We start from the raw sequence: 56,610 nt of genomic DNA, 5'->3' as shown, positions 1-56,610 counted from the left end.
CCTTGTCGCCGAATCGGGCCACCTCGTCGCGGAACGGAATCGAGTCGGTGGAGCGCCCGGTGTAGATCATCGACCAGTCGAGCCCGAATCGTTCGGCGGCGGCGAGCATCGGCAGGATCGGGGTGATGCCGATGCCCGCGGCGATGAAGCGCAGCTTCGTCGCCGGCGATCCGTGGCCGGGCAGCGAGATCGGAAAAGCGTTGCGCGGTCCCTTGATCGAGACCATATCGCCGACGCGAAGCGTGTCATGTACCTCGACGGAGCCACCGCCGCCGTTGGGAATGCGCCGGATGGCGATGCGGTAGGTGTGCTGGTCGGCCGGGTCGCCGCAGAGCGAGTATTCACGCATCCGGCCCGACGGCAGCAGCAGATCCAGATGTGCGCCGGCGTGCCAGCGGTGCAGCAGACCGCCGTCGGGGGCGGCGAGAGTGAGTGCGACGACGTTCTCGTCCTCGGCGACCACTTCGCGTCCGACAATCTGCAAGGTCGTGGTGCCGTCATCGGCGGGGGTCGTCCGCAGCGGCGAGAACGGACGCCAGGCAGGCCACCAGATCTTCGAGATCGCGGTGCCCACGGTGAGCAGAGGATCGTGGCGCCACCGGCCGTAGAGTTGCGGCGGCGGGGAGGTGAGGGTGGTCGTATGCGGATGTGCGCGCTGATTCATTCGGGCTCCTGGTTCAGCTCGCGTTGCGGGCGGCGGGTGAGGCCGCGAGATAGGCGACAGCCTGTGCGGTGGAGCCGATCTCGTTCGGATGGAAACCGGGCCGGAAGTAGCTGAACGTCGCCAGGACGACCTTCCAGAGCTTGGGCAGCACACCGGCGCGTACCCCGCGCAAATAGTGGTACCGACGCTGGAAGAAGTTGTAGTCGATGGTTCGATCCGAGGTCATGATGAAGCGGAAGCCGCGAGAGATCAAGATCAGCAACACCGGAAGTGCCACCAGCATGGCACGCCCGCGGCGCAGGTAGCCGTCGCCGAAGTAGATGGCGACCTCGTGTGCCACCGCACGGTGTTCGACTTCTTCGGCGCCGTGCCACGTGAACAGGTCGGCCATCGCCGGGTCGGCCCCGTGCTCGGTCCAGGTGTTGTTGAGCGCGAAGTCGCCAAGAATCGCGGTGTAGTGCTCGAGTGCGGCGATGAGCCATAACCGTTCGACGAGGTGCTTGCGACGGGCTGTCGCAGTCCCTGTGGCCATGGGGCCCAGGAGCTTCCGAAATATCCACTCCATCTGCAGGCAGAACGGCCGCGGATCGATCCCGTGCCTGTCGAGGAACTCCCAGAGCACGTGGTCGTGTGCTTCGGCGTGCATCGCCTCCTGACCGATGAACCCGCGCATGGTGGCGGCGAGTTCGTCATCGTGCACCAGCGGCAGTGCCTCGTTGAAGGTCTGGACGAACCAGCGTTCCCCCTCGGGCAGTAGGAGATTGAGGACGCTGACGAAGTTCGACGCCACCGGATGACCGGGAATCCAGTGCAGCGGGGTGTGCGCCCAGTCGAACACCACATTGCGGGCGTGCAGTTCGACCGGGCCCGGATCGGAGCCGTCGAGGTCGGCGGGTTCACGGGAATCGCCGATGGAATGGGCAGATGCGTGCATGATCGCTCCTTTACTGACGCGCCGCGGCGACGACCTGCCGGCGGGCCGCGATGCGCGAGATCCATGGGGTGAAACGATGGACGCGATAGGCGATCTGGGCCTCCGGTGCAACCGGCACCACGGCCTTGTCGGCGCGGATGGCGTCGACGATCTGAGCGGCCACCTTGTCGGGGGTGAAGCCACGCCGCCGATACAACTCGGCGAGGCGCGTCTGCTCACCGAACTGCGCATCGGCGTCGAGGCCGGCGATCTCCGAGGTGGCCACGATCGGCGTGTCGATGAGCCCGGGACAGATGGCGCTGACGCCGATGTGATGCTCGGCCAGCTCGCCGCGCAGCGATTCGGAATAGCTCAGGACACCGGCCTTGGCCGCCGCGTAGATACCCAGCCCGCGTTGCGGCGTAAAGACCGCCGCCGACGCTAGATTGACGATGTGCCCGCCGGTTCCGCGTCGGACCATCTGACGGCCGAACTCGCGACATCCGGTGATCACGCCACGCAGGTCGATTGCCAGTAGCCGGTCGACTTGATCGTCGGTGGCATCAAGGGACGCACCGGAAAGCCCGATCCCGGCGTTGTTGACCAGGATGTCGGGGACGCCGTGGGTGCGCTGCACCGTCTCGGCGAACTCGGCGTAGGCGGCGGTGTCGGCCACGTCGAGCGGGTAAACCGCCGGCGCAGAGCCGCTTTCCTTGCACAGACGAGCGGTCTCATGTGCGCCGGCGATATCGACGTCGGCGAGCACGACGTCGCAGCCCAGCTCCGCGAGTGCGCGAGCGGTCTCGCGGCCGATGCCGCTGCCTGCGCCGGTGACCACCGCGAGTCGCCCGGAGAACACCTGCCCCGGGCCGAAACGTCGCGTGCGGGAGAAGCTTTCGGGCACCGCACGATTCGCGTCGATGGTCCCGATGAAGTTGCGGACGTTCTCCGCAACGTAGCGTGGGTGGGTCGCCGGCAACCAATGGCCGGTCGCGGAATCGCGCCGCCAGAGCCGGGACGCGTAGCGGTGGGTGGTTGCGAAGGTCGCGGGGCGGATCGCGAAGTCGCGGGTGTTGAGGAGTTCGAGAACCGGCACCGACACGGTTCGGGGCGCCGGAAAGAGCAGGCGCCGAAGGATATTGGCACGGTAGTACCGCACTCCGGAGATCATGTCCCGACGTAACGTGGGGCCGGTGGTGATCGCCTGACGAGGGGTGCCATCCATGAGGTGCAAGAAGCTGCGCCAGACCTGCGGCGTGCCGAGCACTCCCAGGAACAGCCGCGGAATCACCGGTACGTGGAAGAACCAGGTGTAAGTCGAACTGACCAGTTGGGCGAGGCTGGTGCCCAGATTGCGCGGCGTCGGATGAGTGATGTTGTGGCGCAACAGCGCGCCCACCTGATCGAGACTCGGGCCCGAGATCGAGGTGAACGACGCGATCCGGGTGTGCGCCCCGCTGCGCGAGACCGCCTCCCAGCTTTGGATGGAGCCCCAGTCGTGGGCGACGACGTGCACGCGGGTATCGGGGGCGATGGCATCTGCGACGGCGAAGAGGTCGTCGGCGAGATTCTCGATCCGATACGCCGACACCGGCTGCGGACGGTTGCTGTCGCCCATCCCGCGGGTGTCATAGGCGAAGACGCGCGCATCGCGCGACAGGTCGGCGGCGACGTCGTCCCATACGACGTGGGTGTCGGGCCAGCCATGGACGAGCAGGACGGTCGGCAGGTCGGCGCCGGACGAGGTCTCCGGGCCATCTACATGCCGGGTGGCCTCGAAAACGGCGAGTTCCACCGCACCGCTGCGCACGATCCGACGTGTCCACATCACCGCTGGCTCCTTGCTCCCGGGCGTCGTTGCCTCCGGGGGCACGTTACACGTTACCAACGGTTACATGAATAGGGTGGCGATTACGTGAACATGCCGGTGTGGTGTGCGGGATGGACTCCCCGGCTATTGGCGGTACGAGGCGAGGAAGTTGCCGATCCGCTCGATCGCCTCACCGAGCTCACGCGCCCACGGCAGGGTGACGATGCGGAAGTGGTTGTGGTCGTCGAGGTTGAAGCCGGTGCCCTGCACGACGAGGATCTTCTCCTGCAGCAGTAGGTCCTGGACGAACCGCTCGTCGTCGTGGATTTCATGGACCTCGGGGTCCAGACGAGGGAACGCGTAGAGGGCGCCGCTCGGCTTCACGCAGCTGACGCCGGGGATCTCGTTGAGCTTTTCCCAGGTCACGTTGCGTTGTTCGTACAGACGTCCGCCGGGATGGACGAGTGCGTCGATGCTCTGATACCCGCCGAGGGCCACCTGGATGGCGTGCTGGCCGGGGACGTTGGAGCACAAGCGCGTCGAGGCGAGGATGCCGAGGCCCTCGATGAAGCCCTGCGCATGGTCCCTGGGTCCGGTGAGCACGACCCAGCCGGCCCGGTAGCCACATACCCGGTACGCCTTGGACAGCCCGTTGAAGGTGAGGCACAGCAGGTCCGGCGCGAGTGAGGCGATGTTGATGTGCTCGGCGTCGTCGTAGAGGATCTTGTCGTAGATCTCGTCGGCGAGGATCAGCAGCGAATGGCGGCGCGCGATGTCGGCGAGTTTCTCGAGGACGTCGCGGGAGTAGACGGCGCCCGTCGGATTGTTCGGGTTGATGATGACGATCGCCTTGGTGCGGTCGGTGATCTTCGACTCGACGTCCTCGATGTCGGGATTCCAGCCGTTGGATTCGTCGCATCGGTAGTGCACCGGGCGGCCACCGGCCAGCGAGGTCATCGCCGTCCACAGCGGGTAGTCGGGCGTCGGGATGAGGACTTCGTCGCCGTCGTTGAGCAGTGCCTGCGTTGTCATGGTGATGAGTTCGGAGACCCCGTTGCCGAGGAGGACGTCGTCGACGTCGAAGTACGGGAAGTCGGGGATGAGCTCGTAGCGGGTCACCACCGCGCGGCGGGCGGAGAGCACGCCCGCCGACTCCGAGTAGCCCTGCGAGTAGGGCAGCGCATGGATCATGTCGCGCATGATGACGTCGGGGGCCTCGAAGCCGAACAGCGCCGGATTGCCGATGTTGAGCTTCATGATCCGATGGCCGTCGGCCTCCAGCCGTGCTGCGTGTGCATGCACCGGACCCCTGATCTCGTAGCACACGTTCTGCAGTTTCTGGGACTGCTCCAGCGGCTTGAGGTTCTGGTTCTGGTGGGATACGTAAGGCCTACTCACGGGGTCAATTGTCGCAGCCGTGGGCAACCCGATTAATTCGGCCTCGCGGCGGGTCCGTCGTCGATGTCCGGGAAAGCGGTGAGCCCGCCCGGTGCGACCGGGCGGGCTCACGGATATCGGTTGTCGGACGACGCCGTCAGGAACGGTGGCCCGGCCGCTTCTTGCCCGCGGCCAGACCGAATCCCTTCGCCTTCGAGGTGCCGGTCTCGTTGACGGTCCGGTCGTCGGCGGTGCCTGAGGCCTGCGGCTCCGTCGCCGAAGCGTGCGACTCCGTTGCCGGGGCCTCATCCGTTGCCGAGGCCTCGTCCGTGGCCGGCTCGGGCGCGCTCGACGTCTCGGCGGGGGCCGTCGTCTCGGTGGGTGTCGACGACTCTGCGGGCGTGCTCGGCGCGGCTGCTGCGGGCTTGGCGCCGGGGCGCTTCTTGCCTGCGGCCATGCCGAACCCCTTGGCCTTGGCCGTGGTCGCCTCGGTGGCCGCCGGTGCGCTCGGCGTCGCGGCTGCCTCGGCGGATTCCGTGTCGGCGGTCGGTGTGGCCTCGGGTGCGGACTCCGCCTCGTCGACCTTGTTCTCGGCGGGTGCGGTCACCCCGGCGTCGGGTGCGGCCGCATTGGGTGTGACCCCGCCACCGGGCTTCTTCATGCCCGGGCGCTTACCCGATCCCATCGCGAAACCCTTTGCCGCAGGCTTCTTCTCCGGCCCAGCGGTCTCCGGCCCTGGGGCCTCCGGACGAGTGGTCTCGCTGACGGCCTCTTCGACCGCCGGTGACGATTCCTGCTCGGCCGGAGCGGGTGCCGCGGACTTTGCCGTGGCGCCCGGCTTCTTGCCGCCCTTCATGCCGAATCCCTTGGCGGCGGGCTTCTTTTCGGCCTCAGTCGGTGCAGCTGCCTCAGCCGGTGCGGCCGCCTGCGCCGGTGCAGCACTCGCGGTGACGCCGGGCTTCTTGCCGCCCTTCATGCCGAATCCCTTGGCGGCGGGCTTCTTTTCGGCTTCAGCCGGTGCAGCTGCCTCCGCCGGTGCAGCATTCGCGGTGGCGCCGGGCTTCTTGCCGCCCTTCATGCCGAGTCCGACCTTGGGCTTCGGCTTCGCCTCGGTGGCGGCACCGGCGGTCGCGGTCGCGGCAGCAGCGGCTGGGACCTTCTCGGGTTCGGGCTCCGGTTCCGGTGCGGCCTTCGGCGTCGGGCCGAGGAATCGACCACCGCGGGTGACCTCGGGTGCGCCCCGCTTGACCGATTCGAGCACCAACTGGGCGACGTCGACGACCTCGACCTTGCCCTCGTTCTCGGTACCCGAGGTCCGTGCGGTCACACCGTCGGTGAGCATCACGCGACAGAACGGGCAGCCGGTGGCCACCTTCTGCGGTGCCTCACCGCCATCGGTGTTCCCGGCGCCTAATGTGTCGAGCGCCTCGTCGACGCGATCGATGTTGATGCGCTTGCCGATCTGCTCTTCCATCCACATCCGGGCGCCACCGGCACCGCAGCACATGGACCGTTCGCCGTGTCGGGGCATCTCGCGCAGATTCGAGCCGGACGCGGCCATCAGCTCACGCGGGGCGTCATAGACCTTGTTGTGGCGGCCGAGGTAGCAGGGGTCGTGATAGGTCACGCCCTCACCGAGCGGGGACACGGGCACCAGACGTTTGTCGCGCACCAGCCGGTTCAGTAGCTGGGTGTGATGCACCACTTCATATTTCGCACCCAACTGGGGGTACTCGTTGCCGAGTGCGTTGAAGCAGTGCGCACAGGTGACGACGATCTTCTTGCGTTGCTGTGGCGCGGTCGCGAAGACCTCGCCGATCGTCTCGATGTTCTGCTGCGCCAGCATCTGGAACAGGAATTCGTTGCCCGCGCGGCGTGCCGGGTCGCCGGTGCAGGTCTCGCCCTCGCCGAGCACCAGGAAGTTCACCGCGGCGATGTCGAGCAGTTCGGCGACGGCCTTGGTGGTCTTCTTCGCGCGGTCCTCGTAGGCGCCGGCACAGCCGACCCAGAACAGGTACTCGAAGCCCTCGAACGAGTCGACGGTCTGGCCGAACACCGGGATCTCGATGTCGATCTCGTCGATCCAGTTGGTGCGCGCCGAGGAGTTCTGGCCCCACGGGTTGCCCTTGTTCTCGAGGTTCTTGAACATGCCCGCGAGCTCGGTCGGGAAGTCCGACTCGATGAGGACCTGGTAGCGGCGCATGTCGAGGATGTGGTCGACGTGCTCGATGTCGACGGGGCACTGCTCGACGCACGCACCGCACGTGGTGCAGCTCCACAGGGTCTCGGTGTCGATGACCGCACCGAGCTGCTCGGGATCGAAGACGCTGATGCCCGACTCGTCGTCGGCGACGATGCCGTCGCCGCCACCGAGGGCACCCTTCGACTCGCCGACCAGCTTGCGCGCGGCCTCGGCGCGGGCCGACTCGGGGATCTTCGCGAGCTTGGCCTCGTCGGGTCTGCCGTCGGCGTCGACGAGACCGACCTCGTCGCCGCCCATGTCGGTGCGGCCGCCGGCGATCAGGTACGGCGCCTTGGCCTGTGCATGGTCGCGCAGGGACATGATGAGCAGCTTGGGGCTCAACGGCTTACCGGTGTTCCATGCCGGGCACTGGCTCTGGCAGCGACCGCACTCGGTACACGTGCTGAAGTCCAGCCAGGCCTTCCAGGAGAAGTCCTCGGCCTTGCCCGCACCGAAGGCGTCGACGTCGGGGTCGGCGGACTCCATGTCGAGCACCTGGCCATTACTCATCATCGGCTTCAGCGGGCCGAGGGCGACGCCGCCGTCCTGCTCACGCTTGAGATAGATGTTGAAGAACGCGGCAAACCGGTGCCAGGCGACACCCCAATCGATGTTCGAGCCGACCACCGCGAGCCAGATCATGCCGCTCATCAGCTTGATGACCGCCGCAACCGTGACCCAATACACGGACCAACCGTCGAAGGCCATCGCGAAGTAGTGGGTGAAGAACGACGTCCAGATGGGCGGGTTCTCGATACCGGAAGAGATCTTGAAGGTCTTCACGAAGACCATGCCCAGGCCCTCGAGCAGCACCACCCACTCGACGAAGTACGCGGCGCCGAAGCGCGACCCGGCAAAGCGCGAGAGCCGTTCGGGCCGACGGGGGTGGTTGAGCTGGCGGATCGTCATCAGGACGAGGATGCCGATGACGGTGCCCAGTCCCAGCACCTCGTCGGCGAAGATGTAGATGTTCCATGCACCGATCACCGGCCAGTGGAATTCGGGGTCGAAGATCTGTCCGTAGGCCTCGAACCAGAAGATCGCGCCGATCAGGAAGCCGAACATGACCAGCCAGTGCGCCCAGCCGACGGTCCGGAATTTCACCATCCGCGTGTGGCCGACGAACTCCTTGAGCATCGTCCACAGTCGCGGCAGAACAGGCCAGAACCGCGCTCTCTCGACGCGCTGACCCTGCGCGATGGCACGGATCATCGTCCATACGCCCCGCAGGAACAAGGCCCAGCAGAACAGGCTGATGACCGCGGCAATAGTGCCGATGGTGATCGTCGTGGCATTCACGGCGTCACGGCCCCTCTCTGATTGTCACGAGACCCTGCGGCGCGGGCTGACGTGCGCGGGGTCCGACGTCGGTTACGGGTAACCGTAATTGCTGAATACACCCAAGCGCTGCCAAGGCTGACCTAAGAAGCACTCGGATGGGCACATGCTTGGGTCGCATGGACCGTCCGTCAAATGATACTTGCCAGTAACTTACTGTCTAGTCAGTTCCGGACGATGTGACGTTTGCGACCTTTTCGAGTTCTTCGAGTGCCGTATCGAGGTGCGTGAGCAGACGCTGCAGACTCGGTAGCTCCTTGCGGGCGCCGATCAGGCCGAAGTTCACGTGCTCGGCGGTCGTGGTCACGGTGATGTTGAGCGCCAGGCCCTCCATGACCACCGACACCGGATAGACGCCGTCGAGGCGGGCGCCGTTCCAGTACATGTGCTCGCTCGGTCCGGGGACATTGCTGATGATGATGTTGAGCTGAGGCGGCGTGTAACGCACAAAACCCGGAACGGTCGCAAACGCCAGCGACGCGATCGTGGCCGCACCGTAGGCCAATGCCTGCAGCGGCGAGAGCCCACGGATCACCCGCTTCGACTCGCGCATCGAGTTGACCAGGGTCTGCAACCGGCGCTCGGGATCCGGCTCATCGGTGGCCATGTTGGCCAGGATCGCGGTGATGGAGTTGCCGTCCTTGCCCTCGGCACCCGCGATGTGCAGTGACACCGGCACCGCGGCGATCAGCGGCGTATCCGGCAATTCGTCGTGATCGATGAGATAGGACCGCAGCGCACCCGAACACATTGCGATGACCACGTCGTTGAGGGTGATACCCATCTGCTGGGCGACGTCTCGCAACCGGTCGGTGGACCACTGTTGGGCCGCGAACCGCCGCGCACTGCCGATGGGAACGTCGAGCATCGTCCGCGGCGCCGGGCGGAACGGGGCGGCAAAGTCCTTGTTGGTCAAGGCCGTCCATGCGATACGCGCGGTGGCCGGCAGCATGCCCACGATCTGGCCGCCGACATCGAGGGCCGAGCCGGCGAGGTCCAGGGCGCCCGAGAGGTCGGGGATGCGTGAGGACGACGACGACGAGGAGGACGAGGGCTTGGGCGCCCGGCGGTACAGTGCCGGGTCCCAAGGGGCCGACCCGTTGCGGTCCTCGGGGTCGGCAGTCAGGGTGCGCTGCAACATTCGCAGTGCGGAGACGCCGTCGATCAGGGAATGGTGGATCTTGGTGTACAGCGCGACGCGGCCGTCCTCGAGGCCTTCGATGATGTGGACTTCCCACATCGGCCGATTGCGGTCGAGCAGCGCGCTGTGCTGCAAAGACACGTAGCGCAGCAACTCCCGGACGCGTCCGGGCCGGGGCAGGACCGACCGGCGCACGTGGTAGTCGAAATCGATGTCGTCGTCATGGGACCACGCCACATAACCCATCACGGTGGCCGGGGTGGCGGGACGCTTGCGGAACAGCGGATCTAGGTCGGTGCAGGTGTTGAACCGCACCACGAACTCCTCGGCCAGCTCGCTCGCCGACTGGCCGGCCCGGGGGACGAAGAGTTGCAGCCCCCCGACGTGCATGGGCTGCTCGCGGGTCTCCGCGATCAGGAACATCGACTCCGTGATCGGCATGTACGGCATGCGGCCCACCCCCTCATCGTGTGGCTGAACTGTGTGGCTGAAACTGTGCTGGGGATCACACTACAGCCACTTGTGTCACGCGCACACATGGAGGCCGTATACGGCGGCCCGGCGACTGCAGCCGGGCGGCCGGCTTCTGGCTACGGTGTCCGGGAGGGGTGTTCGGGAGGGGGTGATCGGGTGGGTGTCCGGAACACGGCGCGGCTGATGATCCCGATGGCATTGATCGCCGTCGAATTGATCGTGACGATCGCGGCCACCTGGGTGTTCGTCGCCTCGCGCGGTCATTCGCTCACCGCCGCCGAGGTTCCGCCGGATTCGACGGTCGTCGTGCTCGGTTCACTGGTCCGCGACGGTGACCCCGGAGATTACGTGCGGGGTCGCCTCGACACCGCGTTGGCGCTGTACCGGTCTGGTGCGGTACAGCGGATCATCAACTCGGGCAACGGGTCTCCCGACGCGGGCGATGAGCCCGCGGTGATGCGTGCCTATCTGGAGGCGCGTGGCGTGCCGCCGGAGAAGATCGTCGACGACCCCGCGGGCTTCGACACCGCCGACACCTGCCGGCGGCTGCGTGACGTCTACCGAGTCGACCGGCCGGTGCTCCTCACGCAGGACTTCCATGCACCGCGGGCGATAGCGCTGTGCCGCAGTCTCGGGGTCGATGCGAGCGGGGTGGACGCGGGATGCGACTGTTCGGCGATCTCGCTGGCGCGCAACATTGTCCGGGAGACGATGCTGGCGCGTCCCCGGGCACTGCTGACTGCTGTCACCGGTTGGTGAGGCGCGTCGTTCACGCCGATGCGCCGACGACCTTCGCAACCGTGGCGGCGATCGCGGCCTTGCCCGACGGGGTCTCGTGGTAGGGCGCCGGACTCTCGTACCCGTACAGCCACGGGTCGGCGGAGCAGACGCCGTGATCGTGCCCGGCCGTCGACATGCGGACCACCTCGGCGCCGACCGAATTGGCCGCGGTGGCAATGGCTTTGGTCAGTCCGGCGTAGACCGTGAGGGTCTCGGCTCGCTGTTCGGGGCTCAGCGGCAACACGTCACATGTGGCATCGCCGGTGGTCAGGGGCAGGTAGTCGACGAAGACGATGGTCGCCTGCGGCGCACGATCGCGGATGGCCTGCAGGACCCGGTGCAGCGTGGTGCTGAGGTGGGCGAAGTCCGCGGCGGCCGGCGGCGGTGGCGGGCTCGAGTTGCAGTGCTCGGCGCGGGCGCCGACGATCGGCCCGACGGCCCGGCAACTCAACGCCATCAGGCGGCCGACGTAGTGAATGTTGTTGCCGCCGACCGTCAGCGTGACCAGCGACGTGTCCGCGGTGACGGCATCGATCTGTGGCCGGTCCGCGACACCGGGCTGGGCACGGTCGACGATGTCGGCGGTGGTGGCGCCCGAGCAGCTCACGTCGGTGAGTTGCAGACCGAGACTCTGCGCCACCAGGCTCGGATAATTTCCTTCCGAACGGGCGCACCGCATGTCGGTGAGCCGAATCCCGCCCGGGCCGGCCGCGTATGAACTCCCAAGGGCAACATACTTCTTGGTGGGTGCGTTACTCGGGTGGACGATTGTCGACGACACCGTCGACGAGTTCGTGACCGTCGTGGTCGCCGGCACGCCGCAACCGGCACCGAGGCAGGCGGCCGCGATGGCGACGACGATGCGGGCCCCAACGGGCACCGACAATCGACGGGGCCACCACGGCCGGCCCGGTGATGAACCCGATATCACCGTGGTGCGTCACCGGTGATTTGGCAGATCCATTGGCCGTTGGCGTCGATGTAGTGGCCGGGGGCGCCGTTTTGATCGGTGCAGGGCTGGCCGCCCGGGTCGTCGTCGCGCTGGCTGGGTGTCGTGGTATTGACTTGCGGTGCGTCTCCGGTGATTTGGCAGATCCATTGGCCGTTGGCATTGATGTAGTGGCCGGGGGCGCCGTCCTGGTCGGTGCAGGGCTGGCCGCTGCGATTGCCGCCGCCGGCGGGGGTGGTGGTCTGCGGGCCGGGGGCCGGGGCCTGCTGATGGTGAGTCGTCGTCATGGGCGGGGCCGCTGAGGCCGACGAACTCGATACCGAGGCCGACGAGGACGACGGCGCGCTCGAAGAGCTCGAACTGGTGCCCGAGTCGGTTCCGCCGCTGCTACACGCTCCGGCCACGAGCATCAGGGCGAACGCGCCCGTCACGAACACCGATCGATTGATTCTGGTCATCACACCTTCTATGCAGAGCTATCCGGAATGTTACTGGAATGATGGAACGCAAATTGACATTACAATGTCAGCAACCTTGGACGGTGGTGAACAAGAGAAACCTGTGAATCGACAACTGCCGTTTTTGTTTGACTCCGCGGGCGTGTGGACGAGGCTCTGCGAAAGTCATGCACGGTAGGTTGACCGTACCTACTAGCCCAGGACTGTTCACGAGCGAAAGGGTCGAATCGAGGTGCGACTGTTACGACGATGGCGTGCCGCTCTCGTGGTCGCCGCGATTCCGTTGCTGCTGGCGGGTTGTGCGACTGAGGATTCTACGACGCCGACGAGTTCGGCCTCCCCGACATCGGTTGACCGGGACGCGGCCCTGGCCGCGAAGGTTCCGGCCGATATCCGCGCCCGCGGAAAGCTGATCGTGGGCACCGCCATCCCGTATCGGCCGAGCGTGTTCCTCGGTGCCGACGGAAAGCCGACGGGCTTCGAGGTGGAGGTCGTCGATGCCGTCGGCAAGATCCTCGGTCTGACGCCGGGTTACGTCAACACCGACTTTGCATCGATCATCCCAGGGGTGGCCGCCGGAACCTACGACCTCGGAATGCGCTCGATCTTCGATACGAAAGACCGCGAGAAGCAAGTAGACATGGTGACGTACTTCAGCGGGGGAACCCAGTGGGTCCGCCGCGCCGACGACGGCGTGGATCCCAACGACGCATGCGGCAAAAAGGTCGGCGTCGAGAATGGAACCGTCCAGGCCACCACGGAGATCCCCGCGAAATCCCAGTCCTGCACGGTGACCGGCGACCCACCGATCACCGCGACGGGATTCGGCACGCTGGACGACGCGCTGGCGGCACTCAAAGACCGTCGCGTACAGGCGGTCTCGTCCGACTCGCTCGCCGTCTCCTATGCGGTCGCCCAGTCGGCGAACGCCCTGGCGACAGCTGGTGCACCGTTCGACACCGAACCGTATGCGTTGGCGATCCGCAAGGGCTCAGAACTGGCCAAGCCGCTTCAGGCAGCGCTGCAGAAGCTCATCGACACCGGGACGATGCGGGCCATCGCCCACAAGTGGGGACTCGATTCCGGGCTGGTCACCGCTTCGCAGATCAACGGAGCGACGTCATCGTGATCGAATTGCCCACGCGCCGTTGTTCCGCGGTGCTGTTGCCGCTGATCGTGGTCAGCGCATTGCTGGCCGCCGGATGTTCGTCATCGCCGCAGCAGGAGGGTCGGCCGTCGCAGACGGTCACGCCCGTCGGCGCCGGTCCGGCCGCGGGCGATCTGGCCAAGGTGATCGCCTCGTCGAATGTGGATGCGCGCCGGTATCTCTATCCGACGACGACCGGCACCCGTGACGATACCCAGAACTGGGCCGACGTCTTCCTGCCCCGCGGCAACCATCCCGATGGCAGTGTGCCGCTGGTGGTTCTGATCCACGGTGGCTCGTGGCTGTCGACGGTCGGTGCCGATAGCTTCGTCACGTTCTCGCGTCGGTTGGCCGAACGCGGGCTGGCTGTCTATAACGTCGAGTACCGGCGGGTCGGCTCCGGTGGCGGCTGGCCCACGACATTTCAGGACGTGGCCGCGGCCCTGGACTTCGTCCCGGCGATCCAGAAGGCGATTCCGCAGATCGACACCCGCAACGCTGTCGTCGTCGGTCACTCGGCTGGTGGGCAACTGGCCATGTGGGCCGGTACCCGACACAAGCTCGGTACCGGAGAAGTCGGCGCCGACCCGAAGTTCCGTCCCACCAGCGTGGTTTCGCTGGCCGGCCCACTCGATATGCGCAAGGCGGTCGCACTCGGCGACGACCGCGTGGTCCGTGCGCTCGGTGGGCAGCCGTCCCAGGTCCCCGATCGATACGCATCGGTCGACCCGATCCAGAACATCGATCCGGCCACGCCCACCATCGCGATGGCCGGCGCCGAGGACCGGGTGGTTCCGCCGATCCTGTCCGAGACGTATGTGGCCGCCGACCACGCGGCCGGCGGCCGTGCGGTGTTCGTCTTACTGCCCAAGACCGACCACGGGTTGATCGTCGACCCCACCTCGTCGGCCTTTCCGGTGGTGCTCGAAACGATCAGCCGTGCTGCCCACCACGCGGCGGGCTGATCGGCAGCAGCGATGACCTTCGAGTCGGCGACGCGGTGACGCTCAGCCGCGGTCGGTCCGCCGGCCGAAGGTGAGCGGCAGCCGTGGACGTCCGGTGAGATAGGCCGAGCCGGGCAGGCGCCGCAGGATCTCGACGAGGAGCAACGAGCCGGCCAGCGTCAGCAGGTAGACGACGAGGGTGCTCCACGGTTCGCCGACGCGAACCAGTATCGCCGGCCGGTCGTTGAGCTGCGGGTACAGGATGAAGAACAGCACCAGCACGTGACAGAGGAACACACTGAACGACCGGTTCGACGCGAATGACACCGCCCGCGCGAATCGCGGGGTGAAGTCGCGCCAGTGTTCGCCCCAGTGTGCGGCGGCCGCGTAGAGGCAGGTCATGGCGACGATGAGGAAGGGCACCAGCGTCGGATAGAACGCAGAGTTGTTGTCGTGGACCGGTTTTCCGTCATACCAGACGCCATACAGGTAGGTGCCCAGGGCAAGGCCACCGGTCGCGAGCAGCGCCCCGAACAGCCACCATCCTTTGCCGGCGAGCCAACGAGCGACCTCTTCGCGGTGCACGGCCGCGACCGCGCCGTAGAGGATGAAGAACTGATACGGCACGAACGTCGCGTAGTTGTGCCACCAGTAGGGGGCGAATGCCGCGGGCGGCTCCCAGTAGGTGATGGTCACGGTGATCGCGACCTGCACGGCGAGACTGCCCCCAAGAAGCCACCAATGCTTGCCGACAGTCGCTCGCACGAGCCACAGCACCAGTGGGAACAACAGATAGACCTGCAGCATCACGAACAAGAAGTACATCTGGAATCCCGACAGACCCCACATCACGAGTTTGCCGAACTCGCCCATATGTGTCGGCACATCGGCGAGGCGTCCATGGACCCACATGTCCTCGACGAGCCAGTAGATGAACGACCAGATCAGGTACGGGAAGATGACGAGCTTGATGCGCCGGCGCCAGAAGGCGAAGGTCGAGAAGTCCGCCTTGTCGAAGTTCTGATACATCAGAACGAATCCGGTGAGAGCGAAGAAGGTGTTACGGGTGAAGTGCAACGCCAGCGAGGTGGTGTTGACCGGCAGGCTGGTGAACTCGTCGGTGGTCTGGGTCAGGCAGTGGACGAAGATGACCAGTGAGAACGTCGTCGCGCGGATGAGATCAACGTGGTGGAGGTATGCCCGCCGGGGACGCTGACCACGAGCGGGAGCCGGTGTCTGCGTCGTGTGCTGCACGCCGGATGTGGTCGCGCGCGTGAGTGCTGTCGTCATACCTCAACTCTCGAACGGCTGCTCAGGACGGTTCCTCGACGGCCTTCTGATGGTCCGCGGGCGCCCCGGCGATGGTTGGGGCGCGGCTCCGCGCCCGAAATGGCCGTGATCTATCCGTGATCAAGCGTCACACTATCAGCGCAACCTTGTGACTCGCTGAGACGTATCTGGATAGCTGTCCCTTGGTGGGTGGGCACGCCCGAAACGCTCGAATCGGACAATTGACCCACGTCTGGTCGTCGTCACACTGCGCTATCGCACTGCGTCGCATTCCGCCGTGGCGTGATCCGACCACTTATGATCACTGATCGGCATTGTGCCCCCGGAGCCCGCGCACCGCCTTGACGATCTCGTCGACCAGTCGGGGAAAGGTCGTCGAGGTCGGCGAGACGATCGATGAATGTGTCTGTCCGGCAAAGACCATCAGGCGTGCATGACCGCCGGCGGCGTTGTCGGCGGCCACATAGTCCTGTGTGAGGATCGCCGGGACCGTGGTGTCGCGACTGCCGATCACCGCGATCACCGGCACCTGCGGGTCGAGATTCTGGAACGGGTCGACCGCCGCATACCGTCGGGGCACCTGCCCCGGGCTCCCGCCGAGCACCTGCACCACGTTGCGATCACCGAGCGCGGCGGCGCGCCGCATGTCGAGGGGGCCCGAAATCGAGAAGGCGAGTGCCGGCCGGTACCGCACAGGCACGCCGATGGCGTCGGCAGTGCGGTGATCGCGGGTGGCGCTCCACACGGCCAGCTGTGCCCCGGCCGAGTGGCCGACCACCACGGACCGTTGGGCGTCGATGACCGGATAGCGGTTCGCGACGGCGGGGATGTCGTTGATCGCGGCGGCCACGTCGGAGAAGGTCGTAGACCAGCCGCCGCCGCTGCCCACTCGTCGGTATTCGACGTTGAGAACTGCCACCCCGCGGTCGGCAACGGTGGCCGCGAACACCGCGAAGCTGGCCGCGCTGATGCGGTTGCGCCACGCCCCGCCGTGGATGAGCACGACGAGCGGAAGACGACCCGGGCGGTGGGTGGGCAGATACAGATCCATCCAGTTCTGGGTGGGATCGGCCTTACCTGCGGGCACCGGGTAATCGATACGCGCAACCTCGACGCCCTGGGGTGGGGCGGGAACGGCGGCCGGAGCGCTCGCACGCTGCCCGCCCGCGCATGCCGTCAGTCCGATCACCATGCTCGCGACGACGAGCGCGTACGCAGCCCGCGACCACGAACGCGCGACTCGGGATCGCGGGCCGCAGGCTCGCTCGATGTGCACCTGATCATTGTGGCGTGAAACCCGGTCACGGCGCCCATCGGAGGGCGAGAAGTCCGTCATGTGGTACCCACAAGGTCATCACAATTCAGGAGGACATCGATGCGAGGTAGGGGCTGGGGTCTGGCGGACGCGCCCACGCAGCGCGGACGGTTGGCCGTGGTGACCGGCGCCAACACGGGCATCGGGCTCGAAACAGCGCGCCAATTGGCCCGACTCGGCGCACGCGTGGTGTTGGCGTGCCGTAACCCTGACCTGGCGGCCGCGGCCCGCGAGGACATCGCTGCGAGTGTGCCCGGCGCCGACCTCGACATTGCGCGCCTGGACCTGAGCGACCTCTCGTCGGTGCAAGACTGCGCCGACAGGTTGTGTGCCGACCATCCGGTCATCGACCTCGTCGTCAACAACGCCGGCGTGATGCGCCAGCGTCGCGAATTGACCCGCGACGGCTTCGAGATGGACTTCGCCACCAACTTCCTAGGTCACTTCGCGCTCAACGGTCTGCTGCTCGGTGCGGTATCGGCCGCTGCCGGTGGCCGATTCGTCACCGTCGGATCGACGGTGTACCGCGCCGGCATCATCGATTTCGAGGACCTGACCATGGAGCGCGGATTCACCCCCGCGCGCGCCTACGCCCGCGCCAAGCTTGCTCAACTGGTGTACGCGGTGCAATTACAACGTCGGCTGGCACGGCGCGCCGGCCCGGCTCCGATGTCGGTGGCGGCTCATCCCGGTGCGACGCAATCCGGCGTCATGCGGGATCAGCAGGCAGTCTTGCGCTGGCTGTTCACCACACCATCGCTGCGATGGATTCGGCGCACCTTCATCATGGAGGCTGCCGGCGGAGCGCTGATCACCGTACGCGCCGCGACCGATCCGGCCGTGCTGGGAGGCCAGTACTACGGCCCGCGGGGCCCGATGGGCTTGAGTGGTCCGCCCGTCCAGTCGTCGCTGGCCGAGAAGGCCACTGATCCCGTTCTCGGACAACAGCTGTGGGAGACCGCAGAAAAGCTCACGGGCGTGCATTTCGACCTGTGACGCCGGCCTGAAGACTTCAGGTGGAATCGAACCACGGGCGACGCAGGACGCGGACGGCTACATTGACGCAATGCCGACACATGCTCTCGCGAAGGGCGCGAATGTGCGCGTCGCCGAGATCTTCGGTGACCCCGCCCCACAACTGGATATACGTATCAGCGCGACGCCTGGCGAAAGCCTCCGAGCCGTCGATGCGAGCGTGCTCGTCCTGGGTTCCGGTGGAAACGTTCAATCTGCGGATGACCTCGTTTTCTACAACCAGCCGAACGCACTGGATGGTGCAGTGCGTCTGGTGGGTGACGACGGTACTGGGGACAACGAGGATGGGAGCGACGATCTCGGCGGCAGGCTGCAGATCGACGTGGCGCGGCTCCCGGACCCGATCGACCGCCTGATCGTCGCCGCGAGTGCGGATTCCGAGTCGGGTGAGGATTTCGGACTGGTGAAATCGCTGGAAATGACTGTGAGTCTTGGCAGCGGCGAGTCCGATGAATCTGCGTACCTCCGCAGCGAACTGGACGGGTTCACCGATGAACGCGCGCTGATCGTGGCCGAACTGTACCGGCACGAGAGCGGCTGGAAGTTTCGGGCGGTGGGGCAGGGATACGCGGGCGGGTTGGCGGCCCTTGTCACCGACTTTGGCGTAGAAGTCGACGACCCGGGTGATTCGTTGCAGCCGGAAGCAGTCGATTCGCGGGAGGCGTCGGTCGTCGACGAGTCGGGAGGGACCGGTGAGGATACGAGCGTCACCGACGAGAATCGGGTGAGTATTCGTCGGCGGAAGCGAGTGGCGCGCATCGCCGCAGACTGGCGTACCCGGCATTCGCCATACCTCGTCTCGCCGGAGAATGCGGATGGCTGGACGCGTGCTCGACTGTTCCCCGCAGTGCGGTCGTCGACGACCACCGAGCAGGAAATGCGTGCGGCGTCGGTCGCACTCGCGGTCATGGCGATCGTGCCGGAACTGGGCAAGCAGATCGTCGGGCTGGTCGGTGGGCCACGCGGAAAAATCGAGTGTTACACCGAGGTCCGGTTCACCCACGCAGACCAAGACCTCAGACCGGATGGCTTGATACGGGTCACTCGAGGTGACAAGCAATGGACGGCTTTGGTCGAGGTCAAGACGGGCAAGGGTGTTCTGAAGGCCGAGCAGATCGATGCCTACCTGAAGCTCGCCCGGGTCAAGAGCTTCGACGCCGTGGTCACCGTCAGTTGCGACATCATGCCTGCGCCCGACGAACTTCCCGTGGCTGTCGATGCGCGTCACACTCGATCTGTTGCGTTGCAACATATTTCATGGGAGGAAATACTTGCTGCGGCCGCACTGGTCAGCGCACACGGCGGAGTCGATGACCGAACACGAGCAGGCGTTCTGGCCGAGTTCCTGCGATATGGGTGCGACTCGAGATCTGGCATGTGCAGCTTCGACGACATGGGGAAGCACTGGGTCAAGGTCAGAAGCGGCGTCAAGGACAGCACGTTGTCGCCGGGTGAGGTCGCCACGGCAGAGATCTGCCGCCGGTTCGATCAACTCGGCATGCACCTTGCTCTTCAACTCAGTGCCCTGACCGGGCAGCAAGTCACCGCCCGGGGCGCCAGCGCGCACGTCGACGCGGTAAGTCGTGCGAAGCAGCTCGCGGATTCGGGTGAGTTGTTCGGGACATTGCGGATTCCGGGCACTGTCTCGCTCGTCGTCTATCACGCGAACCTGGCCCGCGAGCGAATCAGCTGTTCGATGACGATGCCGGCTCCACGATCGGGTCGGCCGGTCACCAAGGTCAACTGGTTGATCCGGCAGCTCGACGAGGCCCCACCGGCCCTGCGCGTTACGGGGCATCAATTGGGTAGCCGCACGGAGTCGGCTTCGGCGCTACTCGGCGGACTTCGAGACGACGTGGCGGCGATCCTTCCCCCAGCAGGCAAGGACATCCGTGAATTCACCATGACGATGGAAGTGGCGATGGGATCGAAGCGATCCACGGACAAAGGGTTTGTCCATGCGATGACCAACCTCGTCAACGACTTCTATGAGGCGGTCGTGGCCTCGGTGAAACCGGCCCCGCGAACATGAGCGGCCCGCAGTCGTCGCCGATGGCAACCGCCGCCGACCGGGTTACGGCCGGTATCGGCCGGCCCTACCCACCGACGGCTCGGCGACTCCGAGGGCTGACCGCCGGTAGATGGATCGGTCGTCGGACTCTGAAGAAAATCTGGGAGTCAGCATGTATGGTCGGCTTGCATCAGTGAAAAGGGAGGATCACCATGATCGACAATTTCTTGTGGAACGCAATTCAGTCGAACGAAACACTGCTCACCACACTGCAATTCATTTTCAGTGGCGTAAAGTAGTTCGCTCTGCGGAAATGCCCCGACACGCCTGGTGATCGGGGCATTTCGCTGTGGTGCCGACCTCGGCAGATCGACGTCAGGACTGGACCGTGCCGTCGTCTGCCTCGGCGATCTCGGCGCGGACCGCTGCCATGTCGAGACCCTCGACGGCCTCGATCAGCTGCTCCACCTGTGCGGCGGGCAGGGCACCGGCCTGATTGAAGACGAGGACGCCATCACGGAAGGCCATCAGCGTCGGGATCGAGCGGATGCCGAGGCTGCCGGCGAGTTGATCCTGCGCCTCGGTATCGATCTTGCCGAAGGTGATGTCGGGGTGGTTGTCGGCCGCCGCCTCGAAGACAGGTGCGAACTGACGGCACGGTCCGCACCAGCCGGCCCAGAAGTCGAGCAGAACGATGCCCTCCTGCTCCACGGTCGCAGGGAAGTTCTCGAGAGTGATCTCCTGTGTACTCATGTGCGTTCCAATGAACGCCCTGCAGGGCATATTCCCCACACCGGTTCCGCATGGCGGCTTGCGCCCAGCTCGCGTCGAACTGCTGACCATCGGGGCCACCGGCCCCAGCGGCGTACGAAAATATATTCGGCCTGGTGCCGACGGTAAGGTGAGTCGGTGCAATTCGCCCCAGACGACCCGACGTCGGACGAGTCTGAGGCCGATGACCTCTCGTCAGTGCCGCTCAAGCGCACGCCCACCCAGTCGCGGTCGCGGGACAAGGTCAGCCGCGCGCTCGCCGCTGCCGACCGGATCGCCGTCAGTGAAGGCGTCGACGCACTCACTCTGACCCGGGTGGCCGAGGAGGCCGGTCTGTCGGTCGGTGCCCTGCACCAGTATCTGCCCGACCGTGACGCCATCGCGGTGGCGTTGGTGGCCCGCTACCACGAGCGCATCGAGAGCCTGATGGACGATGTGATCGACCAGATCGAGGTCGAGCGGATCGCCGACCCGGTCGCCGCGGTGATCGACCACATCGCGAGCATCTACGCCGACGAGCGCATCGTGCGCATCGTGGGGTCGATCGCACGGCTGCCCGGCGACCCCGGCCGGGCGCACAAGGCGCGGATGGCCGTCAAGGTCTGCGAGCTGATGCATGCCTGCGGCCTGACGGGCTGCGATATCACCGTCGCCCGCACCGTCTTCGCCGCGGCCGACGCGGTGATGCGCGAGGCTTTCGACGGCACTGGTGACGACGGATCACCTGAGCCCGACGGTGCCCTGCTGGCCGAGCTCGAGATCATGATCCGGGCGTATCTGGATCAGTACTGATCTCCGGCGGTTGACGAGCGTCCCAGGTGGTGTCGCCGACGACCTCCAGCGCCGACAAGCCGATGAGCAGTGCCCGTAGGCCGAGCAGTAGGCTTTCCACCTCGGCGCCATCGGGATTGGCGATGCGATGCAAGGAGAATCCGTCGATCATCGCGAGCATCGCGTCGGCCGCCAGTGGATTGGCGACACCACCGGCGCGCAGCGCGCGCCTCGCCACCTTGCGCGTGGCCTCGATGATCGCGACGACGCGGCCGCGCAGATCTGGTTTCCGGGACGCATACAGATAGATCTCGAATTGTGCGACGGTGTGTGGATCGTGTTCCTGACGGATGAAGTCCGCGAAGTTGGCGATCAGTCGTCCGGCCGAGGTCGCCTCGTCGGCGACCGCACCCTCGAGTTCGCCGAGACGAGCGACCTCGCGGTCCATCGCCTCGGTCACCGCCTCGCCCATCAGCTCGTCGATCGATTCGAAGAAGTAGCTCGTCGACGACGGCGGCAACCCGGCCGCCGCGGCCACCGCCCGATGCGTGACCGCCGCCGTCCCCTGTGCGGCCATGATCTCGATGGTCGCGTCGAGTAGCTTTTGGCGTCGTTGCCGGCTGCGTCCGCGGACGCCGCGTTCGCCGGGCTGGCTGGTGCTCATCGAATTGCCAACTCTAAGAGGGGCTCTGCGCCGGTTGCCGGCGTGTGGTGTCGATCCGTCGCGCCAAGGGGATCACCGCGATGAGGCCCGCCGCAGGGATGAGGAAAGCTACGCCGATCCCCGAGCCCGACGCGATGGCGCCGATGATCACCGCACCCAGGATCACGCCGGCGTAGTTGAACAGGTTCACGCGCGCGATGACCTCGTCGCGGCGCGCGGGCAGGATGCGTCCGGCGGCGGCAAAGGTCACCGGGATGAGGATGCCACCGCCGACGCCCGCGATGGCCAGCCCCACGATCGCGCCGGGGAAGGCCGGGACGGCCGCGATCACCACGCACCCGACGACACCGATGCCCACCGCACTCAGCGCGAGCCGTACGACGCCGACCCGCATCTCGAGGCGGTCGGTCACCAGCCGCGACAGCAACGTGGTCACCTGATACATCGCATAGCCGAGCGGGGCGAGGTTCGCCAGGTTGTCGAAGGCGTTGGTGAGGTAGACGGTGCTCCACGTCGAGACCGCCGAATCGAGCATGTAGATCGCCATCAACGTGCTACCGACCAGCCAGATTGCCCTACGCGGCAACGGAGTCCGCGCTCGCGGGGAGTCGTCAGCGGCGTCGGTCGGCCGGGAGGCGGTCTGCTCGTGTGCCAGTTCCCGAGACGGATCGAGTCCGACGATGCCGAAGACCGCCACGCCGACCTGGACCACCGCAGCGGTCAACAGCGCCCCGACGGCGCCGCCCGCGGTGGACAGAAAGGCGCTCATGGCCACCGCGCCCAGCGCGGCGGCGGCGGTATAGGCGGCGTAGAACCTGCCCAGATGTGGTGTTGCGGTACGCGCCTCGAGCATCGTGCCCTGCATGTTCGCCGCGGCATCCATGGTGCCCAGCCCGATTCCGTACACCACCACCGCTGCGATGAACACACCGAAGGCCGGGGCGAACGCCATCGTCGCGACGGCCACCGCCTGCACGGCCAGGGCGGTGCACACCGCGACCCGGCTGCCCCGGCGAACCGCGACCAGGTCGGCGGCGACAGATCCGATGCCGGCCATGACGCAGGTACCGAGCAGGATCACCGAGATCCCCATATCGTCGATACCCCAGGTGTCCTGGAACGACGGCAAGGCGGTCATGACCGCGGCATAGCCGAGTCCCTGTGCCGCGTACCCGCAGGCCACCGCGGCCTTGCGGATCGGTAGCGCGGGCAGCCCGTCGACCATGCCCGGCCCCATCGGAGTGATCTGCATGCGTGTCCCCTGTCGATGTGCGATTCATTATCACCGGTGCCGTCACATCGCGATCATCGAGGCAGTGTTCCGGGGGTACCGCCCGGTCAGGGCAGCTCGAACTGTCCGGCGGGCGGGGTGAGCGCTGCCGAGGTGTCCTTGAGGGTCACGCCCGAGGCGCCCAGCCGGCGCGCGCCGGTGGCGAGGGCGGCGACGATCCGCGCCGCATCACCATAGCCGAGACCGTCGGGCGGATGGATGTTGGAGATGCAATTGCGTTGCGAGTCAACACGTCCCGGCTTCGGTGCGTAGGTCAGATAGATGCCGAGGCTGTCGGCGACCGACAATCCCGGTCGCTCGCCGATGATGACGATCACCATCTCGACACCGAGCGCCGCGCCGATGTGATCGCCGAGTGCCACCCGGGCCCCGGTCGCGATCACCGGGGCGGCGATCGAGAAGTGTGGTGCGAGAGCCGATGTGAGTGAATCCACCAGCGCGACGGCGTGCGCATCGACGGCGGCCGCCGACAACCCGTCGGCGACGACGATCCCGATGTCGGCACCCGTCGGCTGCACCGACGACAGATCCGCAGGTAGCCGGCCGAGGTCGGGGCGCCGCAGGTATTCGGCGCGCGAACCCGCCTGGCTGCGCACCACCACGGGACCACCGAAACCCAACTCCTGCAGACCTTTGCCGACCGCACCGGTGTCCATGGGGCTGTGTACCGCGTCGCGCGCCGCAGCATGATCGGCGGCAAAGTGTAGGACGTCGTTGGTGGAAACACCGAAGCCGCTGCGATGCAGACCGATTCGGGCCTGAGTCGTCCGACGCAGCGGCTCCCACGGGTCGGCGACCGGCAACGGATCGTCGGCGGTCATGAGGCCAGCCCGCGCAGTGGGGACATGTGTGGATCGAGGGGGATCACCCGGCCGCCCTCGTCGGCCATCCCGATGCTCTGCATCCAGGCCTCGAATTCGGGTGCGGCACGCAGCCCCAGCACCTCGCGCAGGTAGAGCGCGTCGTGGAAGGACAGGCTCTGATAGCCGAGCATGACGTCGTCGGCGCCGGGGACCGTGATCACGAAGGAGACCCCGGCCAGCCCGAGCAGACTCAGCAAGGTGTCCATGTCGTTCTGGTCGGCCTCGGCATGATTGGTGTAGCAGACGTCCACACCCATCGGCAGTCCGAGCAGCTTTCCGCAGAAGTGATCCTCGAGGCCGGCGCGGATGATCTGCTTGCCGTCGAACAGATACTCCGGGCCGATGAATCCGACGACGGTGTTCACCAGCAACGGGTCCAGGGCCCGGGCGACGGCGTAGGCGCGAGCCTCCAACGTCTGCTGATCGACCGGCCGCCCGCCGGTGCCCAGGTGCGCGCCCGCCGACAACGCCGACCCCTGGCCGGTCTCCAGGTACATCACGTTCTCGCCGACCGTGCCGCGGCCCAGTGATTTTCCCGCCTCGTTGGCCTCGGTCAGCATGGCGAGGTCGACACCGAAACCGCGATTGGCCGCCTCGGTGCCCGCGACCGACTGGAAGACCAGGTCGACGGGGGCTCCTTGCTCGATGAGGCCGATGGTGGTGGTGACGTGGGCGAGGACGCACGACTGCATCGGGATGGCGAACCGGGTGCGGACGTCGTCGAGCAACCGCAGCAGGGTCGCGGTCGCGTGTGGGGAGTCGGTGGCCGGATTGATGCCGACCACCGCGTCGCCACAGCCGAGCAGCAGTCCGTCGAGCAGAGCTGCTGCGATGCCGCGCGGATCGTCGGTCGGATGGTTGGGCTGCAGCCGGGTGGACAGTCGCCCGGGCAAGCCGATGGTGGTGCGGAATGCCGAGGTCACCTCGATGCGCCTGGCCACCGCGATCAGGTCCTGGTTGCGCATCAGCTTGCTCACGGCCGCAACCATTTCCGGGGTGAGGCCGCGCGTCACCGACCGCAGTCGTCGGCCGCCGGACTCGTCGCCGGCCTGCTCGAGGAGCCAGTCGCGCAGTCCGCCGACGGTCAGATGCGACACCGGCGCGAAGGCGTCCGCGTCGTGTGTGTCGATGATCAGCCGCGTGACCTCGTCGGACTCGTAGGGCACCACCAGCTGCTCGAGGAACACCGTCAACGGCAGATCGGCGAGCACCCACGACGCGGCCGCACGTTCGGCGTCGGATTCGGCGGCGCATCCGGCGAGTTCGTCACCCGAGCGCGCCGGGGTGGCCTTGGCCAGCACCTCGGTGAGATCGGCGAACCGATGGGTGTGCCCGCGCAGGGTCTGACGGTAGGTCACGGGAATTCCTCTTCGCGTCGGCGATGGTGTCGAACGCTTCGACGGCAGTGGCGAAGACGGGCCGGTGCGGGCCCTGCAGATCAACGTAGTCCATCGACCCGGCGAACACGATCGGACAACCCGCCCGCACACCGTGGCCGGTGCGGCTACCCTCGGAATCGAGGTGCTCGAGTAATGGGGCACCCCGCGCCCGTTCTTCGGGAAGCGGTCCGGCGCCGCGCCCCGGTGCCGGAGGCAACTGACAATCGGGTCCGGCCGGTTCTGTCCGGGCCACCGCCGTGGGAGGCGATATGTCCGAGAACAACGATTTCTACACGACCAGCGATTCGGGCGCTCCGGCAGGCAGTGACGAACATTCCCTGACCGTCGGCGCCGGTGGGCCCATCGTCCTGCATGATCACTACCTCATCGAACAGATGGCGCAGTTCAATCGGGAACGTATTCCCGAGCGGCAGCCGCACGCCAAGGGCAGTGGTGCGTTCGGCACCTTCGAGACCACCGCCGACGTCACCGACCACACCTGCGCGGGATTGTTCCAGCCGGGCGTGAAGACGGAGATGGTGGCGAGATTCTCCACCGTCGCCGGGGAACGGGGCAGCCCCGACACCTGGCGCGACCCGCGCGGATTCGCGCTCAAGTTCTACACCGACGAGGGCAACTACGACATGGTCGGCAACAACACGCCGGTCTTCTTCGTCAAGGATCCGCTCAAGTTCCAGCACTTCATCCGGTCACAGAAACGCCGCGCCGACAACAATCTTCGCGATCATGACATGCAGTGGGACTTCTGGACGTTGTCGCCGGAAACGGCGCATCAGGTGACCTGGCTGATGGGCGATCGCGGCATCCCGAAGACGTGGCGCCACATGAACGGTTACAGCTCACACACGTACATGTGGGTCAACGCGCAGGGTGTGAAGTCGTGGGTGAAATACCACTTCATCTCCGATCAGGGAGTCGAGTACTTCACCCAGGACGAGGGCGATCAGATGGCGTCGGCAGATACCGACTTCCACACCCGCGATCTGTTCGAATCCATTGCGGCGGGCAATTATCCGAGCTGGACGCTCAAGGTGCAGATCATGCCCTACGACGACGCGACGTCCTACCGGTTCAACCCGTTCGATCTCACCAAGGTGTGGCCGCACAGCGACTACCCGCTGCACGAGGTGGGCCGGATGACGTTGCACACCAACCCCACCGACAACCACACCCAGATCGAGCAGGCCGCCTTCGAGCCGAACAACGTCGTCCCCGGCATCGGTTTCAGCCCCGACCGCATGCTGCTCGGCCGGGTGTTCTCCTACTCGGACGCGCATCGGTACCGGTTGGGTGCGAACTACCGGCAGATTCCGGTCAACGCACCGCGCAACGAGGTGCACTCGTACTCCAAAGACGGTGTGATGCGCATCAATCCGGTGACCGACCCGGTCTACGCGCCGAACTCCAAGGGCGGGCCGGCGGCGACGTTCTCGGGTCAGCCGGAACCGCAATGGGCCGCCGACGGCGAGATCGTCCGCAGTGCCTACATGGATCATCCCGCCGACGACGACTGGGGGCAGCCGGGCACGCTGGTGCGCGAAGTGCTCGACGACGCCGCTCGGGAACGACTGGTGGACAACGTCGTCGGCCATCTGCTCAACGGTGTGTCCGAGCCGGTGTTGGCACGGGCCTTCGAGTACTGGCACCGGATCGATCCCGACGTCGGTGCGCGGATCAAGAAGGGCGTCACGGAGAAGGCCGACGAGCCGGACCCGAAGAAGCAGGCGCAGCACAATCCGGCCCGCTCGTCGATGCAGCGAAAGGCGTAGCGGCCCAAGAAGTTGTCGTCAGACTCTATCGCCGCCGGCCTCGCCCGCGGCGATAGAGCTGCCGGTAGTTCTCCTCGTCCTCGGCGGTCACCTCGGGCTGCAGCGGATCCTCTTGGGGCCGCTCATGTGCGGGCGCCGACGTCGCGAGAACCCGGCCGGTGGCGACCATCGCGAGGCCGACGATCCCGACGATCACGGTGGCCAGCCAGAGCCATCCGCCCGCGGCATGATGCCCGGCGGTGGCGCCGATGGCCAGCACCAGCAACACGATGGCGATAGCCACCACGACGAAGCCGAGGAGCCCGGTGCTCTTGATGGCACGTGCCCGCGATGCCGACCGATGGCCGGGATGCCCTTCGGTCCCGCCGCCACGTGTGCTGCGGTCGGATCGGTGATCGGCACTCATTCGACGACTCCTTCCCGGCTGTCGTCGAAGACCTTCCATTGTCCGGAGCCGCCGTCGGTATGGCCGGCCTGGTCGACGAGTCCGTCGTGACCGGCCGCGCGTGCGCAATGGGCGCAGCAGAAGATGTTGCAGCCGGACTCCACGCCGTGCCCGATGATCCGGCATCGGCAGTGGCCGCATCGCGGTGCCAGTGCGGCGATCGCGCATTCGAAACTGTCGAACACGCCTCCGGAGTTCTTCTCACCGCCGATGGTGATCGTCATGGATCGCGGATAGTCGTTGCCGCACATGTCGCAGATGGCCATCATGGTCTCCTTCTCCGACGGTCCTACTGATGCGTTGGGGGGTTACCCGACCCCCGGGAAGGTCAAACTCGCTGCCATCAGCACACGCGGGTGGTTGGCCCGCCCGCCTCCTGGGTATCCGCAGTCACATGCCACCCCCCGAAGTCGTCGCGGCCGACGGATTGCGCATCATCGCCGAACACGGCTTGCCCGCAGCGATTCTCGAGAGGTCAGAGGATCGGATCCGCGAAGTCCTGGAATCGAATTCGCTGCGCTATCGCGGTCTGACCATCGCGACCGAGTCGTCATTGGAGATGGAACCGAAGCTGAGCCTCGACGCGATCCGCTCCCACGAGCCCATCGGTCCGGACGCGGTGGTGTTCGTGACGGAGATCCCCCGCTTCGGCGACGCGCAGCAGCCGGACGGGCTCCGGCCCGACAAACTGCACCCCGACCGGCTGCGGCCCGACAAGAACCGCTCCGACAAGCCCTGTGTGGTGGTGATCGAGGTGGATCCGACGCGGCAGTCCGCAGTCATCTCCACCCCGGCGCTGGGGCCGTTTCCGCACCGGCGGCTGATCTCGGGGATCGGCACCGCGGCGCGCCGGATTCGCGGGGAGCGGGATGCGGCGACGAGCGCGGGGAGGCAGTGGGTACAGGATTGCCGGGACGGCACCGACCGGCTGATCGACGAGCGCCCACTGGGCCGGCTGCGCCTGGCGTTGGGGATGGTTCGCGACAACCGGCCGTGGCGTCTGATCCCCACACTGACGGGGATGATGGCGGCGGCGGCCGCAGCTGCATCGTTCGGCGTCTTCTACGCGTCGATCTGGTCGATGGCCAACTCCTTGAGTGTGTGGCGTCTGCTCGCGATCTCGCTGCTGTCGCTGCTGCTCGCGACGGTGTGGCTGGTGGTCAACAACCGCTTGTGGGAGAACCCGCGCAATTCCTCGCGGCGCCGCGCCCGTCTCTACAACACGGCAACGGTCGTCACCGTCGCGTTCAGCGCCGCCGTGCTCTACCTGGCGTTGTTCACCGCAACCCTGCTCGCCGCGGCGGTCGTGATCGACTCCGGGTACCTGGCGCGCACGCTGGGCGGTCCGGTCGGCCCCGCCAACTACGTCTGCCTGGCCTGGCTGGCGACCTCCCTGGGGATGTTCGCCGGAGCGATCGGATCGAGTGCCGACAGCCGCGATGATGTGCTGCGGGCCACCTACGGATACCGGGAGCGGATGCGCCGGCGTACTCGAGAAGACCGTCGTGAGCAGTGAGGAGGTCGTCTCTGGGCCGATCGTGCGCGACACGGAAGCGAATGACAATCGACTCAAATGGTTTTGCTTGTGCGTTGAGCGGGTAAAAAGGAAACGAAGTCAACGCTCGTGAGGAGAGGTTAGTGGGATACAGAGGGACCACAGACGCGCAGGTGGTGATCGGCGACCTGCTGCACGCGTCGGGTGCGCCCGTCGAGCTTGCGGTCGTCGCGGAATCCGACCGGCTCTCGATCGTCCGGTCAGTGATCGAACGGGCACTCTTCCTCGATGACTGGACGGTCGACGATGTAGCCGACGTGAAGATCGCCGTGGACGAGATCAGTTCCCAGATCATTTCGGCGACCGTGTCCGACGGACGACTGCAGGTCTCCCTCCGGATCGGCCCGACCGGTGCGCTCGCCCGGGTCAGCGGCACGGTGGTGCGCGGATTCGATATCGACACCGACGGGTTCGGCTGGCGCGTGGTGACCACGGTGACCGATGCCCAGGCCATCGACTACACCGACCATCCCGACCGGCGCGACATCGTCGTCACGATCGGAAAGTGCAGCAGCGCAAGACAATAGATGACGCGAGACAATAGATGACGAAACGAGTAACGGCCGTGGCCTTCAAGGCCACGGCCGCTATTCGTATGAAGCAGAAGACCTGCGTCAGTATGGCAGGACGTCAGTGCGACACGTCAGTGCGACACGGCGGAGGTGATCACCGCCCACCCTGCCGACTCCACCGAGCCGTGAATGTCGATCGGGATGTCCACCGGGCAGGCGCGGACCGGCCGGTCGATCGCCCGGCTGCACACGACGGCAACCGGGACCGACAGCCGCGCAGCCTCATCGCAGAAATTTACGAGTATCCCCAGCCCGGATGCGCTGACGAACTCGACCTGAGACATGTCGAGGACGACGGCCTCGGGCGCACGCCCGAGAACACGGTCGAGTGCCGCCGCGAAGTCCGCTGTGGTCTGCATGTCGATCGCACCGGAGAGCTGCTGGACACAAAAAGATCGGCCGACGCCCATCGACGATTCGGTTGAATACCGCTGCGCCAGAGGATTTCTCGCCTCCGGCAATGGATGGTACGAGATTTGCGTATCGAGCTGGTTCATTGGACGGACTCCGTCTCGGTCGATGACAATCAAGAACGTCAAGACCCCGGTGTGCGCAGTCTTGGCCGTATGCAGCTACTTGACTGAACCGCTGATGTTTACCGTACGGCGACTGCGCCCGACCTTCAAGGTGGTTTCGGATCTTCCGTGACTGGGTACCGTGGGAGGTACGCCCATCGTCGCCGGTCAGCCGCCCGCGCGAGGGCATCGAGTCGATCGGAGGAAATGTTTGTCGTCGGTCCGGGAGCAACGCCAGGAACTCGCTCGCACGCCGTCCGGGGCGGACGGCGCGCAGAGTGCTGGGAAGGCACCACGGGAACGCGACGACGAGTACGCGGACGTGGTCGGTCTGCTCGCGGATCTGCGAGCCGAGGACGACGCGACGCGGCACGCGGCCAGGCGCGATCAGATCATCGAGCGCTGTCTGCCCCTCGCCGACCACATCGCCCGCCGCTTCTCCGACCGTGGCGAGGCCTTCGACGATCTGGTGCAGGTGGCACGAATCGGGCTGGTGAACGCGATCGACCGATTCGACGTCGAGCGCGGGGCAAGTTTCCTGTCGTTCGCGGTGCCCACCGTGATGGGGGAGGTCCGGCGCCACTTCCGGGACGGCACCTGGAGCATGCGCGTGCCGCGGCGCACCAAGGAGGTGTCGCTGCGGATCGGGCGGGCCGGCGACGAGCTGGTGCAACGGCTCGGGCGATCGCCGCGCCCCAGTGAGCTCGCGGAATATCTGGATCTACCGGTCGACGAGGTCATCGACGGCCTGATGGCCCGTTCGGCGTACAACGCGAGTTCTATCGATGCCGAGGTCGACGACGAGCGACGCTCGATCGGCGAGACACTCGGTGACGAGGACGAGCACCTGGCCCAGGTCGACGACTACGTGACACTCGCCCCGGCGATGGCCCGGCTCCCGGAACGCGAACGAACCATCTTGTCGCTGCGCTTCTTTCACGCCATGTCGCAGAGCGAGATCGCCGCACAGGTGGGGATTTCGCAGATGCACGTCTCGCGGCTGCTTGCCCGCACGCTGCGGGCGTTGCGGGAGGAGCTCGCCGAGCCCGACACCGACGCCCCCGACGCCTCGGCCGGATGACGGCCGGCGGGCCGCGGCCTATCCCCGTGGCGTACGCACCTGGTTAGTATCGGGCGCGTGGACCACTCGCGCGCACCATTGTTGGAAGCACTTGTGTCATACCGGAGCCAGGGTCGCTACGGTTTCACCCCGCCCGGGCATCGCCAGGGCCGTGGTGTCGACGAACGCACTCTCGAGGCCATCGGTGCCGAGGCATTCGGCTCGGATCTGTTGGCCTCGGGCGGCCTCGACGACCGGCGGACGTCGAACGGTTACCTCGCATCCGCCGAGACGCTGATGGCCGATGCCGTCGGTGCCGACATCGCCTTCTTCTCCACATGCGGAAGTTCGCTGTCGGTCAAGGCGGCCATGCTCGCCGTGGCCGGCGGCAGTCGCGGCGAGCTCCTCGTCACCCGCGACGCCCACAAGTCGATTGTCGCGGGCCTCATCTTCTCCGGCCTGCAACCACGCTGGGTACGTCCCCGCTGGGACACGACCCTGCATCTGACTCATCCGCCCTCGCCGCAGGCGGTTCGCGAGGCATGGGAGCAACGGCCGGAGGCCGCCGGACTGCTGATCGTCAGCCCCACTCCCTATGGCACCTGCGCCGACATCGGCGCCATCGCCGATATCTGCCATGAGCGCGGCAAGCCGCTGATCGTCGACGAGGCGTGGGGCGCCCACCTGCCGTTCCACGACGAGTTACCCACCTGGGCGATGAACGCCGGCGCCGACGTCTGCGTGGTCAGCGTGCACAAGATGGGCGCCGGATTCGAGCAGGGCTCGGTCTTCCACGTGCAGGGCGACCTCGTCGACCGCTCTCGGCTCATGCAATGTGCCGACCTGCTGATGACCACGAGTCCCAGCGTGCTGGTGTATGCCGCACTCGACGGCTGGCGGCGGCACATGATCGAGTCGGGAACGGAATTGCTGGGCCGCGCACTGAGTTTGGCACGAGCCGTCCGTGGCGAGATCAACGCCATCGACGGCCTTCGGGTCATGGAGGACGAGTTGCTGCGTGAGCAGGCCAGCCACGACCTCGACGAACTCCAGGTCCTCATCGACGTCAGCGAAATGGAGGTCAGTGGCTACCAATGTGCCGATTGGCTACGCGACAGGCGACAGCTCGACGTCGGGCTCAGCGACCACCGCCGGATCCTCGCGACCATGTCGATGGCCGATGACCAGCGCAGCGCCGACCGGCTGTTGGCGGCCCTGCGTGATCTCGCCTCGGCCGCACCGGGATTCGAGACACCGCCGCCGATTCACCAACCCGGTCCCACCGGGCTCGAACTCGAGACCCGCATCCTGCCGCGCGACGCCTTCTTCGGCGACACCGAGGCCGTCCCGCTCGATCGGGCGGCCGGACGTGTGGCCGCAGAACAGATCACGCCGTACCCACCGGGTATCCCGGTGGTGGTGCCCGGCGAGGTGCTCGACGACGAGGTGCTGGAGTACCTGCGCACGGGCAAGGCCGCCGGGATGAATCTGCCCGATGCCGCGGACTCCGAGCTCGATACCATCAAGGTCGTGCGGTGAACCGGCTCAGGGCTTGAGGATGATCTTCACCGCGCCGTCGCGCTTGTTTTGGAAGATGTCGTAGGCGTGTGGCGCCTGGTCGAGTGAGAGTTCGTGCGTGGCAAAGGTATCCACGCCCAGCGGGTCGTCATCGGTGAGTAGTGGCAGGATCTCGGGCACCCAACGCTTCACGTTCGCCTGGCCCATCCGCAACTGGATCTGCTTGTCGAAGAGGGTGAGCATCGGCAGCGGGTCGGCGGTTCCGCCGTACACCCCGATGAGCGAGATGGTGCCGCCGCGGCGCACCGTGTCGATGGCGGTGTAGAACGCGGCCATCCGGTCGACCCCGGCGTTGCGCATGAGCGGGTCGGCCACCGCATCGGGGAGCATGCCCACGAGGCGCTGGGCGAGCTGATTGACCGGTGAGCCGTGGGCCTCCATGCCCACCGCGTCGATCACCGCATCGCTGCCCCGGCCGTCGGTCCGTTCACGAACGGCTTCGGCGACGTCATCGACCGAGTCGAGGTCGATCGTCGTGGTACCGCGGTCCTCGGCGCGTGCGAGCCGTTCGGGAACCCGGTCGACGGCGATCACGCGGGCCCCGCGGTACGCGGCGACGCGGGTGGCCATGTCGCCGATCGGGCCGAGGCCCAGGACGGTAACCGTGCCGTTGTCGGGGATGTTCGCGTATTCGACGGCCTGCCAGGCGGTAGGCAGCACATCGGAGAGGTAGACGTACCGTGAGTCGGGTGCGTCGTCGGGCACCTTGATGTGGGTGAACTGGGCCTGCGGGACGCGGAGGTATTCGGCTTGCCCGCCGGGCACCGAGCCGTAGAGCTTCGAATATCCGAACAGCGCTGCGCCCATGCCCTGATCGCGGACTTGCGTTGTCTCGCACTGGGTGTAGAGCTGCTCGTCGCACATATGACAGGTGCCGCACGAGATCTGGAACGGGATCACCACCCGGTCGCCGACGTGCAGATCGCCGGCGTCGGCACCGACCTCCTCGACGACTCCCATCGGCTCATGACCCAGGATGTCCCCGGGATTCATGAAGGCCCCGAGCACCTCGTACAGATGCAGATCCGATCCGCAGATGTTGGTCGAGGTGACCTTCACGATGGCATCGGACGGCTTCTCGATCCGCGGATCGGGCACCTTGTCCACCGACACCTTGCGTTTACCCTGCCACGTGACTGCTCGCATCCTGCTCTCCTGATCGGCCGGCCTTTGGAGTCAGCGTGCCCAGCAGGGTGTCGACTCAAACTCGCGCGGCCGGCCGGGGCGCGCCGGTCACTCGTCGTCGGTGGGAGGCGCCGCGGTATCGGTGTCCTGATGTGCGGTGAGCAGCAGATGGTCGAAGGAGTGCCGGGCGCTGTCGGGAATCGAGATGGCCTGGCTGCCCGCGATGATGTTGCGGCACAGGATGCTGACCTTGACGTTCGTCACCTGGGAACGCCACTTCAGCACCTCGAAGGCCTGGTCGGCGCTGACCCGGTAGGTGAACATGATCATGCCCTTGGTCTGCTCGATCACGCCCTGGCTCTTCCGGAACCGGTTGACGTGATGATCGATCTGGGCCTTCACGATCCGGGAGTCGAGTCCGTCCATGTCGAGGTAGAAGCCTTCGGTGCCGATCGGGGTGCCGGACTCGTCGACGATCGGCTGGCCGATCACCATGATGTGGTGCACCTCGCCGCGGGTGTCGATGATGCGGTGGCGACTGGAGAAGACACTGTGGTTGGTCGCCATCTCCTCGACCAGGTGCTCGAAGTCGTTGCGGTCGTCGGGATGCTTGTGCCCGGCCAGCAGTTCGGTGGTCGGCTCGACCTCGCCGGGCGCGTATCCGTGCAGCCGCGCCACCTCGTCGGACCATTCCCAGGACTGGGTGTCGAAGAAGAACCGGAAACTTCCGACCTTGTCGGCATCCGCGGAATCATCGAAATCAGCGCCACCGAGACCAGCGTTGTTTCCCACATCATCGAGCACTGTTCCAACCTCCACAACAACATGCAGCAGCGGTGCCGGCGGTCTCGGGCACGATCACTTTACTCACACCCCGTCCGTGCTGCGTAGTGGCCTTGGTCCCGCCGAACAGGCGCGGTCGACGCCGTTCGGGTGCACACTGCAAGGGTCCGGGCGCGGCAGCGCCGAAATGTTCGTGCCGCGCATCGGCGCAAGTTCGAGGAGGATGAGTGCGGTGGAACCGCCGACCTACGCGCGGATCGCCGAGTTGGCGCGCACCGTTCACGGCGCCCCGGAGGCCGAGTTCGGTCCGGATCAGGTGCTTCGGCGGATGACCGAGTCGGCGGTGGAGATTCTGCCCGGCGTCGACTACGCCGGCGTCACCCTGGTGACCCGCAGCGACCGCAATGGCAGGCCCGAGCTGGCGTCCACCGCCGAGACCGGCCCGATCGCCCGGCAGTTCGACGACTTGCAGCACGAATACGGCGACGGGCCCTGCTTCGAGGCGATCTGGCAGGAGCGCACCGTGGGCATCGCCGACGTCGAGACCGAGGTGCGGTGGCCGGAACTGATGCACGCCGTGCGGGAACGCACCCCGATTCGGTCGACCCTGTCCATCCAGCTGTATGTGGGTGATCGCGAACTCGGTGCACTCAATCTGTTCGCGGCGTCACCGAATGCCTTCGACCAGAAGAACCGGGACCTCGCCAGGGTCCTGGCGACCCATGCGGCGATCGCCCTGAGCTCTGCCCGCCGCGGGCAGCAGTTCCGCAGCGCCCTGGCCAGCCGCGACATCATCGGCCAGGCGAAGGGCATGATCATGGAGCGCTATCGGGTCGACGCGGTGCGCGCCTTCGAGATCATCCGGCAACTGTCCCAGGAGTCCAACATCCCGGTCGCCGAGGTGGCCGTACAGATCGTCGCCGCCGAGGAGGTCGGCGACCGCGAACCCACCTCGTGAGCCGAGGGGTCGGGATTCAGCCGTCGACCGTGCCGACGAGTGCGTCGGCGGCACGGACGAACGCCAGATGCGACAGCGCTTGCGGCACGTTGCCGACCTGCCGCTGGTGGACCGGGTCGTACTCCTCGGAGAACTGGCCGAGATCGCTCGCGGTAGCGGTGGCCCGCCGCATCAGTTTTCGGGCGTCGTGGTGCCGGCCGCTGCGCGCGTATTGCTCGACGAGCCAGAACGTGCACGCCAGGAACGGATATTCGGTACCGGACACGCCGTCGACGCCCGTCTCCGACCGGTAGCGGTGGACCAGCCCGTTGCGCATCAGGGTGCGCTCGATCTTGTCGACGGTGGCGAGCATGCGCGGATCGTCGGGGTCGCAGAATTCGACCTGCGGCAGTTGCAGCAGTGCGGCATCGACCTCACGGGTGCCCGAGTACTGGACGAAGTTGCCGTCGTCGGGATCGACCATCTGACTCTCGATCTCGGTGCGGAGCTTGTCGCGCAACTGCTTCCATTTCTCGAGCGGGCCGGTCAAATCGAAGTCCTCGATCGCCCGCACCCCGCGGTCGAATGCGGCCCACTCCATCACCCGTGAATGGGTGAAGAACTTCGGTTCGCCCCGCATCTCCCAGATGCCCTGATCGGGGCGGTCGAGGTAGGCCTCGACCCGCTTGATCAGATGGCGCTGCAAGGGCCACGAGAAGTCCGTCTCGGCTAGCCCCGCGGTGCGTGCCACGTGTAGTGCGACGAGCACCTCCCCGAGGGTGTCGGCCTGGAATTGCCCGACCGCGGCGTTGCCGACCCGCACCGGCGTCGAGTCGTCGTAGCCCGGCAACGGCAGCTCCCGCTCGGGCAGATCCCGTTCTCCGGCAACGCCGTACAGGATCTGCACCTGCTTGGGGTCGCCGGCGATCGCCCGCATCAGCCAGATTCGCCAGAAATCGGCGACGTGCAGGAAGCCATGGGAGATCAACACGATCAGGGTGAGGGCGGCGTCGCGCAGCCACACATATCGGTAGTCCCAATTACGTTCGCCGCCAGGCATTTCCGGCAACGACGTGGTGGCCGCGGCGACGATCCCGCCGGTGTCCGGATTCGACAGTGCACGCAAGGTGACCAGGGACCGGACGACCTGGTCGCGGTAGGGGCCCTCGTGTTCGATGTGCCCGGACCACTCGATCCACCAGTCGCGGGTCGCCGCCAGGGCGGCGTCGACGTCGAGCGGCTCGGGATGCGGGCGGTACGAGTGGAACCAGGTGAGCACCAGATCGTGGTGGTCGCCGGCGCCCACCGACACCGTCGCGTGGTGCACGTGATCTTCCGCGTGTAAGGCCACCCCGCGCACCAGTACCGCGTCCGGTCCGGCGATCGCGAGCAGCTCGGGCTGCTCGTCGCCGGTCTGCTGCACCCACGGCACCGAGCGTGCGTAGTCGAATCGCATCCGCAACTCGGTGGTGAACTCGACGGTGCCGCTGATCCCGACGATGCGCCGCACCACGTCGACGCGTGCGCCGTCGATCGGCATGAACTCGTGGACCTCGGCGATCCCGGTCTCGGTCTCCCATCGGGTCACCAGGATCATGGTGTCGCCGTCGTAGCGCCGGCCGGCGGGTGTGGATTCACCGGTCGGCCTCAGGGCCCAGTTCCCGTGGTGATGCGACCCGAGCAGGGCCGCGAAGATCGACGAGGAGTCGAATCGCGGCACACAGAGCCAGTCCACCGAACCGGACCGGGAGATCAACGCCCCGGTCCGGCAGTTGCTGATGAGTGCGTAGTCTTCGATATGGGTGGTCACGAGACGATTCTGCCGTCTTTGCCCGCGCGCGCTCAGGACAATCCGTCAACCAGCAGTTCGAGCGCGTGAAGGGTGGTGGCCTCGACGATCTGCGACGGCTCGCCGTCGAATCGGTGCTTGCTCGTCTCGGTGCGCCCGTGGGTGCACACGCCGAACCAGACGGTCCCGGGGGCGTCCTCCTGGGGTTGGGGGCCGCCCTCGCCGGTGACCGCGACGACCAGATCGGCTTGCAGTAGTCGAGCCGTCGACTCGGCCATCGCCGCCGCCGCCGCGGCCGAGACGATCGGGCCGTCGGGCACGCGGAGCAGTCCGTGCTTGACCTCGGGCCGGTAGGCGACGACGCCACCGGCGAACCAGTCTCCAGAACTCTCGGCCCGGCTCAGTGCCGCGGCGATGCTGCCGCCGGTGAGGGATTCGGCGACCGCGATGATCGTGTTCTCCTCGCCTTCCCCGGCCAGGCGCGACAGCGTGGCGCAGAGGTCGCTCTGCTCACTCATCGGGTGTCGGCCCACCGATGATGAGCGGGATTGCCGGGATCGTGACCGTCACACCGCATGATCGGCGACCGCCCGGGCCGCCGCCACCGGGTGACGGCGGTTTCCGACGAACCAGGAGACGGTGCGGCGCAGGCCTTCCTCTGCTGACACCCGAGGCGTCCACTTCAGTTCGCGGCGCGCCACGCCGATGTCCGGGCAACGGCGGACCGGATCGTCGACGCGGGCCGGGTGATGCTCGACGGACATGGATCCGCCGGTCGCGTCGACGATGATCTCCGCGAGATCGAGAACCGTCATCTCGTGCGGATTCCCGATGTTGACCGGGTCGCGCCACGACGAGTCGCCGAGTGCCATGAGTCCGTCGACGGTGTCGTCGACGTAGCACAGTGACCGGGTCTGGGTGCCGTCGCCGAATACCGTGAGCGGCCGGCCGTCGAGGGCCGCATCGATGAACGCCGGCACCACGCGACCGTCGTCGACGCGCATCCCCGGTCCGTAGGTGTTGAAGATGCGGGCGATCGACGTGTCGGTCCCATACTCGCGGGCATAGGCCATGGTGAGCGCCTCGGCGTAACGCTTGCCTTCGTCGTACACCGAGCGCGGCCCGACGGAATTGACGTTGCCCCAATAACTTTCGACTTGGGGATGTTGTGCGGGGTCGCCGTATACCTCGCTGGTCGATGCCAGTACGTAGCGCGCGCCGGAGCGTCGGGCCACCTCGAGGGTGTTCCGCGTCCCCTCCGACGCGCAGCGGATCGTGTGCACCGGCCGTCCCAGGTAATACTCCGGCGACGGTGGACAGGCCAGGTGGAAGACGAGGTCGACGGCGCCGAGCGCGGGCAGCGGGTCGACGACGTCGTGCCGGATGAGCGTGAAACCGTCGTCATCGCACAGGTCGGTCAGATTTGCCTCCGAACCGGTCGACAGGTCGTCGACGCACACCACCTGTGCGCCACGGGCGAGCAGACGCGTGCACAGCCGGTGCCCGATGAGGCCGGCACCACCGGTGACCAGGACACGCTGGCGCTCACGCATGGGACCGGTCCCTCGTCTCGGATTCGGCCGGGGTGTTGCCGCGGGCGGCGACCACCCGTCGGTAGATACGCGCGGTCTCCGACGCCACCCGCGCCCACGTATACCGGGTACGCACCCGTTCGAGACCCGCTGCGGAGTAGCCGTCGATCCGATTGCGATCGGCGAGAAGGGCATTGAGCGTTTCGGCGAGTGCGTGCGGATCGCGTGGCGGCACCAGCTCGCCGCAGACCCCGGACGCGACCGTGTCACGCAGGCCGCCGACGGCGGCAGCGACCACCGGGGTACCGGCCGACATCGCCTCGAGGGGCACCATGCCGAACGGTTCGTACCAGGGTGTGCAGAGGACGAGATCGCCACACTGCAGGATCGCGGGCATCATGTCGCGGTCCATGCGACCGGTGAGCAGCACACGGTCGGCGACGCCGAGTTCCTGCGCGCGAGACCACAGGCGCGCACCCTCCGGGTCGTCGAGGACATCGCCGTCGGCGGGCCCGCCGACGATCACGAGTTCAGTATCGGGTACCTCGGCCAGTGCCTCGATGGCAACCTCGAAACCCTTGCGCGGCACCAGCCGTCCCACACTCACCACCCGATGACTCGTCCGGCGCGGCGTCAGCACGGCGGGCGGATCGGCGGGTGCGGCGAAGGCATCGAGGTCCACTCCGCACGGTACGACCGTCACCCGGTCGGTGGGTGCGCCCATCCGCGAGAGCGCGAACACCTCCTCGGTGCACGTCGCCGCGATCATGTCGGCGTGGCGGGCGATGACGGTTTCCATCGCGATCCGCGACGGCGGGCTGGTGTCCTCGCTGCCCTGGAAGCGGCGCTTCTCGGCGCCGAGGGCGTGATAGGTGACGACCACCGGGAGACCGAGGGGCTTGCCGGCCAGGATCGCTGCGAGACCCGACATCCAGAAGTGCGCGTGGATCACGTGCGGACGGTCGGCGATCAGTGCTTCGCCGAGTTCATCGGCGAACGCCCCGAGGTGCGGAAAGATGTCGTCCTTCGGGATCGACTGCGGCGGTCCGGCATTGATGTGGTGTACCCGATAGCCCGCGTCCGCGGTCACCACCACGGGGGCGTGCTTGCGGTCACGACGGGTGTAGACGGTGACGTCGTGGCCGTCGCGGGTGAGTGCGGCGGCGAGCTCGGCGACGTGTACGTTCTGCCCACCCGCGTCCGGCCCGCCGAAGTCGGCCAGTGGGCTGGCATGTTCGGACACCATGGCGATCTTCATTTCACTTCGGCCTTTCGTCCCGGTGCGGGTGAACTGAGTTCACAGACCGCGTACATCTGCTGATCCCAACGTTCGAGAAAACGCGTCAAACCGAACCGCTCCAGGGCCCATTCGCGCGCGCGTTTACCCGCGAGCCGCGCGGCGGTCGGCTCCGCGACGAACTCGGCCAGCGCCGCGCCGAGGGTGTCGACGTCGTTGGAGACGACGCCGGCCCCTTCGGGAACGGCGGCGGGGGCCTCGGTGGTGCCGACCGCCACCACCGGCATCCCGAGGTGCATCGCCTCGATCAGGGAGAGACCGAGCGACGTCCAGCGCGCGGTGTGGACGAAGACGCGGTGGGCGGCCACCTCGGCGTGCAACTGTGTCTGATCGAGATCACCGCCGCCGCGAATGTCACCGAGACCGGGATGCCGCGACTCGAGACCTGTTGTACCGATGCCGTATACATCGATCCCGCTCCATCGCGACAGTGGGGCGAGGAGATCGGTGCCGGTGATCCGCCAGCGCCGGTCGGGCTCGTTGATCATGGTCGCGGCGCGGTCGACGGTGCCGGTGTAGAGGTATCCCGGATCGACGATGCCGTGGTCGATGGTGGCCGTCCGGGCCCGGCCGCAATCACACATCAGCCGGTTGAAGTCGGTCACGTGCACGATCGGGATGGCGTCCTGATCGGCGAGGGGGTGCCGACTCGTCGCCGCGTGCTCCCGCGGCGTGTTGTGCTCGACGTAGACGGCCGGGAGATCGCGGCCGGGGCGCCGCCCGGTCCATCGTTCGGTGAGTTCGATCTCCTCGGGCCGCTGCAACACCACCAGATCGAGGTCGGCGGATCGTAATTCGCCCGGGGAGATCTCGATCGCCCCGGCCGGCCAGTCCCGGCCGGCACGGCCGCGACCGTCGGGATCGTCGGCGTCGCCCGTGGTGGGGATCAGATATCGGTGGCCGCCGCGCACGAAGGCACTCATCCAGGATCCGTGTACATGCCAGGCGAGCACCGTCAGCCCGGGCGAGAGCTCGGCCGGGCCCCGTGCCAAAACGTCGACGGACCGCGGCGGATCGATGCGATCAACGGATCTGGTCACCGGTACTCTCCTTGGTCTTCTGCTCTTCTGGTCTTCTGGGCATTCAGGTCATCTGGGCATTCTGGTTGGCGCGGGCACTTGCGTTGCAGGCCGGAATACCCGTCGGCGCAGGTGCCAAACATCACCCGGATACCGGTGGGTGTGGCGGTGACCGCGGTATTCATGTCGATCGGCCCGTCAACCGACGTATTGCCTTGCGACCGAATGGTCCTGACTGTGTTCGAGCGTCCGCAGTCCGGCCTCGACGTGATCGGGCACCACCTTGCGATGGCGCAGCACCCAGCCGGCGGACCGAGCCGCCTCGGCGACGGCACCGAGCGTGACACGGTCGCGTGGAGCGGAGGCGACGATGCGCCACGAACGTTGCAGCGCGTGGATCGCCGGGCGCCGTAACCACAACGTCCACAGGGTGTTTCGGATGCCCAACTGGCGTCGGCGGGTCGGGTCGCGGCGCACCGACGGTCGATGGTGGATGACCATCTGCTCATCCCAGACCATGTGCCAGCCCGCGGCCGCGAGATCGAGTGCGAGCAACTCCTCCTCGCCACCGAGCCAGTAGCGCTCGCAGAAGCCGCCGGCCTGACGGAACGCGTCGGTGCGAATCATGGTCAGCCCGGCCATGATTCCCAGCAGTGCGGGGCCGGGCATCCACTCGGGCCGCCGAAGCGGTGACCCGCGCATCTCCGGGGTGATGGGGTCCTCGGCGAGTTCCGGCTCGACGAGACACTTCCCGGTCACCGTCGCCAGCCCGGGGTGGGCGTCGAGCAGCGCGACGCCGCGCTCGAGCGACCCGGGTTGCCACACCGTGTCGTCGTCGCAGAACGCCACATACGGGGTGTGCACCCGCTCGATCGCGATGTTGCGGCCCACCGCGCCGGCGTTGTCGGGCAGCCCGATCACCTCGACACCCGGATGCCGGGTCTGCACCATCTCGACGGTGCCGTCGTCGGACCCGTTGTCCACCACGATGACCCGTACGTCACCCACCGTGGGCTCCAGCCGGGTCAGCGTCTGGTCCAGTTGGTCCCGGCGATTATGGGTGATCATCACGACGGTCACCCGCGAGGCCGTCGTCGCGAATTCGGTCATCGGCCGGCCTCCAGGGCCACCAGATCCCGCTCGACCTCAGGGGGTAGTCGAACCCGGTGCCGTAGGGCGCCCGGCAACGCCGACAGTGCCCGGCCCAGATGGCCGGGCGGGACCTCGCGCCGCAGCAGCGCACCGAGCAGCGTGGCGCCCGAACGTGCGGCACGAGGTAACGGCCGACGCATCGCATCGGTCAGCACGGAGTTGGTCAGTTCGCGGCCGCGCCGGTCCGACGGTGACCGCATCGGTGACGGGTGGTGATGGACGACCAGCTCCTCGACGTAGCACGCGTACCAGCCGTCGGCGGCGAGATCCATTGCGAGCAGCGCCTCTTCACCCACGAATCCCAGAACGGGCGAGAATCCGCCGACACTGCGGAAGGCGTCGACCCGTACGACCGTCGCACAGGCGAGGAAGCCGAGTACCCGCGGACCCGGTAGCGAGGCCGGCCCCGGCAGCGTGCTCGCGGCGAGTTCGGCGTTGATCGGGTCGGGCCGGTTCTCCGCATTCACCAACGTCCGGCCGGTGAGCGCCCCGACCTCGGGGTGCGCGTCGAGTACCTCGACCGCGGCATCGAGACTGCCTGGCGCCCACCAGGAGTCGTCGTCGCAGAAGGCGACGTAGGGAGTGTCGGCCAACGTAACCCCGTGATTGCGTCCGAGCGCACCGATGTTCTGCGGTAAACGGACATAGCGCACCATCGGATGCGCCGCCGCGTGGCGGCCCACCACATCGGCGGTCGCATCGGTGCCGGCGTTGTCGACCACGATCGTCGGCGGCATCCCGCCACGGTCGAGTTCGGCCAGCGTCCGGTCGAGTTCGGCGCAGCGGTTGTGGGTGATGATCACCACGGTGATCGCCGGCCCATCGCCCCCGCGTCTGTCTTCGGGGCCCAGCGCTTTGTCGGAGTCCATGGCACGCCGTCTACCCGGCCGGTGACCGGGCCAAACGTCGAGCATCGAGGCCGAGCCGGACGCGGCGTGCAGGCCCGTGACCGGCGAATTCCCTATAGGTGGTTTCGAGTCGGTGGCGACGGGTAACCGCCCGTCATCAACCGAACGAGACTCGGGGAGGACAGAGTGCGGGTCCTGGGTATCAATGCCGTCTTTCACGACTCGGCGGCAGCGCTGGTGGTCGACGGGCAGGTGGTGGCTGCCGCCGAAGAGGAACGTTTCAGCAGACGCAAGCACGGCAAACGGCCGGTGCCGTTCTCCGCGTGGGAACTCCCGGAGAACGCGATCCGCTGGGTGTTGTCGCGAGCCGGCCTCACCGGCGCCGATCTGGATGCGGTGGCGTACTCCTACGATCCCGATCTGGCCGCCGACCATGGTCCGGGCCTGGATCCCGGATCCGAGCCGATCCGCACCGACTTCGCCCGGCGCGCACCGCTTTTCCTGCGCACACTGCTCCCCAGGGTCGACCTGGGCGGCTTCGTGTTCGTCCGCCATCACGTGGCGCATGCGGCGTCGGCCGGTCTCCTGCATCCGCGGGGAGATTGTGCCGTCCTGACCTGTGACGGGCGTGGGGAGAACACGTCGATGCTGGCCGGGCACTACCTCGACGGGCAGCTGAAGATCCTCGCCGAACAACAACTGCCGCATTCGCTGGGACTGTTCTACGAGGACCTGACCGAACATCTCGGGTTTGCGCGCTCCAGCGACGAATACAAGGTCATGGCGCTGGCTTCCTATGGGCAGCCACGGTTCGCCGCAGACCTGCGCGAGCGGGTCCACGCGACCTCGGGCGGACATTTCGTCACCGAACCGATCGACTGGGACGGCTTCGTCCCACGACGCGAACCGACCGGGCCCTTCGATCCGCAACACGCCGACCTGGCGTGCAGCGTGCAGATGGTGACCGAAGAGGTGCTGCTCGAGCTCACCACGTGGCTGCACCGGGCCACCGGCGCCGCGCACCTCGCCATGGCAGGCGGCACCGCGCTCAATTGTGTTGCGAACACCCGCATTCACCACGAGGGCCCCTTCGAGTCGGTGTGGGTACAACCCGCCGCCGGCGACTCGGGCACCGCACTCGGTGCGGCGCTGGCGGTTTCGGCTGACGCGGGCGACACCATCGCACCATTCCCCGGCGCCGACCTCGGCCGCGAATTCGACGATAGGGACATCGCCGCACAACTGACCGCCGCCCGCGTGCCCTTCGAGCGGCCCGACGACATCGGCGCGGCCTGCGCACAGATCCTCGCCGACGACGGCATCCTCGCGTGGTTTCAGGGCCGGTCCGAGTTCGGGCCGCGGGCACTAGGGCATCGGTCGTTGCTGGCCAACCCATCCAACGAACGAAACCTCGAGCGGATCAACGACGTGAAGGGCCGCGAACAGTTCCGGCCCATCGCCCCGATGGTGCTCGCCGATCGCGCCGCCGAGATCTTCTCCCGCGGCCCGATTCCCAGTCCTTACATGCTCTTCGTCCACGATGTCCACCCCGACTGGCGTGTCCGGTTGCCCGCGGTCACCCACGTCGACGGGACGGCGCGCATCCAGACGGTCGACCGTGAGTCGGATCCGCAGACCGCGCACCTTCTCGAGTGCGTCGCGGAGAAGACCGGGGTGCCGGTGATCGTCAACACGAGCCTGAACACGGCCGGCCGCCCGATGGTCGACAGCGTGCTCGACGCCCTCGAGCTGTTCGGGTCGGCGCCCGTCGACGCGATGGCACTCGGTCCGTTCCTGGTGCGGCGGCATGACTGACCAACTCACCTATGCGGTGGTCATTCCCACGATCGGTCGAGACGCCCTCACCGATCTGGTGGGGGGCATCCTGGCGGGCCCGGCACCGCTGCCCGAGGAGATCGTCGTCGTCGACGATCGGCGCGATCCCGATCCGGCCTTGCGGATGCCGTCCACGGAGGCCTGCCCCACGCGGGTGGTCGCCAGCGACGGCCACGGTCCGGCGGCGGCGCGTAACCGTGGCTGGCAGTCGGTGTCGGCCGAATGGGTGGTCTTCGTCGACGACGACGTGCAGTTGCCCGCGGACTGGACCCGGCAGGTGGCCGACGATTTGCGAGTACTCGATCGCAGTATCGTCGCCAGCCAGGCCCGGGTGCACGTTCCCGCGCCGTCGGGGCGGCCCACCGACGACCAGCGGCGCACGCTCGGATTGGCCGGGGCGCAATGGATCACCGCCGAGATGGCCTACCGGCGCAGCGTGCTGCTGGAGGTCGGCGGCTTCGATCCTCGATTCCCGCGCGCCTACCGCGAGGACTCCGACCTCGGCCTGCGGGTGTCCCGCGCCGGCCACGAGATCCGTTCGGGGGAGCGCGTCGTCGACCATCCGATCGCCCCGGGCGGGTTCCTGCGCAGTGTGAAGGTCCAGGCCGGCAACGCCGACGACGCCCTGATGCGCCACAAACACGGACGGAATTGGCGCGCCGCGACCGGGGCCGGGCCCGGGCGCCCGGGTCGGCACCTGTTGACCGTGCTGGCTGCGGCTGGTGTCGTTGCCGGAGTGGGTTTCCGTCATCGGCGGCTGGCCGTGATATCGGCAACCGCTTGGGCCACTGCACTTCTCGAGTTCGCCCTGCGGCGGATCGTGCCCGGACCGCGCACGCCACGCGAAGTGGCCTCGATGCTGCTGACCAGTGCGCTGATCCCGTTCGCGGCGATCACGCATCGGCTGCGCGGTGAGTGGCACGTCCGCCGCCCGCGTGCCCCGCGCCGTCCCGCCGTGGTGCTGTTCGATCGCGACGACACCTTGATCGTGGACGTGCCCTACCTCGACGACCCGGATGGGGTCGACCCGGTCCCGGACGCCGTCGAAGCACTGAGCGCATTGCGCCGCAACGGAATACGCACAGGAATCATCAGCAACCAATCCGGCGTGGGCCGCGGACTCATCAGCACCGATGCGTTGGCGCGGGTCAACGCGCGGGTGAGCGAGTTGCTCGGTCCCTTCAACACCTGGCAGGTGTGTCCGCACGCCCCCGACGCCGGCTGTTCCTGCCGTAAGCCGCTGCCGGGCATGGTCCGCCGGGCCGCCGAAGAGCTGGGTGTGCCCGCATCCGAGTGCGTGGTCGTCGGCGACATCGGCGCCGACGTCGAGGCCGCACGAGCGGCCGGAGCCGACGCGATCCTGGTGCCCACCAACCGAACCCGGCCCGAGGAGGTATCGGCGGCGCGCGAGCACGCCCGAGTCGCCTCCTCGCTGGTCCATGCCGTGGACCTGATCATGGGTGCGAACCGATGACCGCGGAATCGACCGGTCCGCTCACCGGGCGACGCGTGTTGTGCGCCCGTCTGGACTCGGCCGGCGATGTGCTTCTCGCCGGCCCGGCCTTGAGAGCGGTTGCGCAGCAGGCGCGCTCGCTGACTCTGCTGGTCGGTCCGGCAGGAGAGCCGGCCGCCCGCCTGCTCCCCGGAATCGACGACGTCGTGGTGTACGACGCGCCGTGGAGCGGGGTCGAGTCGCCGCCGGTCGGCGCCGCCGAGATCGCCGCGCTGTGCCGGCGTCTGCACGGACACGACGCCGCCCTCATCTTCACGTCGTTTCATCAGTCATCGCTGCCGTTGGCCTTACTGCTGCGGATGGCCGGTGTCGGGTGGATCGGAGCGGTGAGCGAGGACTATCCGGGCTCGTTGCTCGATCTACGGTTACCGCCGCCGGGTGAGGTGTCGGAGGCACAACGCATGCTGGAGCTCGCCGAGGCCGCCGGCGCGCCCGCCGATGCGGACGGCTCGCGGCTGCGAGTGCTCCTCCCGGAGATGCAAGCGCCATTCGAGGGCGACTATGTGGCCATCCATCCCGGCGCCGCAGTGCCCGCGCGAATGCCCACGCCCGCCCACACCGCGCAGATCGCCGCAGCGCTGCGTCACGCAGGCCGCCATGTGGTGGTGACGCACGGGCCCGGTGAATCCGATTGGGCTGCAACGGTGGCACAGGAATCCGACGCCGAGCCGGCGTCCACGCCCACCCTCGGACATCTCGCTGTGGTGCTCGCCGGTGCCCGGGTGGTGGTTTCGCCGAATACCGGACCGGCCCACCTCGCCGCCGCCGTCGGCACACCGGTGGTCTCGCTGTTCGCACCGGTCGTCCCCGCGGCACGCTGGGCGCCCCACGGTGTGCCGCGGGTGATCCTCGGCGATCAGCAGGCACCATGCCGGATGACGCGGGCACGCACCTGCCCGGTAGCCGGACATCCGTGCCTGGACTCCATCGCACCCGATGCGGTCGTCGCTGCGGTGGATTCGCTGTGGCACCAGAATCCTTTGACGCACAACGACTCTCCGGATCGCTCCGGAATCGCCACCGACGACGGTTGGGAGACCGACATGATCGAACAGCACTTCGCCGCGTTGTCCCGAGCGGCGCAGGCCGCCACGTCCGCGGCTCCGGTGATCCGGTCGTGGGCCACTCGACTCGCCGACATGTACGCCCACGACGGGCGACTCCTGGTGTGCGGCAACGGTGGGAGTGCCGCCGAGGCGCAGCATCTCACCGGTGAACTGGTCGGCCGCTTCCGCTACGACCGGCATCCGCTCTCGGCGATCGCGCTGCACTCCGACGGCACCGCACTGACGGCCATCTGCAACGACTACGGCGAGGAGAGCGGGTTTGCGCGGCAGGTCCGGGCGCACGGCCGGCCCGGAGACGTCGTATTCCTGCTGTCGACGAGCGGCGAGAGTCGCAACATCCTCGCGGCGGCGAAAGCGGCGCAGGAGATGGGGCTGCGGACGTGGTCGATCACCGGGCCTGCACCCAACTCGCTGGCCGGGAGCAGCGACGAGAACATCGCGGTCGAAGCGGACACGGTGGCGACGGTCCAAGAGATCCACCTGATGTTGATCCACGCCCTGTGTCTCGCCCTGGACGGCGAACTGGGGGTGCGCGTATGAGTGCGCCGCGAGTCGTCGTCATCGGTGACACCCTGCTGGACCGCGACATCGTCGGCACGTCGACCCGGACGTCGCCGGAAGCGCCGACGGCGCCGGTCGTCGACGCCGACGAATGCCGCGAGAGCCCCGGTGGCGCAGGCTTGACCGCGATTCTCGCGGCGCGCCGGGGTGCCGAGGTGACCCTGGTGACCGCACTGGCCGACGACGCCGCGGGATGGCGGCTCGATGCTGCGCTCGCCGAATACGTCGACGTCGTGGCGTTGCCGCTCGACGGCGAAACCGTCTGCAAGACAAGGATCATCGCCGACGGCGCGCTGGTCACCCGGGTCGACACCGGCCACGGCGTCGCACGTGCCGACGTGCCGATCGACAAGGCCTGCGACGCGATCGGATCCGCCGAGACTGTATTGGTGTCCGACTACGGCCGGGGCGTCACCGCGATCGGCTGGTTGCGCGATCGTGTCGCCGAGGCCGCGCTGCGCGGTACGCCGGTGGTCTGGGATCCGCATCCGCGGGGCCACGACCCGGTCTGGGGCACGACGTTGATCACCCCCAACGCCGACGAGGCGGCGCGACTCGGATTCGATTGGCGCAGTGCGCCTGCCGATACACCACGGTGTTGGTCGGGTGCGTCGTCGATCGTGGTGACCTGCGGCGCCGACGGAGCCGTCCTGATTGCCGGCGAGGCGACGAGTGCGTCGGCGCCTCCGGTGATCCCGGCCGAGCTCGCGACGATGCCGCTCGATACCTGCGGCGCCGGTGATGCTTTCGCCGCTGCGGCCGCGCTCGCGCTCGCCGGTGGACGCAGCGTGGCGCAGGCCGTCGCCGACGCCGTCGGGGTCGCCTCGGCGCTGGTGCACGGCGGTGGGGTGAAGCAGTGGGCACACCGGGCCGTTGACGACGAGTCGGTCCTCGATCTGCTACTGCGTCCGGCCCGTGAGGCGACGTCGCGTCGCGACGGCACGCTGGTGGCCACCGGCGGATGTTTCGACCTGCTGCACGTAGGGCACATCTCGCTCCTGCGGCGGGCGCGTGAACTCGGCGACCGTCTCGTCGTGTGCCTGAACTCCGACGAGTCCATCCGCCGCAACAAGGGGCCGGGCCGCCCGCTGGTTCCCGCGCAGGACCGGGCGCGGGTGTTGCATGCGCTCGAATGTGTCGACGACGTCATCATTTTCGACGACGACACCCCCGAACGTGTGCTGGCCTCGCTGCGGCCGGACGTGTGGGTGAAGGGCGACGACTACGACCCCGATGCCATGCCGGAGACACCGGTGGTGCGGGCGCACGGCGGGCGGGTCGTCGTGCTCGGCCGGGTGCCCGGTCACTCCACCACCCGCCTCGCCCGCGCAGCCGCCGCATCGTGACAGATCCCGACAGAACAGATCCCGACAGAACAGATCCCGACAGGACAGAAGCCGACAGAACAGGAGCCGACATGACAGGAGGCGACATGACACGGGCAGACACCGCACCCGGAACCGTGTTGATCACCGGAGGAGCGTCGGGGCTCGGCGCGGCCACGGTCGACGCGGTACGCAAGGCCGGCGGCACACCGCTGGTCCTCGACCGGGCCGAACCCGCACCGGGCGTGGAGCATCGGCGCATCGACCTCGCGGATACCGCCGCGGTCGGGGAGGCGATCGATGATCTGGTGGCCGCGACCACCGGCCGCCTCGACGGCGTGTTGACCGCGGCCGGTTCGGATGCGTGCGGCCGGCTCGAGGACGTGGACCGCGGGCCTTGGGAACAGGTCATCTCGGTGAACCTGCTCGGCACCGCGGCGGTGGCCCGCGCGGCGATCCCGCATCTGCGCCAGACGCACGGCCGCATCGTGACCTGCGCGTCCACGCTGGGGCTGCGGGCGCTGCCGGACGCCACCGCATACTGCGCGTCCAAATTCGGTGTCGTCGGATTCTCGCGGGCGCTCGCCGCCGAACTCGCCGGTGAGGTGGGCGTGACCACGCTGGTGCCGGGCGGGATGTCCACCGCGTTCTTCGACGGTCGGCCCGACCAGTACAAGCCACCGGCCGATGTGCGCCTCAACGATCCGGCCGACGTCGCCCAGACGGTGCTCTTCGCCCTGTCGCAGCCGTCGGGTTGCGAGATCCGCGAACTGGTGGTGTGCGAATCCACCGAATCGTCCTGGCCCTGACCGGGTCGCCGACCGGAGACCGAGATGACTGTGAACATCCTGGTGCTGCGGGCGCTGGGACTCGGCGATCTGTTGACCGCGGTCCCGGCCCTGCGGGGATTGCGCCGCGGATACCCCGACGCGCACATCACCCTGGCCACCCCGGACCACCTGCGTCCGCTGGTGGAGCAGATCGGCAGCGTGGATCGGTTGCTGCCCGTGAATGGACTCGAAGCCCGCATACCGCGGTGCGACCGGGTGGACATCGCGGTCAATCTGCACGGTGCCGGGCCGCAGAGCACCCGGCTGCTTGCCGATACCCGTCCGCGCGAACTGATCACGCACGCCCATCCGGACCTTCCGGGCGTGGCGGGTCCGGAGTGGCAGGCGGATCTACACGAAACCCGTAAGTGGACGCGGCTGCTCGAGTGGGCAGACATGCCCGCCGACCCGACGGATCTGCATCTGAACCGGCCGCACACATCCGGGCGTCACGATGGCGTGATCGTCGTGCACGTCGGTGCGGCGGCGGCAGCACGGCGATGGCCCGAGTCGGGTTTCGCCGAGGTCGTCGCAAACCTGGCCTGCTCGGCCGAGGTGGTGCTGACCGGCAACGAGGCCGAGCGGCCCAGCGCGCTCGCGGTCGCCAACGCCGCCGGACTCCCCGACGAGCAGGTCCTCGCCGGCCGGCAGGATCTGACCGAGCTCGTCGGGCTGATCGCGTCCGCGCGCCTGGTGATCTGCGGCGACACCGGGGTCGCGCACCTCGCCACCGCCTATCAGACCAGTTCGGTGGTGCTGTTCGGGCCCACCCCGCCTTCGCTGTGGGGCCCACCGAGTTCGCCGCGTCATCGCGTGCTGTGGTCCGGCACCACCGGAGACCCTCACGGCGACACGACCTTTCCCGGCCTGGCCGCGATCCGTCCGGAGCAGGTGCTCGCTGCCGTCGACGACCTGAACAGAGAGGTACTGCATGCGTGACGAACTCGGTGAACCGCACACGGGGCAGGCGCGGACCGTCGGGGTGATCGGCGCCGGATACGTGGGTGCGACCACCGCCGCCGCGATGATCCGCCTCGGCTGCCGCGTCGTGGTGATCGACAACGACGCCGACAAGGTGCGCCGACTGCAGCAGGGGCACTGTCCACTCGCCGAGCCCGGATTGGATGACGCATTCGCCGCCGGGCGCAGCGAGGATCGGCTCCTGTTCGGCACCGAGCTGTCGCGTCTCGCTCCGGCCACGGTGGTCTTCGTCTGCGTGCCCACGCCCGGTCGCCCCGACGGCAGCGCCGACACCTCCGTCGCCGACTCGGTGATCGACGACGTCGTCGTCCATCTCGCCGCCGACTCGGTCATCGTGGTGAAGTCGACGGTGCCCGTCGGTACCGCCGACACCATTCGAAAGCGATTGGCACACCGGCAGATCGAGGTCGTGTCCAATCCCGAGTTCCTTCGCGAGGGCCGGGCGCTGCACGACTTCCTCGAACCCGACCGCATCGTCGTCGGCGGCGCCTCACCGGACGCGGTGAACGAGGTGGCCGCACTGTACGACGGGCTCGACGCGCCGCTCATCCGCACCGACAGCCGCTCGGCGGAGCTGGCGAAGTATGCGTGCAACGGCTATCTCGCGCTCAAACTCTCCTACGTCAACGAACTGTCCGACCTGGCGCACGCGGTGGGCGCCGACATCGGCGTCACCACCGAGATCATGGGACTCGATCCGCGCATCGGGCCCGCGCATCTGACGCCCGGCCCCGGCTGGGGTGGCTCGTGTCTGCCCAAGGACAGTCAGGCGCTGCTGGCCTCCGCGTCGGAGACCGGAATCGGCCTCACCACGATCAGTGCGGCCGTCGACGCCAATGACGACCGCGGGCGCCGGATCGCCCAGCGGTTGGCCGAACTCGCCCGGCGGCGCAACCCCGAGCGGCCGACGGTGGCCATCCTCGGACTCACCTTCAAGGCCGGCACCGCCGACCTTGCTGCGTCACCCGCGCTGCGAATCGCGGGGCACCTGATGGACGCGCGTGTGGCGGTGGTCGGTCACGATCCCACCATCTCGCCACCGAGTCGGGTGGGCGAGGTGGTGGACGTCGAGGTGGTGGACGTCGAGGGGGTGGACGTGTTGCCGACCGCCGCGGCCGCGCTGGACCGCGCGGACGCCGCCGCGATCCTCACCGACTGGCCGGAGTATCGCGAACTGCGCGCCCGCTGCGACATCGTCCCGACGGCGTGAAGGATTCACGTTCTCCGGGAACTCACCACACGACGAAGATGGCGACCAGGATGAACACGATCACGATCAGCGCCACCGCGACCAGCGCGAGTCTCCCCGTGTAGGGAAACCGCTGGGCCATCGGTGCTTCCTGATGGGAGAGGCCCGACGTCTGCGGCGATTCGGGCGGGGTGTCGCCCGGGCGCACCGAACCGCCCGGTTCGAGGCCGGGCGTCTGCGATGGGTCCGGGTTGACCTCGCTCGTTGGGTCCTGGGTGCGGCGGTCGGTGTCACTGTCACTGGGGTCGTCACGATTCATTTACGCTTCCTCACCGTCGAGCTCGTGGGAGTTCTTTCCAGAGCGGTTACCCGCCGCCGCGATATCTACACCCGCGATCTCTGCACCCGGGACGCGCGCGCCGAAGAATGCGTAGGCTTCGAACAGGTGCCGCACCGGCGCGTCGATCGGCGTCGATCAGAGGAGAAGCATGTCCGAGACCACCTTGATCATCTTCGGTGCCACCGGAGATCTGACCAAGCGGCTGCTGTTACCCGCCTTGGGGCAATTGCTGGACGGTGAGCCGGATCGGCAGGTGCATCTGGTCGGGGTCGGTCGGTCGGAGCGGGCCGACGACGACTGGCGTTCGGAGGTGCGGGAGGCCTTCGGCAGCGATGCCGGCCCCGCCGCCAGCGCGCTCGCCGGCGAAACCGTCTACCGCCAAGGGGATCTCACCAAGTCGGCGGATCTCACCCGGCTTCTCGGTGAGGCAAAGGGTCGGCCAGTGCTGTATTTCGCGGTGCCGGCCGCGATCACGCAGCGCTCTTGTGAAGCGTTGCGGGATGTGAACATTCCGGACGGCACGATTCTCGTGTCGGAGAAGCCGTTCGGTACCGACGAAGCCGGCGCGCACGCGCTCAACGAGTTGCTCACCGAACTCGTCCCCGAGCGCCAGGTTTTCCGCGTCGACCACTTCCTCGGGCAATCGGTGCTGCTCGACCTGCTCAGTGTCCGTTTTGCCAATCGCATGTTCGAGCCGGTGTGGTCCGCCGATCACATCGAGTCCGTGGTCATCCGATACGACGAGGATCTCGGTCTCGAGGGCCGCGCCGACTTCTACGAGAAGACCGGTGCGCTGCGCGACATGGTGCAAAGCCATCTGTTGCAACTGTTGTCGGTGGTCGCGATGGATTCGCCCGCGTCACTGGGTGAACGCGATCTGCGGGATGCGACCGGCGCGGCCCTGCGTGCGGTCCAGATCTGGGATGACGACCCGGTCGCCCACTCCCGTCGGGCCCGCTATACCGCCGGTGAGGCCGGAGGCAAACATCTACCGTCCTACGTCGACGAAGACGGAGTGGATCCGTCACGCAACATCGAGACCCTGGCGGAGGCGACCTTCGAGGTGCGCACCGCCCGGTGGCAGGGCGTGCCGTTCACGCTGCGCTCGGGAAAAGCACTCGAACCCGCGACCAAGGAGATCGCCCTGACCTTCCGCCCGGTGCGCCATCTGCCCGAGCAGTTCGGCAGCACCGTGGCACCGAATGTGTTGCGGCTGAGGTTCAGTCCGGATGTCATGCGCGTGGAACTCAACATCCACGACGGCGCCAACCCATTCGAGATCAAGGCGATCGGGTTCGACGCCGACCTCGGCCATGGGTCGTTGCGGGCATACGCGGAGGTGCTCTCGGGGATTCTCGACGGCGACGCCACCCTGGCCGTTCGGGGCGACGCGGCCGAACAGTGCTGGCGGATCGTGCAACCCGTGATAGACGCGTGGAACGCGGGCAAGGTGCCGCTGGAGGAATATCCGGCCGGCAGTTCCGGCCCGGAATCGTGGCCCCGGCTGGGAGCCGGGTCATGATCAGAGCAGGATCGTGAACCATGGGACCGACGATGCGGATGTTGGTGGCCGATGTGACGGTGGATTTCGCCGCCGATCGCGATGACGTCTACCGCTATCTGACCGATCCGCGTCACCGCCCACTGTGGCAGGCGAGTTTGCGCCGCGTCGACGGCGTCATGGATCTCGGTACGCCGGGCGGCGTCGGCTCGAGTTGGACCGACGTCACGGCCGTCCCGTTCGTCAGCTCGGCGATGGAGGTCGTCGAGAGCACCGCTGGGCGACGCTGGCGGGAGATCGGGCGGTGGGGGCCGGTCGATGCCGCGCTCAGCCTGGAATTCGCCGACCACAGCGCGCAATCGACCTGCGTGCAATCGACCAGGGCGCAGTCGACGAAGGTCCGGGCCCGTGCGCACCTGACCGTGCCCGTCCTCGCCGCACCGGCGCTGTACTTGGTGCGGTCGCTCGCGCCCGCGGCGGTGCGTGGCGATTTACACAAGGCCGCAAGCATCCTCGACGCGCGGGCGCTTGGCGCCCGCAGTAGCAACATCCACCACCAGGAGGCATCATGACCGACCGTCCCACTCTCATCCCGGACGCCACCCATCCGATCACCGTCGATCCCACACCGGGTCGGGTGCGGATATGGTTCGGCGATCAACTGATCGCCGACACCACGCATGCGCTGACTCTGCGCGAGGCGACATACCCACCAGTGCAATACATTCCACGTGCCGACGTCGATGCGCAGGTACTCACCGACAGTGCACATTCCACCTATTGCCCGTACAAGGGTGAGGCCGGATATCACGGGCTGCGAGCCGCCGACGGCACCGCGGCCGCAGACAAGGCCTGGTTCTACGCCGATCCGTACCAGGCCGTCGCGCCGATCGCCGACCATCTCGCGTTCTACCCCGACGCCGTACGCATCGAGACCGAAGAGCCTGCGTAGCCGCGTTCACGTGTCGCCATCTTTTCACGTGTCGCCATACACGGGGCGTGGGCCGAAGCCCTATGAAGTTCTCAACGAACGGTCGCGGTCCCGGCAAGCCGGGTGCAGGGTCAGAAAGGCGTTGTGGGTAGGGCAGTTTCAAGCAGCTGAGTTCAGGCGGCTGGTGTCAGGCGGCCGGTTTCAGGCAGCGCTGTCGAGGCGTAGGGTGCGCCGGTTGTAGGCCGGCAGCGGTCGTCGTCGGGGATCGACCGTGGCGGGTGGGATCAGCCACGGATGCCGGTCGAAGCCCATCACCACATCCCACCCACTATCGTGGACGTCGTGGTGACAGCTGGTGCACAGCAGGCAGCCGTTGTCCAGGTCGGTGGCCCCACCGTCAACCCAGCTGACGAGGTGGTGCGCCTGGGTGCGCGATGCGGGCGCACCGCACTTGATGCAGGATTTGTCGCGCAGTAGCAACGCTTTTCGTTGGGCTGGAGTGAACAGACGCTTCTCGCGACCCACGTTCAGCGGCACTTGGTCGCCGTCGACGATGACGACGGTAATCCCTGCGTCACAGCCGAGAGTTTTCGCGGTGGCGGGCGTGACCGATCCCATGAACTCCAGCGCGGAAAGCTTCGGGGTGTCGGCCGGGATGGTCAACAGCACCCCACCGGTCGGCTTGCAGGACACCGTCTCGTCGGCGAGGCCCTTTTGGGTGAGCTCGAGGATCGCTTCGAAGGCGTCAGCACGTTTGCGTTCGGCCGGCCGCGGATCGTGCGATCCGTCGGGCTGAGGCTTTGGCGCGGACAGTGTTTCGACGAGGCTGTGCAGCTTCTCCCCGGCGACCGCATCGAGATTCGCGCGCACGTCGAGCCGGCCGTCGCTGGTCTTGTGGTAGCCGAGTTCGTT

General features: G+C 67.4%; 52 protein-coding genes and 2 pseudogenes (1 of these 54 only partly in view). 25 read left to right on the top strand and 29 right to left on the bottom strand.

Annotated features, from left to right (window positions below):
• The 6 genes from ACPXB3_RS03630 to ACPXB3_RS03605 all read right to left on the bottom strand — a co-directional run.
• Positions 1 to 664, bottom strand: the 5' portion of a protein-coding gene (locus tag ACPXB3_RS03630) for a PDR/VanB family oxidoreductase (protein WP_425706027.1). Its footprint begins 476 nt before the window's first position; the window shows 664 of its 1,140 coding nt (coding positions 1-664); the start codon lies at positions 662 to 664; the stop codon falls past the left edge of the window.
• Positions 665 to 677: 13 nt separating this feature from the next.
• On the bottom strand, positions 678 to 1,598 hold the full coding sequence (locus tag ACPXB3_RS03625; RefSeq protein ID WP_425706028.1) for a metal-dependent hydrolase: 921 nt from the start codon (positions 1,596 to 1,598) through the stop codon (positions 678 to 680).
• Positions 1,599 to 1,608: 10 nt separating this feature from the next.
• Entirely contained in the window at positions 1,609 to 3,405 is a 1,797-nt protein-coding gene (locus ACPXB3_RS03620; RefSeq protein ID WP_425726467.1) for an SDR family oxidoreductase, read from the bottom strand.
• Positions 3,406 to 3,531: 126 nt separating this feature from the next.
• Complete coding sequence (locus ACPXB3_RS03615; protein ID WP_425706030.1) at positions 3,532 to 4,785, bottom strand: pyridoxal phosphate-dependent aminotransferase; 1,254 nt, start codon at positions 4,783 to 4,785, stop codon at positions 3,532 to 3,534.
• Positions 4,786 to 4,921: 136 nt separating this feature from the next.
• On the bottom strand, positions 4,922 to 8,305 hold the full coding sequence (locus tag ACPXB3_RS03610; protein ID WP_425706031.1) for a heterodisulfide reductase-related iron-sulfur binding cluster: 3,384 nt from the start codon (positions 8,303 to 8,305) through the stop codon (positions 4,922 to 4,924).
• 199 nt (positions 8,306 to 8,504) lie between these two features.
• Positions 8,505 to 9,935 carry a WS/DGAT/MGAT family O-acyltransferase gene (locus ACPXB3_RS03605; RefSeq protein ID WP_425726465.1) on the bottom strand — a complete coding sequence of 477 codons (1,431 nt, stop codon included), beginning with the start codon at positions 9,933 to 9,935 and terminating at the stop codon, positions 8,505 to 8,507.
• Positions 9,936 to 10,142: 207 nt separating this feature from the next.
• Between ACPXB3_RS03605 and ACPXB3_RS03600 the strand changes: the two genes are divergently transcribed.
• Positions 10,143 to 10,718: a SanA/YdcF family protein gene (locus ACPXB3_RS03600; protein ID WP_425706075.1), complete on the top strand. Its 576-nt coding sequence runs from the start codon at positions 10,143 to 10,145 to the stop codon at positions 10,716 to 10,718.
• A 10-nt stretch (positions 10,719 to 10,728) separates the two neighbouring features.
• Here the strand turns inward: ACPXB3_RS03600 and ACPXB3_RS03595 are convergent, their stop codons facing one another.
• Positions 10,729 to 11,619 (bottom strand): SGNH/GDSL hydrolase family protein, encoded by an 891-nt coding sequence (locus tag ACPXB3_RS03595; RefSeq protein WP_425706033.1) that lies wholly within the window; start codon positions 11,617 to 11,619, stop codon positions 10,729 to 10,731.
• A gap of 47 nt (positions 11,620 to 11,666) precedes the next feature.
• Positions 11,667 to 11,975: a hypothetical protein gene (locus ACPXB3_RS03590; RefSeq protein WP_425706034.1), complete on the bottom strand. Its 309-nt coding sequence runs from the start codon at positions 11,973 to 11,975 to the stop codon at positions 11,667 to 11,669.
• On the opposite strand from ACPXB3_RS03590, the gene ACPXB3_RS03585 reads away from it, so the two are divergent.
• Genes ACPXB3_RS03585 through ACPXB3_RS03575 form a run of 3 tightly spaced genes read left to right on the top strand, consistent with a single transcriptional unit; the run spans position 11,974 to position 14,258 of the window.
• Entirely contained in the window at positions 11,974 to 12,324 is a 351-nt protein-coding gene (locus ACPXB3_RS03585) for a hypothetical protein (RefSeq protein WP_425706035.1), read from the top strand. The two genes, ACPXB3_RS03590 and ACPXB3_RS03585, sit on opposite strands and share 2 nt — an antisense overlap.
• Before the next feature lie 54 nt (positions 12,325 to 12,378).
• Positions 12,379 to 13,275 carry a transporter substrate-binding domain-containing protein gene (locus tag ACPXB3_RS03580; protein WP_425706036.1) on the top strand — a complete coding sequence of 299 codons (897 nt, stop codon included), beginning with the start codon at positions 12,379 to 12,381 and terminating at the stop codon, positions 13,273 to 13,275.
• Positions 13,272 to 14,258, top strand: coding sequence for an alpha/beta hydrolase family protein (locus ACPXB3_RS03575; RefSeq protein ID WP_425706037.1), 987 nt, complete (start codon positions 13,272 to 13,274; stop codon positions 14,256 to 14,258). The genes ACPXB3_RS03580 and ACPXB3_RS03575 overlap by 4 nt, the downstream gene beginning before the upstream one ends.
• Before the next feature lie 42 nt (positions 14,259 to 14,300).
• On the opposite strand, the gene ACPXB3_RS03570 is transcribed toward ACPXB3_RS03575, so the two are convergent.
• Entirely contained in the window at positions 14,301 to 15,527 is a 1,227-nt protein-coding gene (locus tag ACPXB3_RS03570; RefSeq protein ID WP_425706038.1) for an acyltransferase, read from the bottom strand.
• A 301-nt stretch (positions 15,528 to 15,828) separates the two neighbouring features.
• Entirely contained in the window at positions 15,829 to 16,803 is a 975-nt protein-coding gene (locus tag ACPXB3_RS03565; protein WP_425706039.1) for an alpha/beta hydrolase, read from the bottom strand.
• Positions 16,804 to 16,902: 99 nt separating this feature from the next.
• On the opposite strand from ACPXB3_RS03565, the gene ACPXB3_RS03560 reads away from it, so the two are divergent.
• The 3 genes and pseudogenes from ACPXB3_RS03560 (at position 16,903) to ACPXB3_RS03550 (ending at position 19,909) form a co-directional block, all read left to right on the top strand.
• A complete protein-coding gene (locus tag ACPXB3_RS03560) occupies positions 16,903 to 17,838 on the top strand; it encodes an oxidoreductase (protein WP_425706040.1) in 936 nt (311 codons plus the stop codon).
• 70 nt (positions 17,839 to 17,908) lie between these two features.
• Positions 17,909 to 18,418, top strand: a pseudogene (locus ACPXB3_RS03555) (TerD family protein); the annotation flags it as partial.
• Positions 18,419 to 18,784: 366 nt separating this feature from the next.
• Positions 18,785 to 19,909: a hypothetical protein gene (locus ACPXB3_RS03550; protein ID WP_425726922.1), complete on the top strand. Its 1,125-nt coding sequence runs from the start codon at positions 18,785 to 18,787 to the stop codon at positions 19,907 to 19,909.
• A 354-nt stretch (positions 19,910 to 20,263) separates the two neighbouring features.
• Here ACPXB3_RS03550 and trxA read toward each other — a convergent pair whose 3' ends face one another.
• Positions 20,264 to 20,641, bottom strand: coding sequence for a thioredoxin (trxA, locus tag ACPXB3_RS03545; protein WP_425726463.1), 378 nt, complete (start codon positions 20,639 to 20,641; stop codon positions 20,264 to 20,266).
• A 156-nt stretch (positions 20,642 to 20,797) separates the two neighbouring features.
• On the opposite strand from trxA, the gene ACPXB3_RS03540 reads away from it, so the two are divergent.
• Positions 20,798 to 21,451 carry a TetR/AcrR family transcriptional regulator gene (locus ACPXB3_RS03540; protein WP_425706044.1) on the top strand — a complete coding sequence of 218 codons (654 nt, stop codon included), beginning with the start codon at positions 20,798 to 20,800 and terminating at the stop codon, positions 21,449 to 21,451.
• Here ACPXB3_RS03540 and ACPXB3_RS03535 read toward each other — a convergent pair.
• The 4 genes from ACPXB3_RS03535 to ACPXB3_RS03520 all read right to left on the bottom strand — a co-directional run bounded on the left by ACPXB3_RS03535 (position 21,420) and on the right by ACPXB3_RS03520 (position 25,606).
• Entirely contained in the window at positions 21,420 to 22,094 is a 675-nt protein-coding gene (locus ACPXB3_RS03535) for a TetR/AcrR family transcriptional regulator (protein WP_425726461.1), read from the bottom strand. The genes ACPXB3_RS03540 and ACPXB3_RS03535 overlap by 32 nt on opposite strands.
• A gap of 13 nt (positions 22,095 to 22,107) precedes the next feature.
• Positions 22,108 to 23,346, bottom strand: coding sequence for an MFS transporter (locus ACPXB3_RS03530; protein WP_425706046.1), 1,239 nt, complete (start codon positions 23,344 to 23,346; stop codon positions 22,108 to 22,110).
• Between the two features lie 86 nt (positions 23,347 to 23,432).
• Positions 23,433 to 24,206 (bottom strand): ethanolamine ammonia-lyase subunit EutC, encoded by a 774-nt coding sequence (gene eutC, locus ACPXB3_RS03525; protein ID WP_425706047.1) that lies wholly within the window; start codon positions 24,204 to 24,206, stop codon positions 23,433 to 23,435.
• Positions 24,203 to 25,606: an ethanolamine ammonia-lyase subunit EutB gene (locus ACPXB3_RS03520; protein WP_425706048.1), complete on the bottom strand. Its 1,404-nt coding sequence runs from the start codon at positions 25,604 to 25,606 to the stop codon at positions 24,203 to 24,205. The genes eutC and ACPXB3_RS03520 overlap by 4 nt, the downstream gene beginning before the upstream one ends.
• A gap of 290 nt (positions 25,607 to 25,896) precedes the next feature.
• Here ACPXB3_RS03520 and ACPXB3_RS03515 point away from each other — a divergent pair, with 290 nt between their 5' ends.
• A complete protein-coding gene (locus ACPXB3_RS03515) occupies positions 25,897 to 27,417 on the top strand; it encodes a catalase (protein WP_425726459.1) in 1,521 nt (506 codons plus the stop codon).
• Positions 27,418 to 27,442: 25 nt separating this feature from the next.
• Here ACPXB3_RS03515 and ACPXB3_RS03510 read toward each other — a convergent pair whose 3' ends face one another.
• Both ACPXB3_RS03510 and ACPXB3_RS03505 read right to left on the bottom strand, forming a co-directional pair.
• Positions 27,443 to 27,823 (bottom strand): hypothetical protein, encoded by a 381-nt coding sequence (locus tag ACPXB3_RS03510; protein WP_425726457.1) that lies wholly within the window; start codon positions 27,821 to 27,823, stop codon positions 27,443 to 27,445.
• Positions 27,820 to 28,128 (bottom strand): hypothetical protein, encoded by a 309-nt coding sequence (locus tag ACPXB3_RS03505; protein ID WP_425726455.1) that lies wholly within the window; start codon positions 28,126 to 28,128, stop codon positions 27,820 to 27,822. The genes ACPXB3_RS03510 and ACPXB3_RS03505 overlap by 4 nt, the downstream gene beginning before the upstream one ends.
• 128 nt (positions 28,129 to 28,256) lie before the next feature.
• Between ACPXB3_RS03505 and ACPXB3_RS03500 the strand changes: the two genes are divergently transcribed.
• Both ACPXB3_RS03500 and ACPXB3_RS03495 read left to right on the top strand, forming a co-directional pair.
• Entirely contained in the window at positions 28,257 to 29,378 is a 1,122-nt protein-coding gene (locus ACPXB3_RS03500; RefSeq protein ID WP_425706052.1) for a hypothetical protein, read from the top strand.
• Positions 29,379 to 29,500: 122 nt separating this feature from the next.
• Positions 29,501 to 29,944: an anti-sigma factor gene (locus tag ACPXB3_RS03495; protein WP_425706053.1), complete on the top strand. Its 444-nt coding sequence runs from the start codon at positions 29,501 to 29,503 to the stop codon at positions 29,942 to 29,944.
• Positions 29,945 to 30,060: 116 nt separating this feature from the next.
• On the opposite strand, the gene ACPXB3_RS03490 is transcribed toward ACPXB3_RS03495, so the two are convergent.
• The gene (locus tag ACPXB3_RS03490; RefSeq protein ID WP_425726453.1) at positions 30,061 to 30,519 is read right to left on the bottom strand and encodes an STAS domain-containing protein; all 459 of its coding nucleotides are present in this window, start codon (positions 30,517 to 30,519) and stop codon (positions 30,061 to 30,063) included.
• Positions 30,520 to 30,835: 316 nt separating this feature from the next.
• On the opposite strand from ACPXB3_RS03490, the gene ACPXB3_RS03485 reads away from it, so the two are divergent.
• Together ACPXB3_RS03485 and ACPXB3_RS03480 are read left to right on the top strand one after the other, a co-directional pair.
• Positions 30,836 to 31,585 (top strand): RNA polymerase sigma factor SigF, encoded by a 750-nt coding sequence (locus tag ACPXB3_RS03485; RefSeq protein WP_425706076.1) that lies wholly within the window; start codon positions 30,836 to 30,838, stop codon positions 31,583 to 31,585.
• Positions 31,586 to 31,642: 57 nt separating this feature from the next.
• The gene (locus tag ACPXB3_RS03480) at positions 31,643 to 33,103 is read left to right on the top strand and encodes an aminotransferase class I/II-fold pyridoxal phosphate-dependent enzyme (protein WP_425706055.1); all 1,461 of its coding nucleotides are present in this window, start codon (positions 31,643 to 31,645) and stop codon (positions 33,101 to 33,103) included.
• A 6-nt stretch (positions 33,104 to 33,109) separates the two neighbouring features.
• Here ACPXB3_RS03480 and ACPXB3_RS03475 read toward each other — a convergent pair whose 3' ends face one another.
• Both ACPXB3_RS03475 and ACPXB3_RS03470 read right to left on the bottom strand, forming a co-directional pair.
• A complete protein-coding gene (locus ACPXB3_RS03475) occupies positions 33,110 to 34,288 on the bottom strand; it encodes a zinc-dependent alcohol dehydrogenase (RefSeq protein WP_425706056.1) in 1,179 nt (392 codons plus the stop codon).
• An 87-nt stretch (positions 34,289 to 34,375) separates the two neighbouring features.
• Positions 34,376 to 35,071, bottom strand: coding sequence for a PAS and ANTAR domain-containing protein (locus ACPXB3_RS03470; RefSeq protein WP_425726451.1), 696 nt, complete (start codon positions 35,069 to 35,071; stop codon positions 34,376 to 34,378).
• Positions 35,072 to 35,273: 202 nt separating this feature from the next.
• On the opposite strand from ACPXB3_RS03470, the gene ACPXB3_RS03465 reads away from it, so the two are divergent.
• A complete protein-coding gene (locus ACPXB3_RS03465; RefSeq protein ID WP_425706058.1) occupies positions 35,274 to 36,008 on the top strand; it encodes a GAF and ANTAR domain-containing protein in 735 nt (244 codons plus the stop codon).
• Between the two features lie 16 nt (positions 36,009 to 36,024).
• Here ACPXB3_RS03465 and ACPXB3_RS03460 read toward each other — a convergent pair whose 3' ends face one another.
• From ACPXB3_RS03460 to ACPXB3_RS03430, 7 genes are all read right to left on the bottom strand, one after another.
• Positions 36,025 to 37,797 (bottom strand): glycoside hydrolase family 15 protein, encoded by a 1,773-nt coding sequence (locus tag ACPXB3_RS03460; RefSeq protein ID WP_425726449.1) that lies wholly within the window; start codon positions 37,795 to 37,797, stop codon positions 36,025 to 36,027.
• A 32-nt stretch (positions 37,798 to 37,829) separates the two neighbouring features.
• Positions 37,830 to 38,294 (bottom strand): CinA family protein, encoded by a 465-nt coding sequence (locus tag ACPXB3_RS03455; RefSeq protein WP_425726447.1) that lies wholly within the window; start codon positions 38,292 to 38,294, stop codon positions 37,830 to 37,832.
• 48 nt (positions 38,295 to 38,342) lie between these two features.
• Entirely contained in the window at positions 38,343 to 39,329 is a 987-nt protein-coding gene (locus tag ACPXB3_RS03450) for a UDP-glucuronic acid decarboxylase family protein (protein ID WP_425726445.1), read from the bottom strand.
• Positions 39,322 to 40,566 carry a glycosyltransferase gene (locus tag ACPXB3_RS03445; protein ID WP_425726443.1) on the bottom strand — a complete coding sequence of 415 codons (1,245 nt, stop codon included), beginning with the start codon at positions 40,564 to 40,566 and terminating at the stop codon, positions 39,322 to 39,324. Before ACPXB3_RS03445 ends, ACPXB3_RS03450 begins: the two co-directional genes overlap by 8 nt.
• The gene (locus tag ACPXB3_RS03440) at positions 40,563 to 41,528 is read right to left on the bottom strand and encodes a glycosyltransferase (RefSeq protein WP_425726894.1); all 966 of its coding nucleotides are present in this window, start codon (positions 41,526 to 41,528) and stop codon (positions 40,563 to 40,565) included. The genes ACPXB3_RS03445 and ACPXB3_RS03440 overlap by 4 nt, the downstream gene beginning before the upstream one ends.
• Positions 41,529 to 41,822: 294 nt before the next feature.
• Positions 41,823 to 42,734, bottom strand: coding sequence for a glycosyltransferase family 2 protein (locus ACPXB3_RS03435; RefSeq protein ID WP_425706063.1), 912 nt, complete (start codon positions 42,732 to 42,734; stop codon positions 41,823 to 41,825).
• Positions 42,731 to 43,645, bottom strand: a complete 915-nt coding sequence (locus ACPXB3_RS03430; RefSeq protein ID WP_425706064.1) for a glycosyltransferase family 2 protein — start codon at positions 43,643 to 43,645, stop codon at positions 42,731 to 42,733. Before ACPXB3_RS03430 ends, ACPXB3_RS03435 begins: the two co-directional genes overlap by 4 nt.
• Positions 43,646 to 43,810: 165 nt before the next feature.
• Between ACPXB3_RS03430 and ACPXB3_RS03425 the strand changes: the two genes are divergently transcribed.
• The 8 genes and pseudogenes from ACPXB3_RS03425 to ACPXB3_RS03390 all read left to right on the top strand — a co-directional run bounded on the left by ACPXB3_RS03425 (position 43,811) and on the right by ACPXB3_RS03390 (position 52,947).
• Positions 43,811 to 45,439 carry a carbamoyltransferase family protein gene (locus ACPXB3_RS03425; RefSeq protein WP_425706065.1) on the top strand — a complete coding sequence of 543 codons (1,629 nt, stop codon included), beginning with the start codon at positions 43,811 to 43,813 and terminating at the stop codon, positions 45,437 to 45,439.
• Positions 45,432 to 46,934: an HAD-IIIA family hydrolase gene (locus tag ACPXB3_RS03420; RefSeq protein WP_425726441.1), complete on the top strand. Its 1,503-nt coding sequence runs from the start codon at positions 45,432 to 45,434 to the stop codon at positions 46,932 to 46,934. The genes ACPXB3_RS03425 and ACPXB3_RS03420 overlap by 8 nt, the downstream gene beginning before the upstream one ends.
• A pseudogene (locus ACPXB3_RS03415) lies at positions 46,931 to 47,860 on the top strand (glycosyltransferase family 9 protein); the annotation flags it as partial. The gene ACPXB3_RS03420 and the pseudogene ACPXB3_RS03415, both read left to right, overlap by 4 nt.
• A 156-nt stretch (positions 47,861 to 48,016) precedes the next feature.
• Complete coding sequence (locus ACPXB3_RS03410; RefSeq protein ID WP_425726892.1) at positions 48,017 to 48,580, top strand: D-sedoheptulose-7-phosphate isomerase; 564 nt, start codon at positions 48,017 to 48,019, stop codon at positions 48,578 to 48,580.
• Positions 48,577 to 49,947 (top strand): PfkB family carbohydrate kinase, encoded by a 1,371-nt coding sequence (locus tag ACPXB3_RS03405; RefSeq protein ID WP_425726439.1) that lies wholly within the window; start codon positions 48,577 to 48,579, stop codon positions 49,945 to 49,947. Before ACPXB3_RS03410 ends, ACPXB3_RS03405 begins: the two co-directional genes overlap by 4 nt.
• An 86-nt stretch (positions 49,948 to 50,033) precedes the next feature.
• Entirely contained in the window at positions 50,034 to 50,735 is a 702-nt protein-coding gene (locus ACPXB3_RS03400) for an SDR family oxidoreductase (RefSeq protein ID WP_425726437.1), read from the top strand.
• A 24-nt stretch (positions 50,736 to 50,759) separates the two neighbouring features.
• Positions 50,760 to 51,695, top strand: coding sequence for a glycosyltransferase family 9 protein (locus ACPXB3_RS03395; protein WP_425726435.1), 936 nt, complete (start codon positions 50,760 to 50,762; stop codon positions 51,693 to 51,695).
• Positions 51,688 to 52,947, top strand: coding sequence for a nucleotide sugar dehydrogenase (locus tag ACPXB3_RS03390; RefSeq protein WP_425726433.1), 1,260 nt, complete (start codon positions 51,688 to 51,690; stop codon positions 52,945 to 52,947). Before ACPXB3_RS03395 ends, ACPXB3_RS03390 begins: the two co-directional genes overlap by 8 nt.
• A gap of 22 nt (positions 52,948 to 52,969) precedes the next feature.
• Here ACPXB3_RS03390 and ACPXB3_RS03385 read toward each other — a convergent pair whose 3' ends face one another.
• Entirely contained in the window at positions 52,970 to 53,245 is a 276-nt protein-coding gene (locus tag ACPXB3_RS03385) for a DUF6480 family protein (protein ID WP_425706071.1), read from the bottom strand.
• A 169-nt stretch (positions 53,246 to 53,414) separates the two neighbouring features.
• Here ACPXB3_RS03385 and ACPXB3_RS03380 point away from each other — a divergent pair, with 169 nt between their 5' ends.
• Genes ACPXB3_RS03380 through ACPXB3_RS03370 form a run of 3 tightly spaced genes read left to right on the top strand, consistent with a single transcriptional unit; the run spans position 53,415 to position 55,719 of the window.
• Positions 53,415 to 54,788, top strand: a complete 1,374-nt coding sequence (locus ACPXB3_RS03380; RefSeq protein WP_425726431.1) for a glucose-6-phosphate dehydrogenase — start codon at positions 53,415 to 53,417, stop codon at positions 54,786 to 54,788.
• 20 nt (positions 54,789 to 54,808) lie between these two features.
• The gene (locus tag ACPXB3_RS03375) at positions 54,809 to 55,339 is read left to right on the top strand and encodes an SRPBCC family protein (protein ID WP_425706073.1); all 531 of its coding nucleotides are present in this window, start codon (positions 54,809 to 54,811) and stop codon (positions 55,337 to 55,339) included.
• The gene (locus ACPXB3_RS03370; RefSeq protein ID WP_425706074.1) at positions 55,336 to 55,719 is read left to right on the top strand and encodes a DUF427 domain-containing protein; all 384 of its coding nucleotides are present in this window, start codon (positions 55,336 to 55,338) and stop codon (positions 55,717 to 55,719) included. The genes ACPXB3_RS03375 and ACPXB3_RS03370 overlap by 4 nt, the downstream gene beginning before the upstream one ends.
• A gap of 180 nt (positions 55,720 to 55,899) precedes the next feature.
• Here the strand turns inward: ACPXB3_RS03370 and ACPXB3_RS03365 are convergent.
• On the bottom strand, positions 55,900 to 56,610 hold a 711-nt coding region (locus ACPXB3_RS03365; RefSeq protein WP_425726429.1), incomplete at its 5' end, for a DUF222 domain-containing protein.

Origin of the sequence: Gordonia sp. DT219 (genome assembly GCF_049847065.1) — a bacterium.
Taxonomy (GTDB): Bacteria; Actinomycetota; Actinomycetes; order Mycobacteriales; family Mycobacteriaceae; genus Gordonia.
The sequence above is the reverse complement of the archived record's forward strand: the minus strand, read 5'-3'. Positions and strand labels throughout refer to the sequence as shown.

Bases quoted from the DNA above. Each gene is read 5' to 3' on its own strand.
- ACPXB3_RS03515 (WP_425726459.1), top strand. From the start codon at position 25,897: ATGTCCGAGAACAACGATTTCTACACGACCAGCGATTCGGGCGCTCCG.
- ACPXB3_RS03390 (WP_425726433.1), top strand. From the start codon at position 51,688: ATGCGTGACGAACTCGGTGAACCGCACACGGGGCAGGCGCGGACCGTC.
- ACPXB3_RS03620 (WP_425726467.1), bottom strand. From the start codon at position 3,405: ATGTGGACACGTCGGATCGTGCGCAGCGGTGCGGTGGAACTCGCCGTT.
- ACPXB3_RS03420 (WP_425726441.1), top strand. From the start codon at position 45,432: ATGACTGACCAACTCACCTATGCGGTGGTCATTCCCACGATCGGTCGA.
- ACPXB3_RS03395 (WP_425726435.1), top strand. From the start codon at position 50,760: ATGACTGTGAACATCCTGGTGCTGCGGGCGCTGGGACTCGGCGATCTG.
- ACPXB3_RS03455 (WP_425726447.1), bottom strand. From the start codon at position 38,294: ATGAGTGAGCAGAGCGACCTCTGCGCCACGCTGTCGCGCCTGGCCGGG.
- ACPXB3_RS03475 (WP_425706056.1), bottom strand. From the start codon at position 34,288: ATGCGAGCAGTCACGTGGCAGGGTAAACGCAAGGTGTCGGTGGACAAG.
- ACPXB3_RS03535 (WP_425726461.1), bottom strand. From the start codon at position 22,094: ATGAGCACCAGCCAGCCCGGCGAACGCGGCGTCCGCGGACGCAGCCGG.
- ACPXB3_RS03380 (WP_425726431.1), top strand. From the start codon at position 53,415: ATGTCCGAGACCACCTTGATCATCTTCGGTGCCACCGGAGATCTGACC.
- ACPXB3_RS03570 (WP_425706038.1), bottom strand. From the start codon at position 15,527: ATGACGACAGCACTCACGCGCGCGACCACATCCGGCGTGCAGCACACG.
- ACPXB3_RS03400 (WP_425726437.1), top strand. From the start codon at position 50,034: ATGACACGGGCAGACACCGCACCCGGAACCGTGTTGATCACCGGAGGA.
- ACPXB3_RS03465 (WP_425706058.1), top strand. From the start codon at position 35,274: ATGAGTGCGGTGGAACCGCCGACCTACGCGCGGATCGCCGAGTTGGCG.
- ACPXB3_RS03605 (WP_425726465.1), bottom strand. From the start codon at position 9,935: ATGCCGTACATGCCGATCACGGAGTCGATGTTCCTGATCGCGGAGACC.
- ACPXB3_RS03435 (WP_425706063.1), bottom strand. From the start codon at position 42,734: ATGACCGAATTCGCGACGACGGCCTCGCGGGTGACCGTCGTGATGATC.
- ACPXB3_RS03600 (WP_425706075.1), top strand. From the start codon at position 10,143: ATGATCCCGATGGCATTGATCGCCGTCGAATTGATCGTGACGATCGCG.
- ACPXB3_RS03370 (WP_425706074.1), top strand. From the start codon at position 55,336: ATGACCGACCGTCCCACTCTCATCCCGGACGCCACCCATCCGATCACC.
- ACPXB3_RS03430 (WP_425706064.1), bottom strand. From the start codon at position 43,645: ATGGACTCCGACAAAGCGCTGGGCCCCGAAGACAGACGCGGGGGCGAT.
- ACPXB3_RS03530 (WP_425706046.1), bottom strand. From the start codon at position 23,346: ATGCAGATCACTCCGATGGGGCCGGGCATGGTCGACGGGCTGCCCGCG.
- ACPXB3_RS03560 (WP_425706040.1), top strand. From the start codon at position 16,903: ATGCGAGGTAGGGGCTGGGGTCTGGCGGACGCGCCCACGCAGCGCGGA.
- ACPXB3_RS03410 (WP_425726892.1), top strand. From the start codon at position 48,017: ATGATCGAACAGCACTTCGCCGCGTTGTCCCGAGCGGCGCAGGCCGCC.
- ACPXB3_RS03510 (WP_425726457.1), bottom strand. From the start codon at position 27,823: ATGAGTGCCGATCACCGATCCGACCGCAGCACACGTGGCGGCGGGACC.
- ACPXB3_RS03440 (WP_425726894.1), bottom strand. From the start codon at position 41,528: ATGAGTGCCTTCGTGCGCGGCGGCCACCGATATCTGATCCCCACCACG.
- ACPXB3_RS03585 (WP_425706035.1), top strand. From the start codon at position 11,974: ATGGGCGGGGCCGCTGAGGCCGACGAACTCGATACCGAGGCCGACGAG.
- ACPXB3_RS03375 (WP_425706073.1), top strand. From the start codon at position 54,809: ATGGGACCGACGATGCGGATGTTGGTGGCCGATGTGACGGTGGATTTC.
- ACPXB3_RS03445 (WP_425726443.1), bottom strand. From the start codon at position 40,566: ATGAAGATCGCCATGGTGTCCGAACATGCCAGCCCACTGGCCGACTTC.
- eutC (WP_425706047.1), bottom strand. From the start codon at position 24,206: ATGACCGCCGACGATCCGTTGCCGGTCGCCGACCCGTGGGAGCCGCTG.
- ACPXB3_RS03550 (WP_425726922.1), top strand. From the start codon at position 18,785: ATGGCGATCGTGCCGGAACTGGGCAAGCAGATCGTCGGGCTGGTCGGT.
- ACPXB3_RS03590 (WP_425706034.1), bottom strand. From the start codon at position 11,975: ATGACGACGACTCACCATCAGCAGGCCCCGGCCCCCGGCCCGCAGACC.
- ACPXB3_RS03500 (WP_425706052.1), top strand. From the start codon at position 28,257: ATGCCACCCCCCGAAGTCGTCGCGGCCGACGGATTGCGCATCATCGCC.
- ACPXB3_RS03385 (WP_425706071.1), bottom strand. From the start codon at position 53,245: ATGAATCGTGACGACCCCAGTGACAGTGACACCGACCGCCGCACCCAG.
- ACPXB3_RS03450 (WP_425726445.1), bottom strand. From the start codon at position 39,329: ATGCGTGAGCGCCAGCGTGTCCTGGTCACCGGTGGTGCCGGCCTCATC.
- trxA (WP_425726463.1), bottom strand. From the start codon at position 20,641: ATGAGTACACAGGAGATCACTCTCGAGAACTTCCCTGCGACCGTGGAG.
- ACPXB3_RS03505 (WP_425726455.1), bottom strand. From the start codon at position 28,128: ATGGCCATCTGCGACATGTGCGGCAACGACTATCCGCGATCCATGACG.
- ACPXB3_RS03625 (WP_425706028.1), bottom strand. From the start codon at position 1,598: ATGCACGCATCTGCCCATTCCATCGGCGATTCCCGTGAACCCGCCGAC.
- ACPXB3_RS03405 (WP_425726439.1), top strand. From the start codon at position 48,577: ATGAGTGCGCCGCGAGTCGTCGTCATCGGTGACACCCTGCTGGACCGC.